Below are 57,671 nucleotides of genomic sequence, written 5' to 3' on the forward strand. Positions count from 1 at the left end.
ATCAAACACAAATAGGAAACCCCTTTTCGGAAACGGAAAGGGGTTTTTGTTTGCTTGGATTAATGTACCAAAATTTGATGCTTTAAATTAATTACCAGTTGACTATACATGTCTTTTTAATCTGTGAGCATCTTGCAAAATCAGTTCAATCTGTGTTGCTGATTAAATCAATCCCCTATCTTCCAAACATTTATACTTTTATTAAGTAAAAAAATTCTTAGCTTTACAGTAACTACTAAAATCTGTACGCTATGAAAAAAATCTACTTTTATTATTGGGCATCTTAGGCTTCTGCGGATATGCGCAGACCATAGCCCTGCAGCAGTTCACAACAACCGTTTTTACCCAGCCGGTAGACCTTGCCCATGCCGGTGACTCTCGTTTGTTTGTGGTACAACAGGGCGGCGCTATACGAATTGTAAATGGCAATGGCACGGTAAACAGTGCAAACTTCCTAAACCTTTCATCATTAATAAGCACCGGAAGCGAGCGTGGCCTTTTAGGGCTTGCCTTTCACCCAAACTATGAAACCAACGGCTACTTTTATGTAAATTATACTAATACAGCCGGTAACACTGTAGTGGCACGTTACAGCCGCAGCACTACCAATCCGGATCTAGCAGATGCTTCAAGCGCGCAAATAATACTCACTGTTACACAACCATCATCAAACCACAACGGGGGCTGCATACGTTTTGGCCCTGATGGTTATTTGTACATTGGCATGGGTGACGGGGGCGGTGCAGGCGATACATCAAATTATGCCCAGAACATAAACTCATTATTAGGTAAAATGCTGCGTATAGATGTCGATAACGGCGCACCCTACAGCAACCCTTCAGATAACGCATTCCCGGGCGCTGTGGCGGGCGCAGACGAAATTTGGGCCACAGGGCTTCGCAACCCATGGAAATTCTCTTTTGACCGCGTTACAGGCGATTTATGGATAGCTGATGTAGGCCAGAACGCAGTGGAAGAAATAAATAAGGTTGCCGTGCTTACACCTGCGGGTAAAAACTTCGGCTGGAGGTGTTATGAAGGCAGCACAGTTTACAATTCGGCAGGCTGCGGCCCTGCGGCCAATTATACTATGCCTTTTGCGGAATACACTCAGGCATCTACAGGCGGCTGTTCTGTAACAGGTGGGATGGTTTACAATGGTACCGCTTACCCAAACCTGCAGGGTAAATATATTTTTGCTGACTATTGCAATAATAGAATAGGCATCATTTCATCGACGGGGACAATTACCTGGAGCAGTACGTTTTCAGGCAATAATTTTACAACTTTTGGAGAGGACATTAATGGAGAAATGTTTGTAATGGGACGAACCAGTGGCAAACTTTACAGAATAACTGATACTTCTGCAGGCACAGATAATTTCAGCAGTAATAACTTCGCTGTTTACCCTAACCCGTCAAAAGGTATTATAAATATAAAAAGCAACGGGACTACTTCACCTGCACAAGCTACTATTTTCGACATTACAGGAAAACAGGTTAGCAATGTCAGCCTGCAGCCATCACAAATAAACACAATACAAACCGGCAACCTGCCATCAGGGTTTTATGTAATGAACATTACAGACACGACAGGAGCTGTATATGTCCAGAAGCTTGCAGTACAGTAAGAAAAAAAATTGCCACGAATTACATGAATTTCGCTAATTAGATTAGTATGGATTTATGTAATTCGTGGCAAAAATATAGTTGAAATCTCTTAGATTTCGTTTAGCATTTTTGATATTTCATCAAGCTTTGGCGTCAGGATGATTTCAATCCTCCTGTTTTTAGCCTTGCCTTCAGCAGTATCATTTGTCGCAAGCGGGGCAAATTCGCCACGGCCTGCAGCCGTTAGGTTTTTAGGATCAACCTTTTTATTCTCCCGAATAATAGAAACTATTGCTGTAGCACGCTTGGTAGAAAGATCCCAGTTATTGGCAATTTGTCCGCCGCCGGCATAGGCATCATTATCAGTATGGCCTTCAATAAGCACTGCAATGTCAGGGTTATCAGCCAGTACTTTTGCCACCTCAACAACAGCCTTTTTGCCTTCAGGGCTTACTATCCAGCTGCCTGAGCCAAACAACAGTTTGTTTTCCATAGAAACATATACTTTGCCGTCTTTCTGGGTTACAGTAAGGCCTTTACCTTCAAAGCTGTTCAATGCTTTAGACAGCGTATCTTTCAGCTTCTTCATTGCCGCTTCTTTAGCCGCAATCATACCTTCAAGCTCATCTACGCGTGACGAACGGTCCTGAAGGTCGGCCTTCAGCTGGTTAAGCCTTTGTTGTTCGGCTGCCAAAGCTTTTTCTTTAGCCTCAAGCTGGGCAAGCAGCTCACGGTTCTTTTTCATGTTGCTGTCCAATGCATCACTGCTGTTTTTTTCCAGCGCATCATAAGACGATTTCAGGTTATCGTAATTCTTTTTGGTTGCAGCATAGTCAGCTGATAGCTTATCGCGCTCACCTTTTAGCTTTTCAAGCTGCGATTGCAGGTCTTTCAATTGCAGGTCAAGCGCATTCTTTTCTTTTGTAAGCACACCGTTTTCATCAGCGAGCGTACGGTTCTCTTTCTTTAGGTCGGCATACTTGTTTTCAAGGTCTTTATACACCTTTGAAGATACGCATGAAGTGGCCAGGGCCAGTGTAAGTATCCCTGCTGAAATTTTCTTAATCATTTATTAATCCTTTATCGTTCATTATTCAAATTCTACTAAAATAGGGCAATGGTCGCTATGCCGTGCGTCAGGCAGTATAGCGGCCCGGATAAGCCGGTCGCGCATGGGTTCGCTTACCATGGCATAATCAATCCGCCAGCCTTTGTTGTTATCGCGCGCATTTGCAAAATTGCTCCACCAAGTGTAATTATGCGGCTCTTTGTTGAAATGGCGGAAACTGTCTATAAACCCGTTGTTGAGGAACTCCCCAATCCACATTCTTTCATTCGGTAAAAAGCCTGAGACACGTGCGTTGCGTTTTGGGTCGTGTATATCAATAGCCTCATGGCAAATATTGAAGTCGCCGCATATTATAAGGTTTGGCGCTTCGGTTTTAAGATTTTCCACATATTGGTGAAAATCCCGCATGTACATAAACTTATGCTCATGCCTTGCCAGGTTGGTACCTGAAGGCAGATACAGGCTCATCACCGAAAAGGTGTCAAAATCCAGCCGGATGTTGCGCCCCTCAAAATCCATGTATTCTATGCCGGTGCCATAAACTACATTATTAGGCTTATGTTTACTAAAAATGGCAACACCGCTATAGCCTTTTTTCTGGGCTGAAAACCAATAATGATAAGGGTAGCCGGCGGCTTCAATTTCATGTACAGCAACCTGGTCTATATTCGCTTTGGTTTCCTGCAAGCAAATAATATCGGGGCTGGCAGCCTTAAGCCAGTCTATAAATCCTTTATTGAATGCGGCACGTATCCCGTTTACGTTATACGATATAATTTTCATGGTTTGTAAATCTTTTCAAAGATAGCCGAAATCAATGAAAGTTAAAATTTTAACACAAATGCTATTAACTACTTTATTAACAAGAGCATAGAGACTAAAACGATATAAATGCACTAAAAGTGCCCGCATACTTTAACCTTTGCAGAGAATTGTTATCTTTGCTTTTCGCCCGAACCAGTAAATATAGATGAGTTTAGTCACCGCCAAAGAAGTAGCAAAAGCCATAAAGACCGACAAATACGGTTTTTTAGGCACGTTTTCGGGGTGGCTGCTAATGAAAGCGCTGAAGATATCAACGCTAAACAAAATTTACGACCGCCAGAAAAACCTTCAGGGTACCGAATTCCTGAATGCAATTCTTGACGAATTCCAGATTAAATTTGAAATACCCGAAGAAGACCTGAAGCGCCTGCCGAAAGACGGCGCCTACATTACGGTTTCAAATCACCCGTTGGGTGGAGTTGACGGTATTTTGCTGCTTAAGCTAATGCTTGAGCGCGAACCGAATTATAAGATAATAGCAAATTTCCTGCTTCACCGTATAGAGCCGCTTAAGCCATTTATAATGCCTGTAAATCCGTTTGAATCGCACAAAGATGCCAAATCAAGCGTTTCGGGGATAAAAGATGCGCTACGCCATTTAAGCGATGGCAAGCCCCTGGGGATTTTTCCTGCCGGTGAGGTTTCTACCTACAAAGACGGGAAACTTGTTGTTGATAAGCCTTGGGAAGAGAGTGCTATAAAACTGATTAAGAAAGCTAATGTGCCGGTTGTGCCGATATATTTCCACGCCAAGAACAGTAAGCTTTTTTATTTCCTGTCACAGCTTAGCGACACGCTGCGCACTGCAAAACTGCCAAGTGAACTGCTTACCCAGAAAGACCGCGTGATAAAAGTGCGGATTGGCAAACCAATTTCGGTTGCGGAACAGAATGAACATGAAGGGCTTGATGCCTACTCTGAGTTTTTGCGGAAAAAGACCTATATGCTGGCCAACCCGTATGAAAAAGACACTAAGCTGCTTGACACGGCTAACCTTAACCTGAAGATAAACAGAGGGCCTAAGCAAATTGCCACAGCTACAACCATTGACAAGGTTATTACCGAAGTACAACAGTTACGGAAGAGCGATTTTCGCCTGTTGCAGAGCAAAAACTATGAAGTTTTCCTAGTCTCGGCAGATAAGATCCCGAACATACTTCACGAAATAGGCCGCCTGCGAGAGATAACCTTCCGTGAAGTGGGCGAAGGCACAAATGAGTCCCTTGACCTTGACCAATACGATAAGTTTTATCACCACATGTTCCTTTGGGATGATGACGCCAAAGAAATTGCCGGCGCTTACCGTATGGGCTTCGGACAGGAGATTTATAAAAAATACGGCATCGACGGTTTTTACCTGCATGACCTTTTCCGTTTTGAGCCGGAATTGTACGATATGATGTCAAAGTCTATTGAAATGGGACGCGCATTTATCGTAAAGGAATACCAGCAAAAGCCAATGCCTTTGTTCCTGCTTTGGAAAGGTATTGTGCACTGTACGCTGCGTTACCCGGAGCATAAGTTCCTTATCGGGGGCGTGAGCATCAGTAACCAGTTCTCGCAGTTCTCAAAATCGCTGATGATTGAGTTCATGAAATCGAACTACTATGACCCTTATGTTGCACAGTATGTTCACCCGAAAAAAGAATACAAAGTAAAGCTAAAGGACGCCGATAAAGACTTTGTATTTAACGAGGCCGAAGCCGACCTGAATAAATTCGACAAAATTATTGAAGAGATAGAGCCGGGAAGCCTACGCCTGCCTGTACTCATCAAAAAATACATCAAGCAGAACGCACGTGTTATAGCCTTTAATGTTGACCCGCTGTTTAATAATGCAGTTGACGGCCTGATGTACATACGAATTGCCGACCTGCCCGAAAGCACCGTAAAGCCTGTTATGGAAGAATTTCAGGCAGAACTGGAACGGAAATTGGCGGAAAAGGGTGAACTTTCCTAACCTACTTTATATAAAGCCTTAATCTTATCAACAATTACCTGTGCCAGGCGTTCGTGGCTTTCAAATGTCCAGCCGGCTATGTGGGGTGTAAGCAGTACATTATCTGCTTCAAGTAAATACCGGAATTCCTCGGGTATTTCTCCTTCAAACAAATGTTCGAAAGAGGATTTTTCATACTCCAGCACATCAAGGGCTGCGCCCAAGACCTTTCCTGATTGTAAAGCGTCTGCCAAATCTTTTGTCACCACACTTTTTCCCCGGGCAGTATTGATAAGCCAGAAAGGTTTCGCGAATGCATTAATAAAATCAGCATTCACCATGCGGTTTGTTTCAGGTGTCCAGGGCGTATGCAGGCTTACCACATCAGCTTTCTGCTGCAATTCCTGTAAAGATACCTGCCTTGCATTTTCATCGTCTACAGACGGTTTTATGTCGTAACACAGCACCTCAACATCAAAGCCTTTCAATTTCTTTGCGAAAGATTTACCCATATTGCCATAGCCGATGATGCCAACGGTTTTCCCGTCAAGTTCGTGCCCGCGGTTAGCCTCTCGTACCCATTGCCCGCTGCGTATCTGTCTGTCGGCGCGGTTAAGGTTATTAAAAAGTGATAGGAGCATACCCAGCGCCTGTTCGCCAACAGCATTACGGTTGCCCTCGGGTGCGGCGATAAGGTGTATGCCTTTACTCTCGGCATAATCACAATCAATACTTTCCAGCCCTGCCCCAACCCTTGCTATGAACTGCAGGTTTGCAGCCCTATCCAGAAATTCCTTATCAATATCAAACCGGCTGCGGATTACGATGCCATGGTATTCGTGGATAATAGCATCTATCTCTTCTTTGGAAAGTTTGTAACCCTCAATATTTTGAAAACCGGCTTCTTCAAGCTGTTGCCAGAGTGTAGAATGGTTGGAATCTATATGGAGGATTTTTACGGGTTGTGAGTTCATTAGCTGTACATTGTTGCACAAAGTTAATGAAAGTGGATCATTCTACAGAGTTACACAGAAAGGCACAGAGGCTCACAGAGTTTAACCTAAAACCCTAATATCATTTTCGCAATAGTGAAATAAATCAATATACCGCAGATATCATTACTGGTGGTAATAAAAGGACCCGTGGCAAGGGCGGGGTCAATTCCGAATTTATTAAGTAGTATAGGTATAAATGTACCCAATAATGAAGCTATGATAATTACTGTAATTAATGAAACACTTACTGTAAGGGCAAGGTCATACCCCTGACCTAAGAGAAAGTGGCTTCCTGCAATAAGCAGTCCCGCCAGTATAGACCCGTTGAGCAAAGTAAGCATTACTTCCTTTATAAGCCGGTTCCAAAGCGACCCACTAAGTGTGTTGTTCGCCAAACCCTGTACAATAATTGCAGACGATTGTACCCCCTACATTGCCTGCCATCGCAGCAATGAGTGGCGTGAACAGGAATAACTCACCATGCTCTTTCATGGCGCCTTCAAAAATGCCCATCACTTTTACAGTGATGAAACCTCCGAACAATGCCAGCACAAGCCACGGCAGCCGTGCTTTGGTGAGTTCAAGTATGCTGTCATCCGCCTCAACGTCCTGAGAGATACCTGCTGCGAGCTGGTAGTCTTTGTCGGCCTCTTCTTTAATAACGTCTACAATGTCATCAATGGTAATACGCCCTACTAGGCGGCCCAGTTCATCTACAACAGGTATGGCTTCAAGGTCATACTTCTGCATGATGCGCGCCACCTCAACATCCGGCGTATTTACTTTTACAAAATCAACTTTAGGAATGTATATATCGCTTATAGGCATGCGGGTAGATGTGGTAAGCAGGTCTTTCAGCGACAGCCTGCCTTTTAGCTTATCTTCATCATCTACAACGTATATAGAATGTACCCGCTTTACATTTTCAGCCTGTACGCGCATCTCCTTTACACAAGTGAGCACGCTCCAGTTTTCGTTCACTTTTACAAGTTCCTTACCCATAAGCCCGCCGGCGGTGTCTTCATCATAGCGAAGCAGGTCAACAATATCTTTGGCGTGCTCGGCATCAAGAAGCTCCGATATTACCTCTTCCTTTTTATCTTCAGGTAGTTCGGCAATAATGTCGGCAGCGTCATCAGTACTCAGCTCATCAAGCTCTTCGGCAATTTCTTTGGCAGAAAGGTTTTTCAGGATTTTTTCCCGTACCTCTTCATCAAGCTCAAGGAGTATTTCAGCAGTTTTTTCACTATCAAGGATGTTGAAGAGGTAACTGGCTTCACTGCTGTCCAGCTCCTCCATAATCTCAGCGATGTCGGCATAGTGTACATCACCCAAAAGCGCCTGCAGCTGCTCTTCGCGGTTCTCTTCTATGTATTGCTCAATCTGCGCAATAAACTCCCTGCTGATCTTAAACTCCATTCGCCTCTATCTTTTTTACCAGTTCAATAAAGTCTTCTGTCGAAAGCTGTTCCGGACGGAGGTCAAAGATACTATCTTCCCGCAAATTATCGGGCAGGTTGAGTGTTTTTAAACTGTTACGAAGTGTTTTGCGGCGCTGGTTAAAGGCAGTCTTCACAACATTAAAAAACAGACGCTCGCTGCACGGCAAGTGGAAATTTTCTTTACGGCGCAGGCGCAGCACACCCGATTTTACTTTTGGCGGCGGGTTAAAGACATGTTCTGAAACCGTAAACAAATACTCTGCATCGTAAAAAGCCTGAACTAAAACGGATAGTATCCCATAGGTTTTGCTGCCTTTCTTTTCACAAATGCGCTCGGCTACTTCTTTCTGGAACATCCCGCTGAATTCGGGTATCTGCTCGCGTAGTTCCAGTGTACGGAAAACAATTTGTGATGAGATGTTATATGGGAAATTGCCGATGATTGCAAAAGGCTCGTTACCAAAAGTTTTTGATATATCGTACCGAAGAAAGTCTTCCGACAGTATTTTGCCGTGGAGCTTCGCGTAATGTGCATTTAGGTACTCAACCGATTCGGCATCTATCTCAATCACATAGGTCTCAACATCTTTTTCCAGCAGGTATTTGGTAAGCACACCCATGCCCGGGCCTATCTCGAGGACTTTGTTGTACTCTTCAAGCGTAAGTGTGTCGGCAATGTCTTTGGCAATACTTTCATCTTTAAGGAAATGCTGCCCGAGGTGTTTTTTGGCTTTTACTTTATCCATCTTTTAGGCCAAAAGCCACTATTATATTGATTTGAATTCTTTCAGCAACTCCAGCTCTGTGCGGAATGCCAGCATTTTGTCGCCGAATAATCTTGCTCCTTCTTCACGCAGGCGTGGTGCATCTTCTTTGTAATAAGCCTGAAGCTTATCATGGTTTTCTGCGAAGTATTGCACTGAATAGGTACTGCCGCCCATTTCTTCCACCACAAGTACCTTTACCATTTTAGCTTTAATGAATTTGCCGGTGTCCATTACGGCAGGTATATGTTCGTCCATCATCCATGAAAGCCATTGGTCGTGTACGCTCTCGTCTATATTTATGGTTACGTTGTAGATTATCATTTTGGTGTTGATTTGGTTATACGGTAAGTTGGTTAGTTGTCTTAGCTACAAAGATAAACTACCTTGGTTATAGGACAAGTTATAGAGGTGGTAAAATTTGAGGAGGTGATTTGGTTATGCGTTAATTCGTTAATTTGGAATCAACTCGCGGTATCTCCTCTCAGCAGCCTGAACTGCTTGCGGGCTTCCACAAAATAAATACTGTCCTGGTGAGAGAAAAGCACTTTCTCATACAGCGCCTTGGCCTTTTCAGGGTCGTTGAGTTTCTTATTATAGATCTCGGCCGAGAAGAACAGCGCCTCGTCTATGTAGATACCGTCGGCATATTTGTCGATGATTTGCTGGTAATGTTGCAGCGCCAGGTCATACTGCCCCTGATTGGCATAAATCTTCCCTATACGCAGCAATGTAACATCCTGAATGCTTGACGTTTTATCATTGGCAATGATGTCTTTAAACTGTGACAGCGCCTCTGCCCTTTTGTTCTGGTACAGCTTGAAATCAGCTTTGGCGAATTTCTTAAGAGCGGTCTGAGTGCTGTCTTCTACAGTATTATCGGTTATCAGCAGGAAAATCTCAAGCGCATCATTGGCAATAAGCTGTGATACGGATGATTTAAGAACTCCCAGCTGCTTCTGCGCCCATTCAAAGTCACCTTTGTAATAGCTAGCTTTGGCAACTTTCAGGCTGGCTTCATGGCCTACGGCATCGTTCTTCAGGTCTTCCTCAATTTGGGCATAGTATATTATCGCCTGGTTAAATTTTTCATCAAGCAGCAAAATATCGCTAAGCTTCATCTTTACTTCGGCAACCTCATATTTATTCAGCGGAAGCTTTAGCGCCTGGTTTAAAACTTCAGTAGCCGTTTTGGTATCTTTCAGGTAAAAGGCTGCAAAATCAGCTTTGTTAAGTTGCAATTGCAATGAAGTCGGGGTAGTGCCATATTGGCTAAGCAGCACATCAATACGCTGCTTTATGGCAGGGTAATCTTTCTCCTGCGCAGCTTCAATGTCAAGGTCAAGCAGATAGTTATGCGCCGTTATCTGTAATTCGGCATCTTGGGTATTGTTCAGGATGAAAGTCAGAATTTCTTTTGCTGTTTCATTTTCTTTCTCCATTACTGAAAGCCTTGCCAGGTTTACAATATTGGAGAAATATTCGGGATTGCGCTTAAAAATAGCTTTCTCTTGTATGAAAGCTTTGCCGTAATCTTTTTGCTGTACGAAAAACCAGCTCATAAACTGGTTCCAGAAAATATCCTGGTTCTTTTGGGTATTCAGCAAAAGCGCTTTGCGTAACGATGCCACAAAACCCTCACTCTGCTCTTCATTCATAAACCGTGTAAGCTGGTTCTGTACAAGCGGGAGGTTTTGCTGATTGGTGTACGAGTATGACAACAGCTTTTCAATCATCAGGTCGGTATTGCCAATCTGCCCCTGTAACAGCGCTATCTGATAATCAAAATTCATGCTTTTGTTTGATGCCTGTGCTGCCTCATAGGTCTGGAGTGCCTGCTGTATTAACACCTTTTGTTCAAATGTGTTAGCTACCATATACACATGCCCCGGATTTTCCTTTACGGCATCTATAGCTTCTTTGTATAGCTTATCAGCCTTGGCCTGATTTTTCTGCAACTGGTAATTGTAGCCCAATTCTACCAGCAGCTGTGGCTGATGGCGCATACGCTGCAGTTTTTCAAGCAGGTATTTTTCGGCATCAGCATAGCGCTGAAGTTGCTGATATGATGCTGCAATTTTCTGGATAAAGAAAGTGTTGCCCGGCTGTTTCTTTTCCATGTCCTGATAGATGGACAATGCCTTTTCAAACTCACCTTTTTCAAAATAGTTATGGGCCAGCTGCTCATTTTGGCAGAAGGCGGTTATTGTGAGTAGGAAAAATAAAAGGGCGAAGGTCTTCTTCATTTCAGGAATTTTATGGAACGCGGATGACGCGGATCAAAACTGATTTAGCGGATTTATTTAAACTTACAAACGCATTAAATGCAGAAATATTGGCATATCAGCGTTGATCTGCTAAATCCGCGTCATCCGCGTTCCATTCGGCTCCTCCCAAATTTACTAATTTATTATATCAAACCCTGTATACGGCCTTAAAACTTCGGGTACTACAATACCTTCCGGTGTCTGGTAGTTTTCAAGGATGCCCGCAAGTACGCGCGGCAACGCCAGTGAGCTTCCGTTAAGGGTATGTGCCAGGTGGTTCTTCCCGTCTTTGTCCCTGAAACGCAGCTTAAGCCTGTTACTCTGGAATGTCTCAAAGTTTGATACAGAGCTTATCTCAAGCCAGCGGGTCCTGCGCAGTTGAGAACACCTCAAAATCATACGTAAGGGCTGATGCAAAGCCCATATCGCCACCGCAAAGGCGCAGTATCCTGTACGGTAGCTTCAGTTCCTGAAGCAGGGTTTTCACATGCTCAACCATACCGTCAAGCGCTTCATAAGATTTATCAGGATGTTCTATACGAACTATCTCTACTTTGTCAAACTGGTGCAGGCGGTTAAGGCCACGCACGTGTGCACCGTATGACCCTGCCTCCCTGCGGAAGCATGGCGTATAGCCGGTACACAACACCGGCAGCTCATTTTCCTGCAATATCACATCGCGGAAAAGGTTGGTCACCGGCACCTCGGCAGTTGGTATAAGGTAAAGGTCGTCTATACCTACATGGTACATCTGGCCTTCTTTATCTGGTAATTGCCCTGTCCCGTAACCTGAGGCTTCATTCACCAGATGCGGCACCTGGTATTCTTCATAGCCTGCGGCGGTATTTTTATCTAAGAAATAAGTTATTAGCGCGCGTTGCAGCCTTGCTCCCTTTCCTTTATAAACCGGGAAGCCTGCACCGGTTATCTTCACGCCCAGCTCAAAATCTATCAGTTCATATTTTTTGGCGAGTTCCCAATGCGGCAATGCGCCTTCAAATAGTTGCGGAATGTCGCCTTCGCGATGTACTTCCTCATTATCATCGGCAGATTTACCGTTTGGCACGATATCCGCCGGAAGATTAGGCAGTTTATACAATGCCTGTGTAAGCTCTTCAGTCACGGCAGCCAGCGTATCACCCAGTTCTTTACTTTTCTCTTTGTACTGGCCTGTTTTTTCTTTAATGATGGCAGCCTTGGCTTTCTCGCCGGCCTTCATAAGTTCGCCAATGTCGCGTGACAGTTTGTTGCTCTCGGAAAGTACGGTATCAAGTTCAACCTGTGTGTGGCGCCTCTTTTCGTCAAGCGCTATCACCTCATCAACCATTGCTGCGGCGTCAAGATTTCTCTTGGCCAGCGCCTGCACTACTTTGTCCCTGTTTTCCCTGATAAATGCTGTCTGTAACATCGGTTAAAATTTTATAAGAAGCGCAAATTTAATCATTTGTTGCAATTAACTGCCTGCCGTTTTTAAGTTTCACCTATTTGCTTTAACAATTTACTGCAACAGGTGAATGTTTTTCTGATTACATTTGAAAAATTTTTGCTGAGACCTATGAAAAAGATTGTTGCCCTGATAGTTACATTACTATCTGTTTTACCATCGCCGGCACAAAACCATGATGTTGCTTCTATAGCCGAAGCCGAGCGTAAGTCGGCATCAAAACTCCAGAATTTCCAGGCTAACATCAACACATCAAATTACAATGTGGTGAAGCAGCGCCTTGAAGTGACTGTGAACCCTACTGTATATTCCGTAAGCGGAAAAGTTACCACCCACTTCATTGCCAAGCAGCCCATGAATACCATTACGTTTGATATGGCTACGCAGCTTACGGCATCATCTGTTACCCGCAACGGCCAGCCGCTAAGCTTCAGCCAGAACAGCAATAAAGAGCTGGTGATAACTCTCCCGGGGGTACAGGCGCAAAATGTGCTTGACTCGGTTACGGTTACATATTCGGGCATACCGCCTACTACCGATGGCGCTTTCAATATAGGCACACACAATGGCAGCCCTATGCTGTGGACACTTAGCGAGCCCTATGGCGCTAAAGACTGGTGGCCCTGCAAGCAGGACCTTAATGACAAAATTGAAACTCTTGATGTGTATATTACCGCACCTTCACAGTACGTAAGCGTAAGCAATGGCCTGCAAAAGAGCGTGGTTACCAGCGGCAGCAACAAGATTACGCATTTTAAGCACAATTACCCTATACCGGCATACCTTGTGGCAATAGCCGTAAGCAATTACAGCATATTTACACAAACAGCCGGGACTGCGCCAAACACTTTCCCTATTGTTAACTACATATATCCGGAAACTGCCACTACGGCCCAGGCACAGCTGGCTTCAACATTGCCTATTATGAACCTGTTTGAAGAACTGTTTGAGGCTTACCCTTTCCGGAATGAAAAATACGGCCATGCGCAGTGCGGTATTGCAGGAGGCATGGAGCATACCACAGTATCGTTCATGGGATATTTTGACCGTGAACTTATCGCACATGAACTTGCCCACCAATGGTTTGGCGATAAGGTTACCTGCGGCACATGGAAAGACATCTGGCTAAACGAAGGCTTTGCCACCTACCTAAGCGGCCTTGTTGTGGAAGACTTTGACGGCATGATACCTTTCAGGACGTGGAAAAACTCACTGATTAACAACATAACATCCAGCCCTACCGGCACGGTGTACCTCACTGATGCCGATACTACCAATATAAACCGCATTTTCAGCTCACGCCTTAGCTACAACAAAGGCGCTATGGTGGTGCATATGCTGCGCTACAAACTGGGAGATGCCTTATTTTACCAGGGGATAAAGAACTACCTGGCCGACCCTGAACTGGCCTATGGCTATGCTAAAACGGCTGACCTGCAGGCGCATCTTGAGCTGGTGAGCGGGCAGAGCCTTAGCGAGTTTTTTAATGACTGGGTTTACAAGCAAGGCTACCCTACATACAACATTGCTGCACAATACCTTAATGGCACAAACTACCGCATTACCATAAACCAGACGCAGAGCCACCCTTCGGTTACTTATTTTGAGATGCCTGTAACGGTACGATTAACCGGCAGCAGCAACCAGTCTCTTGATGTGAGGCTTGACAATACCTTTAACGGGCAGCAGTTTGTTGTTTCTGTGCCGTTTACGGTAACAGGCATAACGTTTGACCCGATGAAAGACATCATCAGCAAAAGCAGTACAGCCACACTTGGCGCTACTGAAGTTGCCCTACTCAAAGACATCCGCCTGTACCCCAACCCAACCAAAGGCGAACTTAACGTAAGCCTGCCAACCGGCGTTACTGCGCAAAACGCGACCTTCTACAATGCCCTGGGGCAAAAAGTGATGGAAGCCAAAGGCACACAATGGAACGTGTCGGGATTATCTGCCGGGATGCATTTTATAACGCTTGTGACGGATAAAGGGACAACACAGCTGGAGTTTGTGAAGGAGTAGGTATGAAATATATTATATTCTTCCTGTTTTTCGGTTTGAATGCATCCACGCAAGAGAAGGAAATTATTTCAATCTATGACCTTGACTTATCTTTTTGGCAAACACTACCTAACCCAGTTAACTGGACAAGTGATTTTGAAAAATTATTCACACCGGAAGAAGAAGCTGTATTGAATACTTTGGTAGCTGATTTTGAGAAAAAAACATCCGTAGAGATAGCCGTTATAACCATACGAACCAGTGCAACACCTCACGAAAAATTTGACGAACTGGCTTTACATATTGCAAATAAATGGGCTGTTGGCAAACCAAACAAGAATAATGGTATTCTAATTTTAATCTCAAAGGGACACAGGAGAATACGTATAGAAACGGGACTGGCGATTGAACAATTGATATCCGACCTGGAAGTCTCGAAAATAATCGAAGAAAACTTTATTCCGAATTACAAAAATGGCAATTATTTTGAAGGAACGAAATCTGGCTTGTCAGAGTTAATCAAGTTATATCTTCAGAAAACAAAGATTGATTAGGCTCTTTAAGTTCAATGTGATTAGCTTAAAATTTCATTTCCAGTATTTCAAAGAACGAAGCAAAACTTGACTTTGAAATATTGGGAATTTTATTTTGCAAAGATACGGCGGGTTTATCAGAGCGTTGTGACAAAACCCGTTCAAAAATGTACAGTTCATCGATTTTATGATAGCCCTTCGCGTTCTTCAATTTCGAGCGAAGCTTGCAGAGTCGAGAAATCTCAAATCACATTCGGGATTTCTCCTATCGTCCGAAACCTAACGAAGTGGTTCAGCGAAGCTAAATGGAAACATCCTTTGCTTCTTAGCGCCTTTGCGGGATTTCATTTGTACTGGCCCTTCGGCAAGCTCAGGGTGACAGCTTCACTCAGGCGAGATTTCTCCACTTCGCTATGCTCCGGTCGAAATGGAAGAACTAACTCCGTATCAACTCCAGATCACCCAGCGTCTCTGTAATAAATTTTACTTCTTCTGCTGATAAGTTTACATTCACGGCCTTTGCATTCTGTACCGATTGCTGTGCGTTGCGGGCGCCGACGAGGGCTACATCTATGGCGGGCTGCTCTATCGTCCACTTTAGCACGAGTTGGGAAAGCGTTACGCCTTTATCATCTGCCATTGGCTTTATCTTGCTGAGGAACCCGTTTACATTCTTCAGGTTCTCTTCGCTGAAAAAGAAATGCCCCTTGCGGTGATCGCCTTCCTCAAACTGGTAGCCGGGTGTCACTTTACCCGTAAGCAATCCACGCTGCAGCGGACTGTATGCTATGATACTCTTTCCATGCTCCAACGCATACGGCACGGCATCTTTCTCTATTTCTCGCTTTACCATGCTGTACGGCACCTGGTTTGAGATTACGTTGGTGTATTTGTCAGCTTCTTCCCACTGGGCAGCGCTGTAGTTAGAAACTCCGGCATACCGTACTTTACCTGCTTTGATGAGGCTTTCCACGGCTTCCATGCTTTCCTGTATGGGCGTGGTGTTGTCGGGCGTATGAATCTGGTACAGGTCGATGTAGTCCGTTTTCAACCGGCGCAGGCTGTCTTCACATTCTTTGATGATACTGTCACGACCCGAATATTTATACGCATCTATATCATTACCCTGATTGTCTTTCGTCTTCATGAAAAACTCGCCTTTGGTAGTGTCCCACCTGATGCCGAACTTTGTCAGGATTTGGTATTTATCGCGTGAAATTCCCTGCATCGCTTCCGCAAGAATTTCCTCGCTTTCTCCCTGTCCGTAAATAGGCGCGGTGTCTATTGATGTCACGCCTTCATCATACGAAGCACGGATAGCCTCAATTGAATCTTTGCGTTCATTGCCGCCCCACATCCATCCGCCCACGGCCCAGGCACCAAAAGTTATTGCTGAAAGTTCTAAGTCTGAGTTTGCTATTTTACGGTAAATCATATTTTTATTTTGTTTCAGGTTTAAAGTTTCAAGTTTATACATGTTGCGAAGTTCCCCCTTCGGGGGTTAGGGGCTTTTATTCTATTTTAATTCTCGTCGTCAGATATGCTATCCCAAACCCAAAGATAGCGATTATCGCGAACGATATCCGCAGGCTCGAAGCATGGGCTATATAGCCTATCACGGGCGGCCCCAGCATAAACCCAAGGAAGCTTACGCTGCTCACTGTTTGCAATGCAATACTCGGCGGCACATTGGGATTTCGGCCTGCCAGACCGAAAATATTCGGCACGATGGTAGATACGCCTAGGCCTACAATCATGAATGAGATTGTAGCAGGAATAATATACGGAAACGCCACCGCGCTGAAAAGCCCGACAGATACGAGGCAGCCCGCAGCCTGTAATACTTTCTTCCGGCCGAACCGACGGATTACGATATCTCCGGAAAAACGCCCCAGCGCCATCATAACCATGAATGCCGTAAAGCCGAGGGTTGTGAGCGATGCCGGAACCTGCACCACATCTTTAAAATACACCCCGCTCCAGTCGAACATTATGCCCTCACTCACCATGCAGCAAAACGCCATGACCCCAAGCCAAAGCAGCATCGGGTCGGGCTTTGAGAAAATTTTACGCCTCGGGGGCAGCGGCACCTGTTTTACTTTGACAAGATATTTGTAATTGAGGGCAACGATTGCAAAGACGGTTGCTGCTACAATAATAAAATGCAGATAGGTTGGCAATTTCAGCGCAAGCATGCTCAGCCCTATGAGTCCGCCTGTAAATCCCGCTGTGCTCCAGGCGCCATGAAAAGACGACATGATAGCCCTGCGGAAAAGCCCTTCGGTGTAAATTCCCTGCGTGTTGACCGAGATATTGGTAAGGTTGCTGCAAATGCCGAAGCAGAATAACCCGAGCATCAAATGCCAGCGTTCCTGCGCAAAGCCGAGGCCGATGAGCGCGGTTGCATATAAACACAGGCCAAGCACCACGGTTTTATGGCTGCCGTATTTGTTGACTATCCTTCCTGAAAACGGCATGAGGAACATTTGCCCGAACGGAATTGAGAACAGCAGCGTACCCAGGTCGGCCTCACTCATACCCATGGATTCACGGATTGTTGGAATGCGGCTCACCCATGTTGAGAAACATAGCCCCATGCAAAAGTAAAACAGCCCCACCGCCCAACGGATGCGTTTGAGGTACGACTGCTTTACATCTTTAAACGCCTTGCGGTAGTTGAGTGATGTTACTTCTGTATTTTTTTCTTCTGCCATTACTTCAGAAAAATCGTTTCCAAAATTTCATAAAAGTTTAAATCGTTAAAGAAATCTTAAAACCTGTACCCCACCTTCCACATCGTTCAGGAAAAAATTTACCACGCGCTTTCCTGGGTTAAAAGTTCAATCTCGTGAGCAGTGATTTCAAGTTCCGGTGCCGCAATTATGCTCTCAAGCTGCTTAAGGCTTGTGGCAGAGACGATTGGAGCTGTTACGGATGGGCGGTGTATGAGCCATGCTAGTGCTACAGTCGTCGGAGTTGTGTTTAGCTGTTTTGAAACCTCATCCAGTGCCGCGAGGATTTTAAAGCCCCGGTCATCGAGATATTTGGCTACACCGCCACCTCGCTGACTTTTGTCGAGATCATCTTTGCTGCGGTACTTGCCTGTAAGAAAGCCACTTGCCAGCGAATAATAGTTGAGTACACCGAGGTTGTTGCCGAGGCAAATCGGCTCAAGGCCATCTTCAAATTTGGCTCTTTCGTACAAATTATAATGCGGCTGAAACGTCTCATACGCCGGGAGGCCGTTTTCAAAAGCCTTTTGCAACGATTCTTTCAACCTTTCAGCCGTAAGGTTTGATGCCCCGATATGACGCACTTTACCTTCTTTAATCAGCTGAGCATAAGCCTCTAACGTTTCTTCTATCGATGTGTCTTCGTCATCAAAATGCGTCTGGTACAAGTCGATGTAATCGGTTTGCAGGCGTTTGAGGGAGTCTTCCGCAGCCTGTAAAATGTATTTTTTAGAAAGTCCTTTTTTACCTCCGCCCATATCACTGCCTACTTTTGTAGCGATGATGACTTTATCCCGGTTGTTGTTCTTTTTCAGCCAGCTTCCGATTATGGTTTCCGACTCGCCGCCTTTGTTTCCATCAGCCCAGCGTGAATATACATCTGCAGTATCAATAAAGTTGAAACCTGCGCCGGTAAAAGCATCAAGGATTTGGTGTGATGTTTTTTCATCTATTGTCCAGCCGAATACATTGCCCCCGAAAGTTATTGGGTACACTTCAAGGCTGGTGTTGCCAAGTTTTCTCTTTTCCATGTTATCTTACATCTATAATTTTACGTTCGCTGCTGCTGTATTGCACCGCATCAATTATCTTCATTGTCATAATACCTTCATTTGCAGGCACGGGAACTGGTTTATCATTTACAAGAGCATCATGCAGCGCATTAAACAACGTCATATAATTCCCTCGTTCTGTCATTATCTTTTTGCGAATCGCTTCACCATCGATTCCCGTATGTAATAGCCCCTGCTTATCTTCCGGCTCAATGCCGTAGGCCGTGTCTTCCGGCTTAACCCCCACCTTAAGCTGGTCTTCCTGCACATCACCGCGTTCTTTAAGGAAGGAGCCGTTCTTGCCATGAATAGCATAAGACGGTACGGCTTCGCGCACGAAAAAACCCGCATGCAATTTTATCCGCTTGTCAGGATAATACAGCACGATGCTGAAATCATCATCAATCAGTGAGTTATTACGGGTTTTACGCAGGTCACCATATACTGCTTCAGGAAAACCGAAGAGCTGCAACGCCTGGTCTATTACATGTGAGCCCAAATCCCACAGTATGCCCGCACCGGGTTCTGCCACTTCTTTGTGCGCTTTGGGGCTTAGTACAGGGTTATATCGGTCAAAACGTATTTCGGCTTCAACAATATCACCCAACACGCCTTCATCCAAAACTTTTTTAACGGTAAGAAAGTCACTGTCCCACCTTCGGTTTTGGTACACACAAAGTTTTAGTCCTCTACTTTTGGCGAGGTTATCAAGTTCCTGTGCTTCAGCAGCATTTGTTGTAAAAGATTTTTCTACAAGTACGTGTTTGCCGGCGTTCAAAGCTGCTTTGGTATATTCAAAGTGTGTGGCAACAGGCGTGTTTACTACTATGAGTTCGGTATCGCTTTGCAAAAGTGCTTCAAACGAATTAAAACTTTCTGTAGAATGATAGTTTTGCTGTATGTTCTTTGTGCTGCGTTCCCAGGCGCCAATGAGCTCAAAACCTGGATGCGCATTAAGGAATGGGGCATGGAATACTTTGCCCGACATGCCGTAGGATAATAATGCTGTTTTTATTTTTTTCATTTTAATGTAACCTCATAGGTAGATAGTTTGTCGCTCCGACCCGATAGCCATCGGGACTGCGTGACAGCTCCGAGTTCGCCAGTGTTGAAAATTGTGACTGCGACTGATTACTTTTTCGCCCTTTCATACTGCTTCGGCCACATCACATCACAATCGAGTTCGCGGGCAAAGGTCAGGGCGATATTAGGGTCGCGCAATGCTTCGCGGGCAAAGAATACGAGGTCGGCTTTACCATGCGCAATGATTTCTTCCGCCTGTTGGGCGTTTGTTATCAATCCTACTGCCGCGCTCATTATGCCCGCCTCTTTGCGCACCCTTTCAGCTACCGGCACCTGGTAGTTAGGGCCTTCGGTAATCTTTTGGTGGCGCACCAGCCCGCCCGATGAGCAATCAACCACATCAACACCTTTTTCTTTTAGTATCGCTGCAAGCTTTACACTATCATCAATAGTCCATCCGCCCTCGGCCCAGTCAAGCCCCGAAATGCGCACAAACAGCGGCAGGTCGTTTGGCCATACCTGCTGTACAGCTTTAACTACTTCAAGCAATAACCTGATGCGGTTTTCAAAACTTCCGCCATAGTCGTCTGTCCTTTTATTGGTAAGCGGCGAAAGAAACTGGTGCAGGAGGTAACCGTGCGCCGCATGTATCTCAACAACTTTGTAGCAGGCCTCATGGGCGCGTTTTGCTGCCGACCTGAAATCGTCAACTACTTTTTTCAGCCCATTAGCATCCAGTGCAATCGGGGGTAGCGCTTCTTCTTCGCCGTAACGCAGTCCGCTTGGGTCAAACGTGCGCCAACCGCCTTCATCTTCAGTTAATTTCCTATGCCCCTCCCACGGCGTACACATACTGGCTTTACGGCCTGCATGTGCCAACTGAATGCCCGGGAAAGCATTCTGGCTCAGTATAAAAGTAGTTATCTGCTTGTATTTTTCGATATGTTTATCACTCCAGATGCCAAGGTCTGCGGGAGTGATGCGCCCTTCCGGCGATACAGCTGTGGCCTCCTGCATTACAAGGGCTGCACCGCCTATAGCCCGGGCACCAAGATGCACCAGGTGCCAGTCATTAGCGAAACCGTCTATTGCTGAATACTGGCACATTGGCGAAATCACTATCCGGTTTTTAAGTATAAGGCTTTTTATCTGGAGGATGGAGAACAAGTGTGGTTCCATATTGTGATGTTTGAATCCTGTTAATTGAAAGATTACAAGAAGAATAATCTTACAGGTAAAATTAGCAACCCTAAATTTACCGCACAATGATGAGACATAAAACCTGCGCATTAATTATTAACAAACATTTAAAAATCGTGTAAGAAAATTTAAAGCGGGAGAAGTTATCAGAAAACGTTACTTTTGTGCGTTTACTACGTACTAAAGTTTAAAAATGGAAATAGCTATTAAACTCGCACAGTTCTTACTGAGCCTGTCTTTACTAATAATATTACACGAGCTGGGTCACTTTATCCCTGCAAAAATATTCAAGACGAAAGTCGAAAAATTCTACCTTTTCTTTGATGTAAAATTCTCGCTTTTCAAGAAGAAAATCGGCGAGACTGTTTACGGCATAGGTTGGCTTCCGCTGGGAGGCTACGTAAAAATTGCCGGTATGATTGACGAAAGCATGGATACCGATGCCATGAAACTGCCACCACAACCTTGGGAATTCCGCAGCAAGCCGGCATGGCAAAGGCTTATAATCATGCTTGGCGGTGTTACTGTCAACTTTATTCTGGCCGTTCTTATTTACATAGGTATGGCTTACGTGTATGGCGAAACTTTTATTGCGAATAAAGACGTAAAAGACGGTATATGGGTGAGCAATCCGGTAGGTGAGCAATTAGGCTTTAAGAACGGTGATAAGATATTGAAAGTTGACGGTAAGGAAGTTGCGAATTTCGATGATGTTTCATACAATACACTTTTCGCCAAAGATGTAACCATTGAACGAGGTGGTGAAGTTAAAGATGTGAAGTTACCCGTTGACCTTATAGACAAAATGCTTGATGGTAAGAAAGTACCATTGTTTTTATACAGAATACCATTTGCGGTAGGCGGTTTTAGTGATGACTCTACGAACAATGGTATTTTAGAGAAGGGCGACATCATTACCTCAATTAACGGCCAACCGGTTAAATACTATGATGAAGCAGCGCCAATAGGTGAAAACCTTAAAAATCAAAAAGTTCCTGCAACTATAATTCGTGATGAAAAAGAGAAAACAGTGACACTTACATATAATAAAGAGGGTAAAATTGGGGTAGCCCCCGCTATCACTCCGCTATCAAACCTTGAAAGACTTGGCTATTATGATGTAACAAGAACGCAATACGGCTTCTTTGAAGCATTCCCTGCCGGGATAAAAAGAAGTGGTGAGGAGCTTACGAAATATTTTACCCAGCTGAAAGCCATCTTTACACCAAGCACAGGCGCATACAAAGGCGTAGGCGGGTTTTATGCCATTTTTGACATCTTCCCTAACTCATGGAGCTGGGAAGCCTTCTGGAACATTACAGCGCTATTATCAATAATGCTTGGTGTGATGAACCTATTACCTATACCGGCTCTTGATGGTGGGCATGTTATGTTCTTGCTATACGAAATGATTACAGGCCGAAAACCTGGCGATAAGTTTATGGAGTATGCCCAAATGGCTGGTTTCTTTATACTTATAGCGCTGGTGCTGTTTGCCAACGGCAATGACATTTTTAAAGCCTTCAGCAAATAACCAATTTTTTAAAGATTTTTGCACAATTTGTTTGCGGAATTTAAAAATGGTTTTATATTTGCACCGCAATAAAGGCGACGGCCCGCTGCAAAAGTTCTTTAAAAAGCAATGTAATTTTCACCTGACGCCGATTAGACAAAAATTACAATAACAATATACAGTTTCCTCCTTAGCTCAGCTGGTTAGAGCATCTGACTGTTAATCAGAGGGGTCCTTGGTTCGAGCCCAAGAGGGGGAGCAGTGAAAGAGAAGCCTTTACAGAAATGTAAGGGCTTTTTCTATTTTTAGTATTGCCGAATTTTCACTTAATTACAGTTGTAGTGAAACTGTAAGTAAAAAGTGGAAACAGTTCACCTGAAAATATATAAATTCAAATTAATAGTAGTCAGGGCATCCATCACATTTCTTCTGCCAATCAAATTGATATAACATAGAAAACTCGTGGATACCGCCTGTACGGCCTATGCCAGATGTGTTAGCATCATAAGAGTAGCCTATCTTCAAACTTTCATATTTCAGTCCAAAGTAAGGATTGACCGAAGTAAGCAAATGACCGTTTGGTGCGTTGCGAGCTGGGTTTGTCGCCGCAGTAACCCCTACAAATACCCGTTCGAAGATAATTCCGGCACTAAGGTCAAACCTGTTAAAGTTCCCCTGCTGCATATAATTGCCTGTAATTAATAACTTAGAGTCAAACGGCAGAAAGGTATTCATAAAGTTAGAAAACTTAAACTCATAGCCAGCATTAACCGAAAAAAACATGTCCAGAGGTACATTACCGGCTTGGGTAAAAGATATATCCGGCCTGTTTAGGTGCCTTAGTGATCCGCCCACCCAACATTCCTCATTATTAAACAGAAAACCAGCGCCTATATCAAAATAACCTGCCTTATTGTTTAAGGCAAGGGGATCCATACTTACTGTGCTTACTGTACCTGTACCTATATTCAATTGATCTTCAAGCACAAGGTTCTGGAAACCATATGATTTTCGGCCATAGCCAACCTCAATGGCGGGGTGAAAGTACCAGTCATCAGAAATCTCTACACGATAGGCATATGAACCCGTAACCAGTGAAAGGTTATAATCAGTAAATGATTCACGCTGGCTTAGGAAACTGATTCCAAAGCCGCTGGTCATTTCTTCACTCCATGTATTTAAAAATGCATAGTTACTTGTAATTTTCAGGTCAGATGTTGGCCATTGGCTGCGATGCATCACTCCAACAGATGTAGTTTCCATAAACCCTGTAAAGCCGGGATTTATAGTTTGCGGCACCATGAAGTATTGGGTAAAGATCGGGTCTTGTGCATGTAATGAGACTGCAATAAGCAGAAGTATTGTGGTGTGTATATATTTTTTCATGGCTTATTTAATTAAAACTAATGGGCCTTCATAATTGGCAATATTTCCGTAGAAAGTTTCAACTTTCATTCTATAATAAAAGTTGCCATTCTCGGCAGGGACACCTTTTACATTACCATCCCATCCGCGCAGGGTTTCGCCTTTTTCAGAATATATCATTGAACCCCATGTATCATAAACTTCAAGCTGAATTGATTTCAAACCGGTGTGCTGTGCATTAAACGTGTCATTAATGCCGTCAGCATTCGGCGTAAATCCGTTAGGTATCATCACATTATACCCTTTTTCAACGGTAAGAGTAATTGTTTTGCGACTTATACATCCGTAAGGATACACCACCGTTTGGGTAACCACATAAGTACCTTCCCGCTGGTACGAGTGTGTAGGACTTTCTTCATCAGATACTGATCCATCACCAAAATTCCATGACACGCTAGTAAAATCACCTGTTGACGTATTTGTAAATTCTATAGGGTCGATAATTGAGTAAAGCCCATAGGTTTCAAAACCGTAAGATGTAATGGTATGTGATATGTCACCCAGCTGTTGTGTGTCAACCCCAAATGTATGGATAGCAGTACATCCTTTAAGGTCTGTAACTGTAACAGTCACACTGCCATTTTGATTTGTTGTCATACTACGACCACCTTGTCCGCTCACAGTTCCCGATGACCAGGAGTACAGATACGGTGGTATGCCACCTGATGCTGTGGCTGTATTAGTTTGCATTACGTATTTAGTCGTACAGTTAAAGTCTACATTGCTGGTTACTGTCACCTCAAGCGGAAGTGGCCTAGTCACCTGGAATTGCCTTGAAACCGAACATCCGCGGCTATCGGTAACAGTAACTGCATAATTGCCTGATGTAATGCCGGTAAGATCTTCGGTTGTTGCGCCATTTGACCACGAGAATGTAAACGGTGGAGATCCACCTGCTGGAAGCAGGTTGATGGCCCCACTCATGGTATTAGTACAATTGTCGGCATTAGTAACTACGCCGCCTAAAGTAAGTGGCTGCGGCTCTACTATAATAAAACTGCGTGTTATAACGCAAGGTTTGCTATCGGTAATCGTTACGGTATATGTACCGGCAGGAAGGTTAAACCTTGCGTTACCTGCGGTAGGGTCATCATTCCACACAAGCGAAACAGGTGCCTGCCCTCCCACCAGATTCAGCACTATACTACCATCGTTGGCGCCGTGGCATGATATATTGGTATGCGCAGGATTTATTGTAAATATTGGCGCTTCGGGAATTATAACGCTTATGACCTTACTGCAATTGTTGCTGTCCTTTACTGTAATGACATAAGTACCTGCCGCAAGATTATCCTGGAATGTGCCTGAAGCAAAATTATCCCACGTTACCTGATACGTTCCCACTCCTCCTGATATTGCAAGTGAAAGTGAGGCATCATTAGCCCCATAACAACTTATTGGGGTTTGGGTAGGAATGATTGTGATTTCCGATGGCTGTGTAAGTGTAACTGAGATAGTAGCGCTACATCCGGAAGCATCTGTAACGGTAAGTATATACGTGCCGGCCATCACATTAGCGAGGTTTTGCGTTGCTGCGCTAAAGCTATTCGGGCCTGACCACGAATAAATATAACCTGATGCACCCGGAACACCACCCGACACATTTACTGATACAGTCCCTGTTGAAGCACCGTGACACAATAGGTTGGTATGGGTCTCAGTAATAGTCATTGAAAGTGGCTCGGTTAAAGTATATACCTCTTGGGTAGCTACACATCCGTTTGAATCAGAAAGATTTAGGGTGTACGTTCCTGCAAACAATCCGGTGAGGTTTTGTGATGATGCGCTAAAGCCATTCGGGCCTGTCCATTGGTAAATATATGCGCCGGCGCCGCCCGCAGGAGTTATGTTTATGGTACCATTACTTCCCCCACTGCAACTTACGCCGAAGCCGTTGTAGTCAGATTTTATACCTGTGAAGGTTACCGGTTGCGGTTCTGTTATAGTGTAGTTCTGTGTTATGGTACAAACGTTTGTAGCATCACCAATCGCCACTGTGTAAGTGCCGGGTGAAAGGTTTGAAATAGTTGGTGTAGCTGCAGTGAATCCGTTAGGGCCTGTCCAGGCATAAGTATATACAGGATAACCGCCGGTTATTGTCAGGTCAATGCTTCCGTCATTTGCGCCGTTGCATGTTATGCTGAAACCATTATGATTTGATACCGTTGCATTGCTTATTGCCAGCCCTGATGCCGGTTGTGTAACTACTATTCCCGTAAGTGTTTTTACAGTACCGTTGGCATCCGTTACTTTAATGTCATATGTTCCGGCTGCTAAATTGTCAAACACATAGTTTAGGGCTGTAAGATTATTTACTGCCTCTACTACACCACCGCCTTGTAGAATAATTTGGTAGTCAAACGGAGCAATAGATGGCTGTGTAATTTCTACCTCAATAACTCCGGTTAATTGCCCGAAGCAATTCACGTTTACATGGCTTGCAATAACTTCCTGTATCACAAGCGGCATAGGTTCGCGTACATTGAACGGAACCACTACAGCGTTACAAAGCCCGTCCGTTACTGTCACGGTATAAACACCAACCGATAGTCCTGTTAAATCCTGGGTTGTTGCCGCAAAACCATTAGGGCCAACCCATGAATAACTATAGCTTCCGGAACCACCCGTAACTGTCAAATCAATAGCGCCATCACTGCCACCCGCCGTGCTTATCTCAAAGCCGTTAAAATCTGAAAGCACGCTGGTAACTGAAATCTGCGGCTTAACCGTCACGACGATATCAAATGGCTGCCCATTACAATTACCCGGCTGTGAGAGCGGAGTAACCGTATATGTTGCAGTTTGTGTAGTGGTTGTAGGGTTAGTTAATGTCCCCGTAACAATCGTTTCACCTGTGCCAGCTGCACCGCCTGTAAGTCCGCCTGTAACAACCGGTGCACTCCACGAGTATGTTGTAGCCGAGGGAATACTTGCCCCGGCAATGGTAATAGGGTCAATGGTAAATGTGCCCCCACTGCAAATTGTTGCTGTGGTATTTGCTATCGTTGCTTTCGGGTTGACCGTCACAGTTACCGTAAATGGGTTACCTGTACAGCCATTATAAGCAGGCGTTACAGTATAAGTTACCGTTACAGGAAGTATTGTACTATTTGTTAGTACTTGGCTGATGCTACTTTGCGGAGCAGACTGTGCGCTTCCCCCCGCTATGGCAGGGACGGGCGCAGCCCATGTATAAGTAGTGCCTGCAGGTACGTTATTACCGCCGCCGTGTACTGGAGATACAGTAAACTGTTGCCCGCTGCAAATGGTTGCCGTCTCCGTTGATGTTACTTCAGTAAGCGGGTTGATGGTGATAGCTGCTATTGCAGATGTTATTACCTGGCATCCACCCGAAGAGAATGTCACTGTTGCAAAATAGTATGTAGTACCAACAGTTGTACCCTGCGGTTGATAAGCGGGACTGTTAGCTCCGGGAATCGCGGTTGCGCCTGCTATTGAATTTGTTGAATTTTCAAACCATTGATATGTTGGCGTACCTGTACCGTTTACATATGCTACTGTAAGGGCTGAAGGTGTTTGCAGGTGGCACACATTAGCAGTAAGCGGCTGGGAAGTAAAAGCCGGCGCGGGAATAACTTTCACTTCAGCAACCGAACTGAATACAGAACATCCTGAAACAGCTGTTTTTACTTCACAGTAATAATACTTTGTTTGGGCAGTAGTTACCTGTGCAGGCACAGGCGGGGTAAATGTTGATGTATTTTCACCTGCTATAAGCGTACCGGCAGAAGTACTGTTTGTGTTGCTCACGTACCACTGGTATATATAGTTCGGAGAATCAGATCCGCCACTTGCCGTAACGCTTAATGATTGTGCTGATGCGCCTGCACATAATGTCTGCGGCGTGAATGCCGGGTTTGTAATTGTTGGGTCGGGCACAACAGTAATCATAGCAAAGTCACTAGTCGCTGTGCCACAGCCATTGCCGCTTAATGTTATTATCGCGTAGTAATATAGCGTTCCTACTGTGTTTGTAGGTGGTGTATATGATGAAGAAGTAGCTCCTGTAATTATGCTTGCCCCTGTTGTTGAGACTGTAGTATTGCTGTACCATTGGTAAGCAGGTGTGCCGTGGCCGCCGGTATAGCCAACAGTAAGTGCATTGAGAGTGCCTCCAACACAAACTTCCTGCTGTGGTACAGGTTGTGTTGAAATTGTTGGCAAAGGATGAACAGTGATTTTGTATTCTGCATTGGGGCCGGGACATGCGGTGCCAGTAGAAGTTGCCGCTTTTGCAGTGTAAGTAACAACCACAGGCGCCGTGGTAGTGTTTTGCAGTATTTGTGCCGGGATTGTGTTTGTCCCCGAGCTTACTATTCCCGTAATTCCTGTAGGCGCGTCAGCTGTCCAGGTAAAGGTTGCACCGCTTGTTGTGCTCGTAAGCGTTACAGGCAATGTTGTGCCTCCTGAGCAAACTGCCTGGTCGGCTATTGAAAACGCCGTTGTTGGCGCAGGGTTTACCCTTATTGTAAACGTTTTAGAAGGGCCGCTACAGTTACCAATTTTGGGTGTTACTGTAATTGTCACCGTAATGGGATTATTAGTCGTGTTAACCGCATTAAATGCTGGTACATTACCTGTACCTGATGATGATACCATACCTATGTTGCCACCCGTAGCCACCCAATCGTAGGTTACTCCGGTAACATTTCCTGAAAAAATATCGGGTGTAGCTAGTTGGCCATTGCAAACGGTTACATTGGCTATTGCATTCACATCAGGCACAGGGTTTACACGAATCTCTACAGTAAAAGGATTGCCTAAACAGCCATCTGAAACAGGCGTAATTGTGTAGGCGACTGTGGCCTGGGAATTTGTGGTGTTGTTTAGTAGCTGTGATATTGATGTTTGCTGAACAGCTTGTGCTGATGCACCGTTAACTGAACCCGCCGGTGTTATCACCGGGTCTGCCCATGTATATGTTGTTCCGGCCGGAACTATATTACCGCTGCCGTTTACAGGAGTAATAGAAAATGTCGCGCCGCTACATATGGTTGTTGGAAGTCCGCTTATGTTCGCTGCTTTAGGCTTTACCGTAATCGTATAGTTAAATTCTGCCCCTGGGCATGGGGTAGTACCGGTTAGTGCAGCTTTTGCCTTGTAAGTTACTGTAAGAGGGGCATTGGTGTTGTTTACAAGATTTTGTGCCGGTATTGTATTTGTACCGCTTGTTACAACACCTGTAACTCCCGGAGGCGCTACGGCAGTCCAACTAAAGTCGACACCCGATGTGGTACTTTGCAGTGTAACAGGCTGGCTTTGTGTTTCGGTACAGATTGTCTGGTTTGCCATTGAAAATGTAACCACCGGCGATGGGTTTACCGTTATAGTAAAAGTTTGTGCTGCCGCTGAACAACCATTGGCCGTGCCAGTTACTGTAATGGTTGCTGTGATTGGGGCAGCACCGGTGTTTGTTGCGTTGAATGAAATGTTACCCGAGCCCGAAGCCGCAAGCCCAATGGCAGGGTTGCTGTTTGTCCAGGTATATGTTGTCCCCGAAACGGCATTGCTAAACGTTATTTCCCCTGACGGCTGGCTGTGACAAAGTATTTTGTCGGTTAGCGTAAGAGCCTGTGGTGTCGGGTTTACGGTAATGGTAAACGTTTTTGGCGTACCGGCACAGCCGTTTATTGTAGGTGTGACGGTGATGGTCGCTGTTACCGGAGTTGTTCCTGTATTTGTTGCGGTGAATGATGGTATAGCTGTTGGCCCGGTAGCCAACAGTCCTATTGATGCATTGGAGTTCGTCCAGGTATATGTAGCTCCTGCAGTTCCTGTGAAGCTAGTGCCGGGATGTGTAGCACCATTACATAGCGTGATGTTTGGCGTTGCGCTGGTAATGGTTGCCAATGGCTGAACTGTAATGGTGAAGGTTTGTGTAGGCCCGGTACAGCCGCCTTTTGACGCTTTTACAGTAATTGTTGAAACAATTGGAACGTTGGTGTTATTTACAGCGGTAAATGATGGAAGATTTCCATTGCCCGATGCAGCAAGGCCTATTGCAGTATTAGAATTGGTCCATTGGTAGGTCACTCCACTTTCAGGACTTGAAAAACTTGTTGCCGGAACTGATATGCCTTGACATCTTTCAATATTTGTTACCGGATTGACTGTTGGCGCGGTTGCCACATTTACAGTTTGTGAAGCTGTTGTTGTGCCACATTCGTTGGTTACTTCCAGAGTAATTGAATGTGAACCTCCACTGGAAAAGCTCACCGGGCCCGGGTTGAGGCTGGTTGAAGTAGCAGGAGTACCGCCATTAAATGTCCACAAGTAAGATACTGATTGTGAAGTACAATTCGAAACGTTTGCGGATGGAGACAAATTGGCCCCAGAGCAAACAGATGATGTTGAAGTTATATTAACAGTAGGTTTTTGCTTTACCGTAACTGTCTTCGTGATGGTCTGTGTAGCGGCATTACAAGATGTAAGAACTTTTAAAGTAATTGTGTATGTCCCCGCGTTCGGAAAATTAAACTTCGGATTGGCAGATGTTGAATTGGTTCCACCTATAAAATAATTGTAACTACTGCCTGGATTTGTACCGCAGTTAGCTGCAGAATATGAAACAGTCCACTGATAAGTAGGACTGCACAGGTCTGTAAGATTGGTAGTGTTTGTAGTCTGAACTTCAAAAGGAGCACAGCCTTCGTTGCCACTTAACGTAAATGCCGCTGTGGTAGCCGGTTCAATACAGATTGTTTTAGTTTTTATGCTTGTACCACAGCTGTTTTGGGTTGTAAGTGTTACCGTATAATTACCTGGCGTTGAGAATGTATGTGTGATATTAGGTGTTGAAGTAGTGTAATCTACAATTACATTTGGCGTTCCATCTCCAAAATTCCAAGTGAATTTTGTGTCGCGTGTACATCCCGCCTCATATCCTAAAACAGTAATATTTGTAAATGTTACACTTGTATTTACACATGCATATTCAGGACTGGAAAAATTTGGAACTGGCTTAGCAATTGTACTGATATTAGCAATCGTCCCTGTAGTGAATGCACATGCATTTGTAACGGTTAGTTTGACTGTAAATTCATTGTTTGGGCAGCTTGTATTACTATAAGAATAGGGGACTGGATAATTAGCAGATGCAGCTGGATTTGAGGCATTATAATGAGGAGATGCAACTAATTGTTCCTGAGTTAAGTTTAGGGGAGTAGAGCCATCTCCATAATCAATATTGTACGTTGTACCAGGAGCATTTGTAGCCCAATTTGAAATTGTAAATTGAATGAGCGAAGTAGGTACACAAAGATTTTGAGTATTTCCGGGGCTATTAATACCTCCCGAAGGATTATATACGTTTTTAATGATATAGGTTTTCTTTGTCACACAACCATTTAATCCTGTCGCTGTTATCACCATTGAGTAAGCACCAAGGCTATTATATGTGTGAGTTATTGGAAAGTTTGTAACAGGAAAACTTGTTGGTGAGTCACCCCAATTTACTGTGTAAGTTGTTCCTGAACATGCATTAATTGAAATATTATCAACTGTTATGTTATATACAGGATTGTTTGCAGCATTCGCACAATTATTAAAATATGTGGATGGGCCTCCACTTGCATTTCCATCTTTAAAATTGACGTCAGGCCTCTGCTTAATCATGATTATATGTTCCTTAACAAGACTCTCGCAATTGTTACCATCTTTCACTTTAAGCTTTACAGTGAAATTTTGGGTGGCGCAGCCAAAAGATTCAAATGTATGTGTAGGGTTTGCAGCTGTCGAGGTATCTCCGTCGCCAAAATCCCACGAATAAGTATAAGGGCCATTTCCGTTAGAAACAGTCGATGTGAATTGTACACTTGTGCCCGCACAAGCATTATTTGCAAACGTGAAGTCAACTGAGGGCAGCGGGTTTACAGTTACTGTTTTACCTTCGCTCATTTCAGGAGGAGCAGTACCTTCTGTTAATTCAGCGTAAAATGTTTCTGTTGCTGTTAAAGCAGGTGTTATAAAAGATGTACCTGTGAAAAGTAATGCACCTCCAGTAGGTGCGTCATACCACCTTATAATTCCGGGCCCACTATAATTTACTGTTAGAGTTACTGTGCCACCACTGCAAACACTATCAGGTCCATTTATAATTGGCGATGCAGTAAGACGATTTAAATAGCGAATTTTTATATCAAGGACTTTTGCATCAACATTCTGAGAAAATATTAGCAACAGAACACACAAAACATAGTAAAAGTGCTTCATGAAAATAGTAAGGTTTTATCGGTATTATTTGGGATGGCAAACGTAGTAAATTTCGTTAACATTTTGTTAACTAAATTATTATAAATAAAAAAATACCTCTATGAGAGGTATTAGCATAAAGTAGCCTAATCTTCCCAGCCACATAATGTTCGGCCATCTTTTTCAGCCACTGTCAATTTTATTTTGACAATATCATGCTTACAGTTGCTAAGGCCGCGACACTTATCGTTGTAATGATATTTTGTTGCAGTCTTGCTGTCGCAAATGTAAACTTCTTTATCAGCAGGTTGAGATATAAGGGTTAATAGAATTAGTATTGAGTATAATTTCTGCATGTTATTAGATTGTGGTCAAATATATGTAATATTCTGTTTACTAAATAAATACAACTTAATTTACATAATTACTATTAATAAACAACATAAGTTTTATATTACCCTAGCCAGTTCTTTTAAGTTTCAAATCCAAATCAGCAATATTGAACTCTCGCCGTAGTCCGAACAATCCTTTGATTTGATAAGATTGTAAAATCCGTACCTTGACCTCCGGATTGTATTCCCTCCAAAACTCTGAATCATCTATCAATTGTTTTGGAGAATGGGAAATTTTCAAAATCTTGTGTACTCTTTCCTTTGGCCTTTTTACTTCATTACTGGTTGACATTACGTCAGGGTCTACAAATACCATTGGGCTGTTGTAGCAGTAAGTGTAAGGACCAAATCTTCTTGAAACTTTAGCAAGCGGGTCAACAGCAAACCACCTGCCAAGGCTTGGGTCATAGTGGCGTGCACCATAGCCATAAAAGCCGTTTGCTACCTGCTCTTTGCCGTTATACCTGTAGCTGTAGGGTATGGTTAGATAGCTGTATTCATTGTACCCAAAATGCTTATACCAAACGGGTAATAGTGGTTTTCTTCTAAAATCATTATCCTGTTTTCTGCCGCATCAAAGGCATAGCTTACCCTGTTGTTGCCCAGGTGGTCTTTGTATTTGTAGATATAATCGGGTTTTATATAGCCACAAAAACAGAAATTAAGTTTATTTGTTTATTGTTTTCCAATACTCATCAGCCTTCGGAGGGGTACTGGTATTAAACCTTTTTTTCACACTATAAATTGCACTGGGGTAACCGCTTTCATATGCCTTTAACAGATAATAATCGGCAATGGCATTTCTCCTCTTATTACTATCATTTCTAATATCAGTCTTAAGGATAAAATAATTTTCATAATATGCTTCAGGATATTCAAATTGCTCCGCCATGATATACGTATAATAGAAAAATTCATCTTCATGACCTGAAAACACATAAATACTTTGTAAATGTTTAAATGCAACTGTATCCCCATGAATGGTAACTTTATCTGAAAGTTCCCTAATCAGATTTTGATCTTCAAGCTCTTCTTGAAATTGGGATGATGATGATCCCATATTAACAATAGTATCTTTTTTAGGTTGTCTGTCCATTAAATTTTCTCGGTTTTGACATGAAAATAAAAAGTATAGGCCAAGAATAATTAGCATTTGTCTCATAGTTTATTATTTATATAATCAATATAACCTTGTTGCTGGATTGGTGTAAGAGGTACATTTACGCCATTCTTAAACATTACAACACCACGATCCTTTAAATTAACATCAACACTGCTACTAATGCCCATTAACATGGGCTTTCCCTTAACATACCCCCCAATGAGCATAACCGTTGAAGGAAATAACTGTTGCATTTTCATGTACTTGGGCGTATGTTTCAGCGATTGAAAATCCTTGAGAATCTGCAGCGCCACCATTACAAGACAGCAGGAACAAGGTAAATGGCGTAGAATCTTTTAAATTTGCATATTCTGGACTTTTAGATCTTAATAAATCATCAAGTTGATCAACATCTCTTATAAGCCAAAAATTGTTCTGACCTTTTTGATCACCTACAACACCAGCTTGTCCATGTGCTAGCAAGGTAAACACATTATCCCCCTTTTTCTGCCTTTTCTTTAATAAATTAAAAAAGGCCATTAGTACTTTATTCTTTTTTATGTTTGCTTTTAAGAGGTGAATTGGCGGCTCAGTTTTACTATTATTACTATCTTTTTTATCTTCCCCACCCTTAGCACCACTTACACTACTAAAATTCTGTCTAAAAATAGCCTGTTGGTTATCAGCTGTTGGGCCATTGTAGGCTATCGCATCAGCCCAGTTCCCCTCATCACTTGTATTATCCCCAGTAAACCAATCCGTAACGTTATAGCTGCGCTCAATGCCTGTGTCAATTTCATCCCTGTTGGCCATCCCGTCAGGGTCGGTAAACCTTATAGGGTTGTTGTAGGCATAGGTGTAAGGGCTGTACTTTCGGCTTATTTCTGCCAGTGGGTCAACAGCAAACCACCTTCCGAGGCTTGGGTCATAATGCCTTGCACCATAGTCATACATACCCAGCCCTATATCTTCTTTGCCATTGTACCTGTAGCTGTAGGGTATGGTTACATAGCTGTCTTCATTGTACCCAAAATGCTTGTAGCCAAACGGGTAATAGTGGTTTTCTTCTAAAATCTTTACCCTGTTTTCTGCCGCATCAAAGGCGTAGCTTACCCTGTTGTTGCCCAGGTGGTCTTTGTAGTGGTAAATATACCTATAACTGCTTACACCCCCACTTACTGTATGCTGCACATACCCCTCAGCCGTCGGGAAATGCTGCAGTACATTATTATAGTACTGGAAACCGCCAAGGTAGTCGGTTGTATTGGTAGTAGGACCAAATTTGCCGGGTGCTGATTGCTGGTTACGTACCTTAACCCCACTGGCTGTGTATGTGTATTGACTGTAATTGCCCAATTGTGCACCTATTGATATAGTAACAGGAAGGTTAAGGTGGTTATAGCTTATCGCCCGTATGTTTTTATTTCTATCGCTTACCATATTGCCAAAAGCATCATACGCATAGTCATCTACGTTATTGTCGGCACTGTCACTAAACCCTGATGAGTTGGCCTCAATATCAACTACCTTAGCCAGCCTGTTCTTCTCTACAGGGTGATACGTATACTCCAAATCATCAATCTGCATGGTATAATTCGGTTCTTCATAATTGCCGTTTCGCCTAAGTGTAAGTATATTGCTGTTTTTATCATACGTTACACGCTCATCATATGAACTGTGCTCTATTGCAACATCAACAGTCCTTTGATAGTAGGCATCCAAAAGCCGGTTGGCCTGGTCATACACATAGCCGTATTTGCGCACATTATTATCAGTTTGTGTGCGCCAGTAGGTTTCTGTTACATTGCCGTTAAAGAGCGGCAACACCGCAGTATTTACATTAGTTGGCGTATTGTAGCTCAGCTTAAAGGCAAACAGGTCTTCTTCTGTACTAGTGGGGTTAAGGTTATCAATATTATTGATACCCTTTAGCCAGCCGCGTATGTTGTATTCAAAGTCAACTTTTTGCAATCCTACACTACCGGTGGTGTCGGCACCGCCTACCTTTTTGCTCTTCAGCTGCCCAAGGTTATCATAGGTATTGTGTACCATTAGTTCAGGGGCATTGTTGTTTATTTTATGGGTGTGGGTAAGCAGCCTGTCTTCGGGAGTATAGGTAAAATCTTCACGTGTGGTAAGCACAGTATCACTACCCGTGCGTTTGTGGGTAGTAATAGTATACTGAGGTGTGCCGTCAAAATCAAGTTTAATATCAGCCTGGGTAAAGCCGCCAAGGTAGTTATTAGTACGTGTACGTATAGGTCTGTATTTTTTGTCATAAAGCGTACTGCTTATTTGCGCAAAGCCTTCGGTTGGGGCAGTAAGCACCCTGTCCCAGGTGCCGGTAGGCTGCCCTTTTATATTATAGTTTACATCTTGCAGCTCCACCTTATCTATACCACCCTGTGTAAAGGGCGAGCCCTGCCATGTGTAATTATCATAGTAGTTTACTGTGAGCAGCTTAAGGTTACCAGCTAAGGGTGTGGCTGCATAGCTTATGGCTATATTATCAATTGTGCCGCTACCCCTTACCAATGTTACAGGTGTGTCGCTGTTACTTTGTAATGCCTTACGGGTATCGGTTGTAACATCGCTTGCGGGAGTCCACCCGGTTACGCACACCCGGTTAAAAGTATCATAGTAGGTACGCAGCCAGCCAATGGTACCATCAGCAAACGGTGAGTAAGCCGGCCCGGTGGCCACAATACGGTCAAGCCTATCATATACCATATACTCCCAGCCCTTAGCGGGTATCTTTTTTCAACCAGGCGGTTGCGCTTGTCATACTTGTAATAATAGCATAGCCCGGGGTCTAGCGTTCCTTCAGCAAGCGGTGGCAGCACAAAGCTCAGGTTTCCGTACTGGTCATATATGTAGTAAGTAACAAGGTCTTCACTGCCTTTGGCATTTATCTTGCAAACCAGCTGCCCTTCCTTATTTTTATACTCACGGGTAACAACACCATTTTCGTCAGTTATCTGGGTTCTGTACAGTGCACCGGGAGCATAATAGCCATCTGCAACAAATGCTGCATCATACAGTTCAGTGGTGCTGTTCCATGTAGCATTGGCAGCAAATTTCAAGACTTCATTTTCACCATTTGAGGCGTAGGCAAAGGTTATATTCTGGCCAACATCTATTTTCCATGGGTTACCCGGCGCAGCCGTTTTAAGCACTCGGCTAAGCGGAGAAGACTCCAGCTTTTTCTCACTATATGGGTTCTGCGTACTTTCATATGCCTGTGTATTGTAAAAATTTAGGGTAGCGGTTTTGGCATCGGTCACAAATTCAAGCCCTGTGTTACCTGACTTATACGGCAGGTATTCTTTAATCTGCCTCCCGTAAGCATCATATTCAATATGTGTGATAATATCTGTCCCAACACCCGATGCCTTACCGGCAACCTGCTGTATAGGCCTGCCAAGCCCGTCATAGTATGTTACAGCGGCATTTGCTTTTGAAGGATCGCTTGAGGATGTTTCTTCTTTGTACACCCGCGTACGTACGTAATTTTCTGTTGGTGTCTGCCCCAGTGCCAACACCGGTAGCAATAATAGTAAGTTTATTATTTTTTTCATTGCGTAAGGTGTTATTGTCTGTGATTATATTGAGTTTCGCTGAGCAGGTTGTTATCTTGATCGCGTACCTCTTTCAACCTGTTGAACTGGTCATATATATAGTTTGTAACCAATCCGTTAGGGTCGGTAATTTTTGTAACACCAACCAACGGCTTATACTCATAAGTGGTTACAAGTGCATTTGGCAGTACTGTCCTGATATTTGCAGGAGCTATTGTAAGACTTTTCAATGCTGCTTCTGTAGTACTCAATGCAGTTAAGACTTGCTGGAATGTCGCATTTTCAATTTTGGCAATAGGATATGTTCCTTTATATCCCCATATGTAGGACACGTAGTTACCATCAACCTGCCTTACTTCAAGGATGTTGCCGTTTGCAGTATCAATTTTTGTATACTGTATCTTGTCTTCAGGCGGGTTTGTTCCTTTTGCGGCTTTAATATATTCAGGCAAAAGCAAGTTTGTAGCAGTATTCCAGTTTGCAAACTTCGTTTTTGTTTCTGACAACTTCGTCCCATCTCTGTATGACTGTGTTATAAGAGGAATTTCACGCATATTTTTGTCCCGTAAAGCTGATATAACAGGCTCGCTGGCCATTTCAGAATCGCCTGCATAAAAATATTTAGTGATCAGCCTTTCATCTGCTGTGCTGGTAGATTGCCGCTGCTCGGCAAGGTTATAATGGCTGATATAATCATAAAAATATTCTGTGGTGACCTGGGCCGTACTCCCATTATCAAAATAATCGGTTGTAATTCTTTTGCCCAAGTCCATAGTGCCACCGGTCATGTAATAGGTTTTGTAGCCACCAGGACCATTAGGCTCTGTAGGATTAATTGCTATTGGTGTAATTGAAAATGGAATTGTATAATAACGCTCATTTTTTTCATAGCCTCCATTATATGGAGCATTAGCAGGTAAATTTTGCGTAATGGGAATCCTTACTGAAGGTTTTACAAAAGGATGATTACATATGGTTTCGCCATATTCAAGAGAATCTGCTAATCGATAACGATTATCGATTAATTTTACCAACTCATAATTACTACCATTCTTTTTATAATGTTTTACTTTTACCTCTTTGCCCCTCAGCCATTCATTATCTGTAGGTGGATGGTAAGGAAAATCATAATATCGTCCGGTATCATAAACTATTGAATATTCGTAATCTGTCCTCCCGATAGTGTTATTTCCTTCTCCATAATATTCTGTCACGTATTGATAACCTATATTATTACCCTGAAATGTTGTGAATGGACTTCCACCACCTGTTCCCCAAGGTTGCACAAATGTAGCGGGCTGCCCATTTAAGGAAAGTTTTGTAATAGATACAAAATTTGTTATTCCTAAAATCCTTCCACTCGGCTTTCCATCAGGTCCTGTATATGTATATGTTTTTGTAATAGCGGGAGCAGCATTTTCAGAATCCAGATATTCGATTTTCCTTATTCTGTTGCCTGCTGCATATATAACAGTAGTCCCTGAAAGATTTTCATTTGCACATATAAATTCATTGCCCATTATCTCGGCGTCCTGCTCATACCAGATTATTGTAGCTCTAAAATTTTTTGCAGGATTGTCTAAGACATAACCTTGTTGATTAGGATTTGTTATATAAGGCTCGGTAGCTTGTTTTTGGTATGCTACTTTTAGTTTGTATTTACCAGGCGCAAGTGAAATTGTTCTAGTCCCATAATATAATCTCTCGGGATTTTCATACTGTTGTGTAAAAACATTAAATTTTTCAATAGTAACATAAAATTCGCAGTCTAAGTTGGGCGGACTATTTGTACATCCTAGTGCTCCACCACAAGGACAGTCGGCGAGGCCCGGATCTGTTAATGTATATGTTATAAATCCTGTTTTGAGTGGTGAAATTGTAAAGACATCAGAATAGTTTCCCTGACCGTTATATTTTGGCAGGCCTGTATCAGTATCTATACTTGGAATCATACCTGCATCTATCTGAGACAATGAAACAACTCTAGTAAATAAAGGATTGGGGTTATCAAACTGTACAGATTCTGGAAAAACATTTAAACCTTTATTAGGTTCATAGTAAAAGTTTACACGACCACCTTCCGGTTTTATCATGGTTTTCAAAAGGCCTGCACCAACTACTGCTGAATTTACTGTTCGGTCAGAAAATCCCGTTTCTAAAAAAGCTCCGTTAGGTTTAGCATTATAATAACCCCATGTATCTACTGAGTTGGAGTGTCGGCTAGGTAGCACCGTTTCATCATAGATAAAAGTGTAGGGAGGTAATGTATTGTTATTCTGATCAACAAACTGGACCGTCTTTAAGAATAGCCTATTATACGATATGGTATCACTTTGTAGTACAAAGTTTATATTTGATTGATCATTACTTTTAGTATATTCATAAGTGAATATAACCTGTTTGATAAATTGCCCTGCCTTATCATATAAAGTTATTTTTTGTGGGCTGTGACTGTTCCATACATCTTGTCTCGGAGTGTTTTGATATTCAAACACCAATTTACCTTTATCAAAACTGATGCTGTCGATACGCTGTTGGTTAGATGTAGCCAGGCTTACATGGCTTTCGTTATTGGGGGCTATATTTTTGTCGTAAGATCTTTTCCATGACCATGACGTTTCTCTTCGATAGAAAAATTTAATTTCTGGTCCTGTTGCTGTTTTTATCCGGGTAAGGTGCCAAGTATTGGGGTGCGATGAATTATTTACACTATTGCCAATATTAGCGACTTGCCCCGTACCGTATACTATCTTCTGGTCTGTTGAAATATCAATATCTACAGCAGGATATCTAACCTCCGGGGTTATGATCTGCTCTTCTCCAAAATAGTATTCATTCCCTTGTCCATCAGTTATATTATTCGGTAATGAAAGTTTCAAATCGCTGTAGCTTTGCTGAAGCCAGATATTACCGCCCCGTTGATCTAACATTGCTTTACCACTTATTCCAATTACAGAATAGCTAAACACATCTGGTATCTGGTCACATGGACCGTAACCGGGAAATTGGTAATTTCCCCAATATTGTCTTGTGCTTATACTACTGTAAAAATTTTGATAATCATAACATGAAGACATAGGAAAGGCCAAGTCATTTTCGCCCCTTATTTGCTGAGACACCATACCGCCGGCATTCAATGTCCAGCCTGTTCCAACCCGTGAGGCAATTTCGGCTACCTGTACCCCTCGTGCATGGTAGCTAAGGCTGATTGGAACGGTAACACCGCCTGACTCAATCTCAAATAGAGGAATCGTTATATTAGGCATACCAGAATATAATGACACCGGCATCTCTGTAAATTTAAACGCTGCTGCAGCTTCCGGGGATGGCGGTACCACCTTAGGCATATCTTGAGCCAATACAGCAGTGACAAACAATGATAACAAAGCCGATAATCTTGATTTCATGATTGGTAATTTATTGGTAAGGATTAGTTCTTTCTTTTCAATACTTTTACTGAATGCGTGCCGCTGTTGGTTGCAACTTCTATAATGTACATGCCTTCAGGGTAAGGGCTCAGGTCAATGGGTATTGTCCTGCCTGTTACCTGTGTCTGCTGTAGCTGCCGACCGCCAAGGTCATATACTGTGGCAGTGCCGGTTGTAAATTCATAGCCTACAATCACGTTGGTGTATTGCTGCGCAGGGTTGGGTATGGCCTCAAGCATTTGCTTTTCCTGTGCAGCGTCGGTTTTATGGGTATCGCGTAGCTTTACCACCCAAAAGTCATTGCTGCCGCGGTTGCCCTCCCTGTCGCGTGATGCCTTGCCTTTGGCTGTACCGGCCATGATATAGCCCCTGTCACGGGTTTCTACCACCTTTTGCAATACGTCCTCTCCATTGCTGCCTGCTGTTGCTTTCCATATCTCTTCGCCCTTTTCGTTGATACGGAAAGCCAGGTAGTCGTTGATTTCTTTTTTGTCGGTCTTTGTGGTGCCGGTTGTCTCTGTCTTCGAGTAGCCTCCTACAAGATAGCTGCCATCATTGTTCTCAATCAGTGATACCAACAGGTCGGTTGCCCCGTTGTCATAGGTTTCTTGCCAGGTTATCTCACCTGCTTCATCCAGCTTTAGTATCCAGAAGTCTGTCCCGTTTTTCGATGGTTTCTTCTTATTGCCTGTGGCAGATGACGCTGAGCTTCCGCCAATGATATATCCTTTATCTTTTGTCTGTGTTATTACCGATAGCCGGTCATCGCCTTCACCTCCGAAGATATTCTGCCACTGCATGTTACCTTCTGCATCCAGCTTTATGACCCAAAAATCGGATGCGCCATAGCTGTCACTGGTCTTATCCTGTGATGCAGGTGAGTTGGATGTGCCGCCTATGATATAGCCATTGTCCTGCGTCTGCTCGAGGCTCTGCAGCACATCGGCATATCTCCCTCCGAAGGTTTTCTGCCACTTTATCTTGCCCTGGGCATCGAGCTTTACAATCCAAAAGTCCAAAGCCCCGCGGTTCTTTTCGCTTTTGCCATATGGATCAACACCACCATTTAAAATCTTTTCGCTTACGCCTGAAGAGGACGACCCTCCGATGATATAGCCGCCATCCCTGGTCTGGATGATTGTCTTAAGTACATCAGAGCCTGCGCCGCCGATGGTCTTCTGCCACTCTTCACCCCCTTTGGCGTTGAGCTTTATAATCCAGAAGTCTTCCAAGCCCAAACACGGGTCTTTTTTGTCAAAGCCCTCGGGTGAGTTTGATGAACCGCCAAGGATAAACCCACCGTCACGGGTGTTTTTTACGCTGTAAAGCATGTCAATGCCTGAGCCCCCGTAGTTTTTCTGCCAGTCAAGGTCACCGCCTTCATTCATTTTCCATAGCCAGTAATCCAGGTTGCCGTTGTTTGGCTCTGTTTTATTGCCTGTTTTGTTGGAAAGGGAACTGCCGGCAAGTAGAAAACCATAATCGGCTGTGGGCTGTACGTCAAAGAGAAAATCGGCGTGTTTGCCGCCGTATGATTTTTCCCAAAGGATGTCTTGTGAAAATGCTGTAACTGTACAGAAAATACTTCCGAGGACGAAAGCTAATTTTGAGTAAGGTGACATAGTTAGTTGATTTGTTGGCGGCTAATATATAAAAAATCCTGACTTTGTTAAAACTTTCTTAATTAAGTTATTATCACGTTTTTTACTGTAAACACCTTCAAATAATTTTTCAATTAAAAAAATTTACTATTTTTGCAGCCGCATTGTAATCCTGTTTCATAATGTTCAAGTCTATATAAGGAATAAACATTATGTATTATTAGGGATACAAACAATTTTAAAAAGGTTTTATCTTTTAGCCATAACTTAAAACCCTCTGTAATTCATAGATTTTTTGTAAATCAGTATAAAACTGGCTCGAAAAGTTTATAGAAAGGGGAGCTTTAAGAAGACTATCAGAAATGATGGCCTTTTTTATTCGGCCTCGTAGTTCAACGGATAGAATGGGAGTTTCCTAAACTTTTGATCCAAGTTCGATTCTTGGCGAGGCTACAAGACTAAGCGTAAATAATTAATTAAAATTATTTACGCTTTTTATTTTGTTACTGACAGTTCCTCATAACGCATGTGTATATTAAGGCAATTGCCTTATTGCTAAAACCATAGGCTGTAAGTAGTTTTGGATATCAATCCAATAATTACTGTATGAAAACAAAACTACTCCACTTACTATTGTTGCTGCTATGCGCAGGCAGCTTCGCGCAGACACTTGGCGAGTTTAAGCCGAAAGACCAATCTAACGGACTTAGTAAGCTAAAAAATGCTAAGCGCATCTACATCTCGGGGTTTGAAGTAAACTTCCAGGTGTACAACGAAAAAGAAAAATTTAAACAAGGGGGCTCTATGCTTGGCGGCGGCATGAAGGGCGATGCGCAAACTTCGCTATCTGTGGGGCTTGAAGGCCTTGATGAAAAAACAGTCCAGGAAATTACAGATAAGCTGTATGCCGACTACATTGCCAAGCTAAAAGCAAAAGGCCTTACTATCATAACTGCTGACGAGGCTGCCAGAACAGAAACCTATGCTGATTATATGCGGCAGCAGGGCGGCAAAATTACACTAGCAGAAATACCGGGTGTAATGACCAGCTCTCCCACAGGTTTTGAATACTTTATAAAAGGACTTGACAAAAAAGGCAAAGCAAAAAAGGGTGGTTTTCTTGGTAATGAAACAATGCTTTTCCCACGCCTGTCTCGTGACCTTGATGATGCTATTATAGGAAATGTTGATATCACAGTGCTGTTTGTAAGCGATAAAGGAGCCTTTCAGGGTAATGGCGCAAAATTGAAGGTCTCTACTAATCTCAGATTGGTTGACAGTGAGGGCATTATTACAACCAATGATGCCAAAATTAAATTTAAAGGTTCTAATGATGTAACGTATGTAACAAGCACTGTAGGCTTTTATCACGGCAAGATGGGGGCTGGGAGCACATCAGCCTATATAGGTACATTGGGCAAGCCCCTGGCCATAAACGGAGTAATTGACGAAGCTACAGTAACCAGCTATGCAGCCGGCAGCCGGGATGCGCTTGGCACGTCCACAATATACGGGACATTTTACAGCGTACGCGATGGAAATACTGCAAAGGCTAAGGTAATACCTGTTGACCCTGCCAAATACAGCACCGGGGTATATGCCGCTGCAAAGAAATTTCTGGATTATCATACCGACGAGTTCCTGAAATCTTTTTAATAATAGTCACCACAAAAATAATAAAGGGCAACATCTTCATGTTGCTCTTTTATTTAAGAGATGGTCAATATACTCTTTACTGCAGTAACAACATCTTCAACCGAATTATCACATACATTTACATAGTCGCTACCATTTCCGTATGGTGTATACATTTCTGCATTAGCTGCCTTAAAGAGCCCTACAGTAGTGGTTTGAGCTGCCGAAGCTAAATGCATAACCCCGCTGTCAGCGCCAATAAATAATCTGCAGTTTGAAATAAAAGCCCCCAGCTCACGGATGTCTCTTGTATAGTATGATGGAGCTTTAAAATCTATCTGTGATGTGTTTTCTATCGGCAGCGCTTCAACAATATTATACCCTGGGAAATTTTCCTGAAGTTTGGTGTAAAATGTTTCCCACCATCCTACCGATAGTTTTTTGCCTCCGGTTGCATTTGTAAAAAGGCATATGGTTTCCTTTTCAGGTTGTGGCGCTATTGCGTCAAGTGCTTTTTTGCCTTCAGCTTTTTCTTCTTCAGAAAGTTTTATGTCAAGCAGCGGCACATTCATATTTACAATATTACAGCCTTCAATCGAAAGAAATTTCCTGAGGTTATAAACCGGATATTTTGCCATATGTTCAGTTGCTGACTCATCAAAATCGTCACCAAAAAATTTAATTTTTGATGTTGCCACTAATGTTGACAGCCTTCCTGAAGATGAATTTTTTATAACGTTGATAACAAGGTCATATTTTTTTGACTTGAGCTGAAACCACTTAAAAATATATGCAGGCAGCTGCCTGAATGGCTTTTTTGGAAGTCGGATTATGCGGTCAATGTTTGTATAGTTTTTAAAAATAATAGGCGCCAGGTTTCCCCGCACAAAAAGATCGATTTTACAATTGGGGCAAATGGCAGTAACTTCCTGTACCAGCGGTGTTATAAGCAACAGGTTACCAAGGCGGTCATTTGGTCGGCTTATAAGTATGCGCTTAATTTCCAGATTTTGATTTTTTGAATATTTAGCCGCAGACGACTTGCCAATATTACGCGTAAGGCCACGCATAATCTTGCTGCGAATCTTATTAACCTTAACTTTAAAGCTCATGATTACCCTTACTGCTACAAATATTAAACTTGTAAATGTAAAGGGAGGTACCCTTATAAAAATGTTAAATCAGAAATATAACAATTTATTGTTATTTGCGGCATCAGCGGGCTTTGCGCATGGAAACCTGGCGTTTTGTAACAAGCACAACATCTTCTTTAGTAATGGCATAAATTATATCATGCTCCTGTGGCTCCAACACATATGTTCCTGTGAATTCGCCAAATGCGGGGAGTATCATTTGTGCCGGTGAGCGAAAGAAACACGGCAGTTGTACAAACTGCCTGCCCATGCCCGACAGCAGCACCGCAGGGTGTATGTGGCCTGACAATGTAAACAGGCCTTCGCGCTCTTCAGGATGGTGTGTAAGCAAGAAACCGTCAAGCACCCACTCGCTCACAACCTGTACTTCAAGGTCGTGGTATTTTTTAGGATTGATGATATCATGATTGCCGGCAACAAGTATAATAGGCAGGCGCGTGGCATTTACCCAGTCTGTAAACAACTGCCATTCATTGTTAAGCGTGCTATGGAAGAGATCGCCTAAAAAGCATATGACCTCAGGGTTGAAGTATTCAACAGCGTTATCAAGCTTCAGGAAGTTTTTGTAAATAGCGCCGTCAGGCAGGGCTGAACCGTGTTTGCGGAAGTGCGAAATTTTGCCCAGGTGTACATCGCTTATCAGCAACATACGCTTTTCTACCCAATACAGCGCGCCCGAACAATGCAGTACAAACGCGCGGCCATTTATGTCAATCTCTAATGTCATTTAATCCCCTCGTCATTTGGAGGCACAAAGATACATAAACGTTATTCTTGAAATAGTTAAAACAGCGTATCAGGAAAATTACTATGTTTGGAAAAAAGAACAAATGAGATACGTGATTGCGTTTTTCTTGCCGTGGTTGTCGCTTATTCTGCAAGGTAAAATTGTAAGCGGTATTGTTTGCCTTATTTTACAGGTAACAATTATTGGATGGATACCGGCCGCAATATGGGCGTTTACATCACTTAACCGCATGTATGCCGATAGGCGAACCACCAGGATTATCCGGGCAATGGGCGGAAGATAATTACCAGAGCGTACTAACTATCCCCTTTCATATAGCTTGCTGTCATACGTTTTATTCTGTCTGCCAGAGTTTCGCTGGTAAGTTTTTCACGAAGCCTGTCAGTAATAATAGGGAAACTGAATGGAGTCGGCTTTTCGCATTGCTTCCAGACAATGGTCTGGTTTTGTATCCGCTCAAGGGCTATCAGCAATCGTCCTTCTTCCAATTGGTGCTCAAATGTTTCACGATAGGCCTGTGTGAACAGTAAATTATTAGGTTCATAATCCCTGAACACATCAAATATCAGTTGCGAACTGCTTTGCAGGTGCTTGGTCTTGACTACCTTTCCGGGATAACCTGTAAATACCAACCCTGCAATCACGGCAATATCACGAAATTTACGCCGGGCCATTTCAGTAGAATTAAGGCTGGCCTGCAAATCGGCATGGAGGTGATGCGGCGTGAACAGGTCATTATCTAAAACAGCCTGCATATCGATTTCTTTATCAGATAGCAGCTCAAAACCATAGTCATTATAGGCAAGGGAGAATGTTATGGGCGACAACAGACTAATCCTGTAGGCCATAACGCTTGCCAGGGCTTCATGAACATATCGCCCTTCAAACGGATAAAAAATGGCATGGTAGCCTTCGCGGGTTTTAAACGTTTCAATCAGGAATTCCTCATCCGTAGGTACAATGCTTTCTTTGCGCTGGCGTTTGAACATGGGGGCAAGCGCACGCAATTCGCGCGACATGGTATCGGTATTGGCTGCATACATTTCTTCACGTATCAGTTCGCTCATTTGTGAGGATAAGGTGAGCCTGCCTCCCATCCAGCTGGCATGTACCGCCTTAGCGCCGGGGTTAGCCATCCTCACCAGCACCTCCATATTTTTTACGCGATGAAGCTCCAGTTTTCGTCCCGCAAAAATGAAAACGTCTCCGGGATTTAATTTTGATATAAACCATTCTTCAACGCTGCCTATATATCCCCCGCCAAAGAACTTAACGTTCATAACCGAGTCACCTACTATTGTACCTATCTGCATCCTGTGCCGCAGAGCAACTGCCTTACTATGCACCTTGAACTTACCGTCGGCTTCTATTTCTACCTTTTTAAACTCGTCATATGCACGAAGGCTCTGGCTGCCTTTTGTAATGAAGTTGAGACAGAATTGCCACTCCTCTTCCGTCATTCCCTGAAAGCAAAATGTAGTCTTCACCTCCTTATAGATTTCATCAGGATAAAAACCATCACTTACGGCCAATGACACGAGATACTGAACAAGCACATCCCAACTGTTTAGATAAGGCACACGGTCTTCCACTACCGTTTCTTTCACTGCACGTTTCAGGGCTGATGCTTCTATCAGCTCAATGGCATGCGTGGCGAGGAAGTAGATGTTGCTTTCCTGCCCCGGCCTATGCCCGCTTCGTCCTGCCCGTTGCAAAAAACGCGCAACACCTTTTGGCCCGCCTATCTGTACCACGGTTTCAACGGGTGCAAAGTCGACACCCAAATCCAGGCTTGAGGTGCAGATAACAGCTTTTAGCCGTTCATCGCGTATAGCCTGCTCTACCCACTGCCGCGTTTCTTTAGCAATGCTTCCGTGATGCATAGCCATTTCGCCTGCAAATTCCGGATACTTTTCAAGCAGCGCCTGGTACCATACTTCGCACTGCGAACGTACGTTTGTGAACACCAGCGTAGTCTGGCTTTTCTTTATGATTTTCGCTACCTCATCAACCAGGTGAAGGCCCATGTGCCCCCGCCACGGGTAGGCGTCCATCTTTTCAGGAACTACTGAGATAACATTTATCTTCTTGTTGATGTGCGCGCGTATCATCTGTGCGTTCTCAAGCGCTTCGGGGTCAGTTCCCAAAAGCACCTGCATGGCCTGTTCCAGATTGCCTATGGTGGCCGATATCCCCCAGATACGCATTTTTGGCGCTACAGCTTTGAGGCGACTTAATGCCAGCTCCACCTGCACACCTCTTTTGGTGCCGAGCAGCTCATGCCATTCGTCAATGATAATTGCTCCGCAAGTTTTAAAGACAGAAGTATAGTCTTTGGATGCGAGCATCAGCTGCATGCTTTCGGGTGTGGTTATGAGCAGGTCGGGCATTGTTTTTTTCTGCTTTGACCTTTCAGATGATGATGTATCACCAGTACGTACGCCGACCGTTAATCCCGTCCCTAATTCATCTGCCATACGGCTGGCGGCCTGCATAATTTCTACAGAAAGCGCCCGTAGCGGCGTTATCCAAATGGCTTTTAATCCCGGCTTGTGTTTTGTCTTATAATTGGGGTTGTTCTTTATATAATCCATTATCACCGGCGCCCAAAGTGCATAAGTCTTCCCGCTGCCGGTGGGGGCGTTGAGCAGGCCGTGCTTACCCTGCAAAAAAGCTGTCCACGTTTGTGTCTGGAACGGAAACGGCTTCCAGCCCCGGCTGTCAAACCAGGAGTTGATTATGTCGAAAAGCTGTTCCCTGTTCACAGAATTAGTTTAATGTTTAATGTTTCAGGTTGCTAACCTGCAAGGTCTTTGAGACCTTGTAGGTTTAGTTATTTTATTATACCTACAAGGTTTTGAAAACCTTGCAGGAAGTGCGTAAGGATGAAGCTCCGGTTGTCATTTGCTATTTGTTATTTGGAATTTCTACTTCGGTATCATCGCTTTTAAATCATCCAACGTATTAGCGTCTTCTATCTTTTTGTCCGTTCGCCAACGGAGAATACGCGGGAAACGGGTTGCAACGCCGCTTTTATGTCGCCCCGAAAGCGCTATCCCTTCAAAGCCTATTTCAAAGACAAGCTTGGGCGTTACGCTGCGGACGGGGCCAAAACGTTCCAGTGTATTCTTTTTAATAAAATCATCTACCATACGGAACTCCGCATCTGTTAGTCCGCTATATGCTTTGGCAAAGGTCACGAGCTCTTTTGTGCCGTCTTCTTTTGTATCCCACAGTGCAAAAGTATAATCGGTAAAGAGCGTGGCACGTCGGCCGCTGCCGCGCATGGCGTAGGTAAGCACGGCATCTATAGAGAACGGGTCGAGTTTCCATTTCCACCAGTCGCCTTTTTTACGGCCAACTAAGTAAGGCGAATCCTTCCGCTTGAACATGAGGCCTTCGCTGCGAATTTCGCGTGCCTTTGCCCTTTCCATCATTACATCATCCCAACAGCCAAACTCTACCCGCTCTGAAAGATGCAATGGAATCTGGTAGTCCTTTACGTTTTCATATAGCTCTTCCAACAGCTTTCGCCTTTCAATAAATGGCTTCTGGCGAATGTCTTCCCCTCCCCATTCCAATAGGTCATACGCTTTTATGATTACCGGCGTTTTAGCAAGCAATGATGCCGATACCGTTTTGCGCCCTATACGTGTCTGCAGGTCGTTGAACGAACCCACACCACCATCTATCCACGGAAGTATCTCTCCGTCAATCACAGTTCCATCCGGAATCACATCCAAAAATTTCCCAAACTCCGGGTATTTGTCTGTCACCAGTTCTTCGCCCCGGCTCCACACAAACATTTTCCCGTTGCGGATGATGGTCTGGCTGCGTATACCATCCCACTTGTGCTCGGCACTCCAGTCGGCACAATCGCCCAAGCTTTCGGGTTCGCCCTCGATTGCATAGGCGAGATAGAATGGGTAAGGTTTCGACTCAAAGTCCTGCGCCCGCTCTTCCATCACCAGGTTTTGAAAAGATATCTTTTCCGGATTCCAGTCGCCCATGAGCTTGTAAGCCAGTACATCTTCATCCACACCCGTAGCTTTTGAGAGCGCCCTTGTCATCAGCTTTTGGCTCACCCCGATACGGAAGCTGCCCGTTATCAGCTTGGTGAAAACAAAACGTTCGTAATAGTTCAGCGCCAGCCAGTTTTGATGCAGGTACTCGCGTTTCTCCTCATCGGTCTTGCGTTTGAGCGTAATCATTTCCTCCACATACTCGGTCAGGGTCTTTTCTGAATGATTATTGCTTGTCGGGATTACCAGGGCAATAGTCTCGGCAAGGTCGCCCACAATGTGGTAGCTTTCTTCAAAAAGCCAAAGCGGAATGTTAGCCAGTTCACTCGCCCATATCCGCAACAACGTAGTGTTTACGGGGCGCGGTGGACGGCGGTGCGACAGTATGGCAATCGTCCAGACGCGGTCCTTATCGCTGGCCACGCGGAAATACTCCGTCAAGGCATCTACCTTAACCGAGGTCTTGTTGCTGCTGTCGAGCGCCTTTATAAGTTCCGCGAAGTTTTTCATTCACTCAGTTCAAAAGTTGTAAAGTTGAAAGTTGTAAAGTTTCCAGTCAGGCTGAGCTTGTTGAAGCCTACTATATTTCTCGTACTGCACTTCGACAAGTTCAGTGTGACTTTACCGTTCCTACATTTCCTCCACATTATCAGCCTCCATATCTTTTGCATCGGTTACTTCGCCTTCATCGCCTTCGTACTGCGTTTTTTCGGTGCGGGCGTCATACCCCTGTTCGCGCAGGTAGGTGCTGAAGATATCACTGTAGCCGTGTGTGCATATTATTTTCTCTGCGCCAGTGGCCTTGATGCTCTCCAGCAGTCCCTGCCAGTCGCAATGGTCGCTCAGCACAAAGCCTTTGTCTATAGCCCGCCTTCTCCTCGCCCCGCGGAACGCCATCCACCCACTTGCCGAGCCTGTGACATACGGCGTCATCTTGCGTATCCAGATGCTGCCGTGCGCGCTTGGCGGCGCCAGCACAATGCTACCGGGGAAATCTTCTTTCTTTACCTCTGCTGTTACACGTATTGTTTCGGGGAAACTAACCATAGGCCGAAGCACGTTTGTCATATTCTCGACCGCGCCGTGGGTGTATATCCTGCCGATGTTGGGGTCGAGGTATTTTAATAACCGCTGTGCCTTGCCCAGTGTGTACCCGAACAATATCGACGTGCGGCCTTCGGCTTTGTTGTTGGCCCACCAGTTGTTTATGTCGTCCATCACTTCCTGCTGCGGAAGCCATTTGAAAGCCGGCAGCCCAAAGGTGTTTTCGGTAATGAACGTGTGGCATTTTACGACCTCGTAGGGTGTGGAAATGCCGTCATCTTCGGTTTTGTAGTCGCCTGTGAATACCCAAACTTCGCCCTTGTGCTCTACCCGCACCTGCGCACTGCCGATGATGTGCCCGGCGGGGTGGAATGAGAACGTAACGCCATTGATGGTAAAGGTTTCGCCCCAGTCTTTCCCGGTTACGGAGATGTCGCCAAGGCGGTGCTTTATGATGGGCACGTTCATGTGGTGGGTTATGTACTGCCTGTGGCCCCAGCGGCTATGGTCGGCATGGCCGTGGGTGATGATGGCCTTATCTACCGGGCGCCACGGGTCGAGGTACACATCGGCCTGCGCGCAGTAAATGCCTTTATCGTTAAATGCCAGCAGGGGCTGTTTCATAGTGTTGCTTTGTACACTAAGTTACGGCAATTGTAGGATTTTTAAGCGGGGTTAAGGGAAGTTTAACGGTTGTTGATAAGAGTACTTCTGTGAGGAATAATTTATTTTATATTTGTAAACAAACCCGAGACAATGATTGATTTTCAAAATATTTTTTACCCTGCGAGGGTAGTTGAACTGCCAAACGATGGCGAAGTCCTGATTTCTGTTACTTCTTTAAATGATGTTTTATTGAAAGATGATGACCATGTATTTGATGAAGCGAGGTATGTAGACGATCAAATATTTTATTTTGTCGAGGATAGCCAAATAAATTTAGACGATGAAGAACTTATTACCTTACTAACTAAAGAAGTTACATGATTCGATATCAATTCTTTCCCAGGTCACAAGGCATTACACAAAGCATAAAATTAGTTATTGATTGTTTTGAAAAGGAATTGTCTAACATATCTTCAGTCAATTTCAATTATTCGTCAAATGAAGTTTTGGAAAGACTACGACCTCATTTAGAGGAACTGCGTTTTACCGTTGAAAGTGGAAAATCGAATCTTCAAAAAATTAGTGTTCCGGTTCTATTCGGTTATAATAATAATATTGATAAGTCTTTTAATGCCGATGCGGTTAGCCATGACGGAAAGATTGTAATTGAGGTGGAAGCCGGAAGGGCGGTAGCTAATAATCAATTTTTAAAAGACATTTTTCAAGCTTGTATGATGTTCGAGGTTGAATATTTGATAGTTGCTGTACGAAATGATTACAGAGGTGGCGATGACTTCCAAAAGATATTTAACTTCCTTGAAACATTATACATTTCGAATAGACTAAAACTTCCTCTTAAAGGAATCTTACTTGTTGGATATTAGCCTAAAACTTTTTAAGACGTGATGTAGGATCCACAATTGCAGAATTGATTTCTACAATTTTATCCCATTTAATTGCGCCTGCTTCATCACAATATTCATTAATAAATTCTTTAACGAACTTATTTATCATTTGTGAATAAGACTTTAGGAAATCTTCGTTACGTTCTTTTGCCTGGTGTCCAAGTGGCTCAATTAATTCTGTATATAAATGTGAATCACCAGAAATAAATTCCCAAAATTTTTGCCCGCAGTATTTAAAGTAATCTCCTTTATCTGAGTTATTGTCCCTTCCATAACAACATCCATTCACAGCAATGACATGTAATTTTGAATTACTTGTTCTTAAAGTCTTTTTAGCGGTAATAAAGTCTAATGCAAGTTTCTTTATTTGTGAACTATTTCCCCAATTAGGTCCGGATTTAATTGTTACAATATACCGGATGCCATCATTATCAAACTCTAAATCTATATTTGGAATTCCTGACTTTCTCCCACCATATACTTTCTCATTTATAAAGATTGCTAAACCTTCAAGCCAATCGCCAAAAATTGTTTCCTCATTCGAAGAAATGTGAGCGTCTACAAGACTGCGTACAATTTCATCTGCAGTCATAAGATATTTAGCTTTAAATAAGTATGGATTTTTACGTTTAAGAACTTTAATTAGCTTTAATTCATCTAAACATTGAATGCGCTTTAAATGAAATGTACCAATATTTTGTTCAACGTATTGAGTAACGTCTTGAAGGTTTATTGGAGTCATAGTTTTCTGAAGGTTCTAATAAATATAATTCACATGGATTAATTTGAGATTCTACCATCTCAAAATATTCGGGCATAATTTCAACACCAATAGAATTTCTTTTCATTCTATTGGAAACAAAAATTGTGGTGCCTGAACCCATAAAGGGGTCTAGTACCAAATCACCTTCTTGAGTAAATAATTTTATAAACCATTCCGGTAATTCTTCAGGAAATGCAGCGCTATGGTTTTTATTACTACATTCTGTAGCTAGATGTAGAACATTTGTCGGATAGACCGTTTCCTTACCAACCCAATTCGAAATCTTTTTCCCAAAACCACTACCGTTTTTAGCATTATCTCTTACTTTGTCTGTATCACTGAGATTTTTTAATCTCCCTTTCGCCCAATTTCCGATAGGAATTTTGACCTCATCTTGATACATATTGAATTTCTTCTGCTTATTAAATTGTAAAAGTCGCTCCCAACTATCTCTAAAACGATTTGACCATTTCCCTGGAAAGCTGTTTTTTTGTGCCAAATAAATTCTTCTGTCCAAAACCAACCTTGCTGCCTCATTGCAAGTATAAGTTCCATTACATACGTACTACGTTCCCCATCAACAACTTTTTCTTTAATATTTAAAATAAAAGTACCTGTAGGTTTTAGAACTCTCAAAAGTTCTTTAGAAATTGGAAGGAACCATTCGACATATTTATTAGGATGCACCCCCCCGTAGGTATCTTTACGCTGATCAGCATAGGGCGGTGAAGTAATTATCAAGTCAACTGAATTGTCTGGAAGTTTTTTCAACTCTTCCTTACAATCACCTAAATATAGATCTGTCTTTATTTCCATGATAATGTACAAATTTAAACAATTTAATTAATAATCTTAGATTTAGATGTTTGATAACTCCATTGATTTTGCAATTTGTTTTCTCCAGCATCGCCCAAATTCAGCAGGCCATCCAAGACCGCAAGGCACAAGACCCTCAATAATCAACTCCTAAAAAATTCATAAACTTCACTCCTTCTTCATCAACCTGACGTAATTTAGGCATAGTTGTTGGAAATGCCCTACAATAAAACTAGTAGTAACCTAAATTTGAACGTTATGAATGCAACAAAGAAAATACTTTTCGGCATGCTGCTTTTCACCGGTATGCTGATGCAGGCACAGGTTTCGGTAAACGTAAATATAGGTTCGCCGCCTGCGTGGGGGCCTGTGGGCTATACTGATGTAAGGTATTACTACCTTCCGGATATCGCTACTTACTATGACATAAACGCGGGGCAGTACATTTATGTAAGCAACGGTAACTGGATAAGGGCATCGGTGCTTCCGCCGGCCTACAGGAGCTATAATTTATACAACGGCTACAAGGTTGTGCTTACCGACTACCGCGGCGCTACGCCTTATGTGTATTACAAAACACATAAGGTGAAGTACCCTAAAGGATACCATCCGGCGCACCAGAAAACTATTGGTTTGCCACCGGGACAGGCGAAAAAAACTGGCTGCAGGCGGACCGGGTAACGGACCGAAACACAAACATAAAGGTGGTCCGGGCCATGCTAAAGGTAAAGGCCACGGAAAGCATTAAAAATTTAGCCGGCTATGTGCCGGTTTTTTTATGGGCTGAAGTCTTAAGTGGTTAACTGCATGTCGATGCGCAGCTTGGTGTTCATGAAAGCTTCAATGGTTTCCACGTAGTCCACCTCATCCCAATCGGTATCTTCGTGGATGTCTTCAAACTCTTTTCCCCACTTTATGAATTCGGCGACGTCTGAACGCGAATCGCCCGAGCAGAAACCGCGCTGGCCGGCCATAAAGGCGATATCGGCAATAGACTCAAACAGTTTATTATCCTCAATTGTGTATTGTAAGTCGTTCATGTGATTGATGATTTTGGTTGACGGCAAGGTTGCAAAAATTTGGTTACACACCACAAAATCAGGCATTAAGTTATCAACCATGTTATGCACGCATAGCTGTAAGGCGATACTTTCAAAACCGCCCGGACATTACCTGCTCTTTACAAATTTCTCAAAAACAAATGATCTAATTTACTGATTTAGCAAATCTTTAGTTCACATATACCGTCCGAGCAATGTCTGTAAAATAAATTTATACATTTAACCCTATAAAAAGCAGGGTAAAATGGAAAAAAGTGTTGAAAAAAGATGGATAGCCGCCTTTATTATTACGGCAGCAATAGCAATCACCGGATTATTTTGGGAGCATGCCCATATTTTTGACCGCTCGAACGAGTTTAATTCTACAGACACCATTATACCTGCCGATGTTGCTTGGCTGCTCACGGCTTCATGCCTGGTATTGCTTATGACACCCGGCCTCTCCTTCTTCTATGGCGGTATGGTAGGTAAGAAGAACGTGATTTCTACCATGCTAAAAAGCTTTATCTGCCTGGGCGTTATAAGCCTACTGTGGGTGACCGTGGGTTTCAGCTTGTCTTTTGGTGATTCTGTCGGGCTCACTATTAACGGTGTTAAATACGGACTCGTGGGCAACCCGGCAGATTTTGCGTTTTTTGATTATGTAGATGAGCACCCTCACTCAAAAATGGCGAGCACCATACCATTCATACTTTTTGCGCTGTTCCAGATGAAGTTTGCCGTGATAACCCCTGCCATCATTACCGGTGCACTGGCCGAACGTATCCGCTTCATTTCATTCCTGCTATTTATCTGCCTGTTTTCGATATTCATCTATGCCCCGCTATGCCACATGGTATGGCATCCGAATGGATTGCTGGGCGCTTACTTTGGCGTAAAAGATTTCGCTGGCGGAACGGTAGTGCATATGAGCGCCGGTTTTGCCGCCATTGCGGGAGTACTTTGTCTCGGCAAAAGGAAAAATTTAGAGTATATACCTACCAATATTCCTTTCGTTTTACTGGGCACCGGCATGCTATGGTTCGGGTGGTTTGGGTTCAATGCCGGTTCAGCGCTGGCAGCTAATCATACCGCGGCTATGGCTTTTGCCACTACTACTATAGCCTCGGCATCGGCTATGCTAACCTGGGTGTTTTTTGACAGGCTCAACGGACGGAAAGTGTCAGCTTTGGGCGCATGTATTGGCGCGGTTGTGGGCCTTGTGGCTATAACTCCCGCCGCCGGGTTTGTATCAATACCCAAAAGCATGTTCTTCGGATTTATTGCCGCAATTGTCTCAAACGCCATGCTTAACTGGAAATCTCTAAAGAAGATAGACGACACCCTCGATGTTTTTGCCTGCCACGGTGTAGGCGGTATTATGGGCATGATACTTACAGCCATTTTTGCCGAAGTTGAGGGCGGGAGCCTGCTGCACGGCGGCTGGAACATATTTGCCCACCATATGATGGCATTGGTGCTGGTAGCGGCGTTTTCGTTCTTCGGGGCCATGCTGCTTTACAAAGTCACTAACCTGATTATACCACTGCGTGTATCGGAAGAAGCTGAAAAGATGGGGCTTGACCTAAGCCAGCACAACGAGATGCTGGGGTAAAACAAAGAAGGCTTCCGCAATTAGGGAAGCCTTTCTTTTTATTTGAAATACAAGTTAATCCTTCACCAGCTTCTGCGATTCGGTTTTACCGTCGGCAGTTGTGATGTTTACAATATAGATACCTTTTCGGTATTGGCTCACATCAACATCTTGCGATGTCTCTTTACCGGAAAGCTTAGTACTGTACATAAGCATACCTTCTATTGAAGAAATGGTTACTGTTGTAATGCCTGCTTCGGCAGAGACAGTCAAGCGGTCATGCGCCGGGTTGGGATACATAGAGAAGAGGCTTGACCTAATATCTTTAACAGGTACTGTTGATGACATTTGAGATGACTGCCGCTCTGTTATTCCTCCGCCTTCACAGTCCTGAATGCTTGCCCAATAGTTAGAGCCGGAAGCAATATGGACATTAGGCTGTAATACAATAAAATCACGGGCGTGCATTTGAATATCTGTACTTGTAACAATGTTGTAATTAATATGAGCCGTAATAGAACTTCTGTTATTGTAATTAAAGACTGGATATGACTCTGATGTAAGGGTAAGGGGTGTACAAGGTTGTTGTTCATGCCAATGCACCCATTGAGGGAGGCCAGACCCTGACTTACCCGATATAAAAGCGCCAGCGGATATAAACCCTGGGCTGGCAAAGTTATTGGGGTTAGTAATAACCGGTAACGAGGTTAATAATCTAGCTGCGCAATATATCCTGCCGTCAATACCTAGTTGTAATGAGCCTGATTGAGTATATGGAATTGATAATCTTAGGGAAGTTGTGTTTGCTGTACGTACTAATTGTGTTCCCGTAATATAGTAAACTAATTGACTGTCTGGTGAAAATTCTAAACCGTACATTATACCTCCCTGTATGGTAACCGGATCAAAAATTACAAGGCCTGTTGTGTTATTAAATGACCCCAATGCGATTTCGCCGGGACTGGTATTAAGGCCCGCACCGCCAGCGCGATAAGCAATTCCTATGCGTTGGCCATTAGGACTTATTTTCATTTGGCCTAAAGCCGCCCCACTGTTGGTAGCGCCATGATTAATGGTAACGGGAGCTGCAGTGAAGCTGCTTAGTGTAACACTTGTTGCAGTTACATGGTAGCTGTATACCCATCCGCGTATTTGCGCAACAATCCAGTAATCAATGCCATTGCTATGCTTGGCAGAT

The 57,671-nt window shown here is 43.5% G+C and carries 37 protein-coding genes, 2 tRNA genes and 4 pseudogenes (1 of these 43 cut by a window edge); 13 read left to right on the forward strand and 30 right to left on the reverse strand.

Features of this window, described 5'->3' with window-relative positions:
- Positions 1-274 precede the first annotated feature (274 nt).
- Positions 275-1,630, forward strand: coding sequence for a sorbosone dehydrogenase family protein (locus LRS05_RS02040; RefSeq protein ID WP_257866790.1), 1,356 nt, complete (start codon positions 275-277; stop codon positions 1,628-1,630).
- An 89-nt stretch (positions 1,631-1,719) separates the two neighbouring features.
- On the opposite strand, the gene LRS05_RS02045 is transcribed toward LRS05_RS02040, so the two are convergent.
- On the reverse strand, positions 1,720-2,679 hold the full coding sequence (locus LRS05_RS02045; protein WP_257866791.1) for an OmpA family protein: 960 nt from the start codon (positions 2,677-2,679) through the stop codon (positions 1,720-1,722).
- 21 nt (positions 2,680-2,700) lie between these two features.
- The gene (locus LRS05_RS02050) at positions 2,701-3,462 is read right to left on the reverse strand and encodes an exodeoxyribonuclease III (protein WP_257866792.1); all 762 of its coding nucleotides are present in this window, start codon (positions 3,460-3,462) and stop codon (positions 2,701-2,703) included.
- Positions 3,463-3,649: 187 nt separating this feature from the next.
- Here LRS05_RS02050 and LRS05_RS02055 point away from each other — a divergent pair, with 187 nt between their 5' ends.
- Positions 3,650-5,464 (forward strand): lysophospholipid acyltransferase family protein, encoded by a 1,815-nt coding sequence (locus LRS05_RS02055; RefSeq protein ID WP_257866793.1) that lies wholly within the window; start codon positions 3,650-3,652, stop codon positions 5,462-5,464.
- Here the strand turns inward: LRS05_RS02055 and LRS05_RS02060 are convergent.
- The 6 genes and pseudogenes from LRS05_RS02060 to serS all read right to left on the reverse strand — a co-directional run bounded on the left by LRS05_RS02060 (position 5,461) and on the right by serS (position 12,319).
- Entirely contained in the window at positions 5,461-6,417 is a 957-nt protein-coding gene (locus LRS05_RS02060; protein WP_257866794.1) for a 2-hydroxyacid dehydrogenase, read from the reverse strand. The two genes, LRS05_RS02055 and LRS05_RS02060, sit on opposite strands and share 4 nt — an antisense overlap.
- 86 nt (positions 6,418-6,503) lie before the next feature.
- Positions 6,504-7,857: pseudogene (gene mgtE / locus LRS05_RS02065) on the reverse strand (magnesium transporter).
- The gene (gene rsmA, locus LRS05_RS02070; RefSeq protein ID WP_257866795.1) at positions 7,847-8,626 is read right to left on the reverse strand and encodes a 16S rRNA (adenine(1518)-N(6)/adenine(1519)-N(6))-dimethyltransferase RsmA; all 780 of its coding nucleotides are present in this window, start codon (positions 8,624-8,626) and stop codon (positions 7,847-7,849) included. Before rsmA ends, mgtE begins: the two are co-directional and overlap by 11 nt.
- A 21-nt stretch (positions 8,627-8,647) precedes the next feature.
- A complete protein-coding gene (locus LRS05_RS02075; RefSeq protein WP_257866796.1) occupies positions 8,648-8,968 on the reverse strand; it encodes a DUF4286 family protein in 321 nt (106 codons plus the stop codon).
- 140 nt (positions 8,969-9,108) lie between these two features.
- Positions 9,109-10,890, reverse strand: a complete 1,782-nt coding sequence (locus tag LRS05_RS02080) for a tetratricopeptide repeat protein (protein WP_257866797.1) — start codon at positions 10,888-10,890, stop codon at positions 9,109-9,111.
- A gap of 156 nt (positions 10,891-11,046) precedes the next feature.
- Positions 11,047-12,319, reverse strand: a pseudogene (gene serS, locus LRS05_RS02085) (serine--tRNA ligase).
- A 147-nt stretch (positions 12,320-12,466) separates the two neighbouring features.
- Here serS and LRS05_RS02090 point away from each other — a divergent pair.
- Positions 12,467-14,377, forward strand: coding sequence for a M1 family aminopeptidase (locus tag LRS05_RS02090; protein ID WP_257866798.1), 1,911 nt, complete (start codon positions 12,467-12,469; stop codon positions 14,375-14,377).
- 2 nt (positions 14,378-14,379) lie between these two features.
- Entirely contained in the window at positions 14,380-14,910 is a 531-nt protein-coding gene (locus LRS05_RS02095) for a YgcG family protein (RefSeq protein WP_257866799.1), read from the forward strand.
- A 415-nt stretch (positions 14,911-15,325) separates the two neighbouring features.
- Here LRS05_RS02095 and LRS05_RS02100 read toward each other — a convergent pair whose 3' ends face one another.
- The 5 genes from LRS05_RS02100 to LRS05_RS02120 all read right to left on the reverse strand — a co-directional run bounded on the left by LRS05_RS02100 (position 15,326) and on the right by LRS05_RS02120 (position 20,875).
- Positions 15,326-16,324 carry an aldo/keto reductase gene (locus tag LRS05_RS02100; RefSeq protein ID WP_257866800.1) on the reverse strand — a complete coding sequence of 333 codons (999 nt, stop codon included), beginning with the start codon at positions 16,322-16,324 and terminating at the stop codon, positions 15,326-15,328.
- A 76-nt stretch (positions 16,325-16,400) separates the two neighbouring features.
- Positions 16,401-17,603 carry an MFS transporter gene (locus LRS05_RS02105; RefSeq protein WP_257866801.1) on the reverse strand — a complete coding sequence of 401 codons (1,203 nt, stop codon included), beginning with the start codon at positions 17,601-17,603 and terminating at the stop codon, positions 16,401-16,403.
- A gap of 98 nt (positions 17,604-17,701) precedes the next feature.
- On the reverse strand, positions 17,702-18,652 hold the full coding sequence (locus LRS05_RS02110) for an aldo/keto reductase (RefSeq protein ID WP_257866802.1): 951 nt from the start codon (positions 18,650-18,652) through the stop codon (positions 17,702-17,704).
- Position 18,653: 1 nt separating this feature from the next.
- Positions 18,654-19,697: a Gfo/Idh/MocA family oxidoreductase gene (locus tag LRS05_RS02115; RefSeq protein ID WP_257866803.1), complete on the reverse strand. Its 1,044-nt coding sequence runs from the start codon at positions 19,695-19,697 to the stop codon at positions 18,654-18,656.
- Between the two features lie 107 nt (positions 19,698-19,804).
- Complete coding sequence (locus tag LRS05_RS02120) at positions 19,805-20,875, reverse strand: NADH:flavin oxidoreductase/NADH oxidase (RefSeq protein ID WP_257866804.1); 1,071 nt, start codon at positions 20,873-20,875, stop codon at positions 19,805-19,807.
- A 214-nt stretch (positions 20,876-21,089) separates the two neighbouring features.
- Here LRS05_RS02120 and rseP point away from each other — a divergent pair, with 214 nt between their 5' ends.
- Both rseP and LRS05_RS02130 read left to right on the forward strand, forming a co-directional pair.
- Positions 21,090-22,430 (forward strand): RIP metalloprotease RseP, encoded by a 1,341-nt coding sequence (gene rseP / locus LRS05_RS02125; protein ID WP_257866805.1) that lies wholly within the window; start codon positions 21,090-21,092, stop codon positions 22,428-22,430.
- Positions 22,431-22,593: 163 nt separating this feature from the next.
- Positions 22,594-22,668, forward strand: a tRNA-Asn gene (locus LRS05_RS02130).
- A gap of 137 nt (positions 22,669-22,805) precedes the next feature.
- Here LRS05_RS02130 and LRS05_RS02135 read toward each other — a convergent pair.
- The 8 genes and pseudogenes from LRS05_RS02135 to LRS05_RS02165 form a co-directional block, all read right to left on the reverse strand.
- Positions 22,806-23,795 (reverse strand): PorP/SprF family type IX secretion system membrane protein, encoded by a 990-nt coding sequence (locus LRS05_RS02135; RefSeq protein WP_257866806.1) that lies wholly within the window; start codon positions 23,793-23,795, stop codon positions 22,806-22,808.
- A gap of 3 nt (positions 23,796-23,798) precedes the next feature.
- A complete protein-coding gene (locus tag LRS05_RS02140) occupies positions 23,799-32,066 on the reverse strand; it encodes a PKD-like domain-containing protein (RefSeq protein WP_257866807.1) in 8,268 nt (2,755 codons plus the stop codon).
- A gap of 438 nt (positions 32,067-32,504) precedes the next feature.
- A pseudogene (locus LRS05_RS17580) lies at positions 32,505-32,945 on the reverse strand (RHS repeat-associated core domain-containing protein); the annotation flags it as partial.
- Between the two features lie 159 nt (positions 32,946-33,104).
- Positions 33,105-33,599, reverse strand: coding sequence for a hypothetical protein (locus LRS05_RS02145; protein WP_257866808.1), 495 nt, complete (start codon positions 33,597-33,599; stop codon positions 33,105-33,107).
- Between the two features lie 144 nt (positions 33,600-33,743).
- Positions 33,744-36,269, reverse strand: a complete 2,526-nt coding sequence (locus LRS05_RS02150; protein WP_257866809.1) for an RHS repeat-associated core domain-containing protein — start codon at positions 36,267-36,269, stop codon at positions 33,744-33,746.
- The gene (locus LRS05_RS02155; RefSeq protein WP_257866810.1) at positions 36,152-37,117 is read right to left on the reverse strand and encodes a DUF6443 domain-containing protein; all 966 of its coding nucleotides are present in this window, start codon (positions 37,115-37,117) and stop codon (positions 36,152-36,154) included. The genes LRS05_RS02150 and LRS05_RS02155 overlap by 118 nt, the downstream gene beginning before the upstream one ends.
- 11 nt (positions 37,118-37,128) lie before the next feature.
- Positions 37,129-40,524: an RHS repeat domain-containing protein gene (locus tag LRS05_RS02160; RefSeq protein WP_257866811.1), complete on the reverse strand. Its 3,396-nt coding sequence runs from the start codon at positions 40,522-40,524 to the stop codon at positions 37,129-37,131.
- A gap of 23 nt (positions 40,525-40,547) precedes the next feature.
- On the reverse strand, positions 40,548-42,167 hold the full coding sequence (locus LRS05_RS02165; RefSeq protein WP_257866812.1) for a T9SS type A sorting domain-containing protein: 1,620 nt from the start codon (positions 42,165-42,167) through the stop codon (positions 40,548-40,550).
- Between the two features lie 360 nt (positions 42,168-42,527).
- Here LRS05_RS02165 and LRS05_RS02170 point away from each other — a divergent pair.
- Positions 42,528-42,599, forward strand: a tRNA-Arg gene (locus LRS05_RS02170).
- A 153-nt stretch (positions 42,600-42,752) separates the two neighbouring features.
- Positions 42,753-43,802 (forward strand): hypothetical protein, encoded by a 1,050-nt coding sequence (locus LRS05_RS02175; RefSeq protein ID WP_257866813.1) that lies wholly within the window; start codon positions 42,753-42,755, stop codon positions 43,800-43,802.
- A 53-nt stretch (positions 43,803-43,855) separates the two neighbouring features.
- On the opposite strand, the gene LRS05_RS02180 is transcribed toward LRS05_RS02175, so the two are convergent.
- The gene (locus LRS05_RS02180; protein ID WP_257866814.1) at positions 43,856-44,893 is read right to left on the reverse strand and encodes a glycosyltransferase family 9 protein; all 1,038 of its coding nucleotides are present in this window, start codon (positions 44,891-44,893) and stop codon (positions 43,856-43,858) included.
- A gap of 103 nt (positions 44,894-44,996) precedes the next feature.
- Positions 44,997-45,662 carry a ligase-associated DNA damage response endonuclease PdeM gene (pdeM, locus tag LRS05_RS02185; RefSeq protein WP_257866815.1) on the reverse strand — a complete coding sequence of 222 codons (666 nt, stop codon included), beginning with the start codon at positions 45,660-45,662 and terminating at the stop codon, positions 44,997-44,999.
- Positions 45,663-45,765: 103 nt separating this feature from the next.
- On the opposite strand from pdeM, the gene LRS05_RS02190 reads away from it, so the two are divergent.
- Positions 45,766-45,966, forward strand: a complete 201-nt coding sequence (locus LRS05_RS02190) for a YqaE/Pmp3 family membrane protein (protein ID WP_257866816.1) — start codon at positions 45,766-45,768, stop codon at positions 45,964-45,966.
- Positions 45,967-45,979: 13 nt separating this feature from the next.
- On the opposite strand, the gene LRS05_RS02195 is transcribed toward LRS05_RS02190, so the two are convergent.
- The 3 genes from LRS05_RS02195 to LRS05_RS02205 form a co-directional block, all read right to left on the reverse strand.
- The gene (locus LRS05_RS02195) at positions 45,980-48,448 is read right to left on the reverse strand and encodes a ligase-associated DNA damage response DEXH box helicase (RefSeq protein ID WP_257866817.1); all 2,469 of its coding nucleotides are present in this window, start codon (positions 48,446-48,448) and stop codon (positions 45,980-45,982) included.
- A 162-nt stretch (positions 48,449-48,610) separates the two neighbouring features.
- On the reverse strand, positions 48,611-50,215 hold the full coding sequence (locus LRS05_RS02200) for an ATP-dependent DNA ligase (RefSeq protein ID WP_257866818.1): 1,605 nt from the start codon (positions 50,213-50,215) through the stop codon (positions 48,611-48,613).
- 120 nt (positions 50,216-50,335) lie between these two features.
- A complete protein-coding gene (locus tag LRS05_RS02205; RefSeq protein WP_257866819.1) occupies positions 50,336-51,373 on the reverse strand; it encodes a ligase-associated DNA damage response exonuclease in 1,038 nt (345 codons plus the stop codon).
- Between the two features lie 132 nt (positions 51,374-51,505).
- On the opposite strand from LRS05_RS02205, the gene LRS05_RS02210 reads away from it, so the two are divergent.
- Both LRS05_RS02210 and LRS05_RS02215 read left to right on the forward strand, forming a co-directional pair.
- The gene (locus LRS05_RS02210; RefSeq protein WP_257866820.1) at positions 51,506-51,736 is read left to right on the forward strand and encodes a hypothetical protein; all 231 of its coding nucleotides are present in this window, start codon (positions 51,506-51,508) and stop codon (positions 51,734-51,736) included.
- A 125-nt stretch (positions 51,737-51,861) separates the two neighbouring features.
- Positions 51,862-52,239 (forward strand): hypothetical protein, encoded by a 378-nt coding sequence (locus tag LRS05_RS02215; RefSeq protein WP_257866821.1) that lies wholly within the window; start codon positions 51,862-51,864, stop codon positions 52,237-52,239.
- Between the two features lies 1 nt (position 52,240).
- On the opposite strand, the gene LRS05_RS02220 is transcribed toward LRS05_RS02215, so the two are convergent.
- Complete coding sequence (locus LRS05_RS02220; RefSeq protein ID WP_257866822.1) at positions 52,241-53,002, reverse strand: PmeII family type II restriction endonuclease; 762 nt, start codon at positions 53,000-53,002, stop codon at positions 52,241-52,243.
- Positions 52,962-53,839: pseudogene (locus LRS05_RS02225) on the reverse strand (site-specific DNA-methyltransferase). Before LRS05_RS02225 ends, LRS05_RS02220 begins: the two are co-directional and overlap by 41 nt.
- A gap of 258 nt (positions 53,840-54,097) precedes the next feature.
- On the opposite strand from LRS05_RS02225, the gene LRS05_RS02235 reads away from it, so the two are divergent.
- Complete coding sequence (locus LRS05_RS02235) at positions 54,098-54,520, forward strand: hypothetical protein (RefSeq protein WP_257866824.1); 423 nt, start codon at positions 54,098-54,100, stop codon at positions 54,518-54,520.
- 110 nt (positions 54,521-54,630) lie between these two features.
- Here LRS05_RS02235 and LRS05_RS02240 read toward each other — a convergent pair whose 3' ends face one another.
- Positions 54,631-54,960, reverse strand: coding sequence for a hypothetical protein (locus LRS05_RS02240; RefSeq protein ID WP_257866825.1), 330 nt, complete (start codon positions 54,958-54,960; stop codon positions 54,631-54,633).
- A gap of 184 nt (positions 54,961-55,144) precedes the next feature.
- Here LRS05_RS02240 and LRS05_RS02245 point away from each other — a divergent pair, with 184 nt between their 5' ends.
- The gene (locus LRS05_RS02245) at positions 55,145-56,494 is read left to right on the forward strand and encodes an ammonium transporter (RefSeq protein ID WP_257866826.1); all 1,350 of its coding nucleotides are present in this window, start codon (positions 55,145-55,147) and stop codon (positions 56,492-56,494) included.
- Between the two features lie 54 nt (positions 56,495-56,548).
- On the opposite strand, the gene LRS05_RS02250 is transcribed toward LRS05_RS02245, so the two are convergent.
- Positions 56,549-57,671, reverse strand: partial view of a T9SS type A sorting domain-containing protein gene (locus LRS05_RS02250; RefSeq protein WP_257866827.1) — the 3' portion only. 536 nt of this gene lie beyond the right edge of the window; only the last 1,123 of its 1,659 coding nucleotides appear in the window; its start codon lies off the right edge, out of view — the gene reads right to left on this strand; the stop codon is at positions 56,549-56,551.

Origin of the sequence: Flavobacterium sp. J372 (assembly GCF_024699965.1) — a bacterium.
Classification (GTDB): domain Bacteria; phylum Bacteroidota; class Bacteroidia; order Flavobacteriales; family Flavobacteriaceae; genus Flavobacterium.

Excerpts from the sequence above, each read along its gene's own strand:
- LRS05_RS02060 (WP_257866794.1), bottom strand. The coding sequence starts at position 6,417 with ATGAACTCACAACCCGTAAAAATCCTCCATATAGATTCCAACCATTCT.
- LRS05_RS02175 (WP_257866813.1), top strand. The coding sequence starts at position 42,753 with ATGAAAACAAAACTACTCCACTTACTATTGTTGCTGCTATGCGCAGGC.
- LRS05_RS02115 (WP_257866803.1), bottom strand. The coding sequence starts at position 19,697 with ATGAAAAAAATAAAAACAGCATTATTATCCTACGGCATGTCGGGCAAA.
- LRS05_RS02245 (WP_257866826.1), top strand. The coding sequence starts at position 55,145 with ATGGAAAAAAGTGTTGAAAAAAGATGGATAGCCGCCTTTATTATTACG.
- LRS05_RS02140 (WP_257866807.1), bottom strand. The coding sequence starts at position 32,066 with ATGAAGCACTTTTACTATGTTTTGTGTGTTCTGTTGCTAATATTTTCT.
- LRS05_RS02205 (WP_257866819.1), bottom strand. The coding sequence starts at position 51,373 with ATGAAACAGCCCCTGCTGGCATTTAACGATAAAGGCATTTACTGCGCG.
- LRS05_RS02160 (WP_257866811.1), bottom strand. The coding sequence starts at position 40,524 with ATGAAATCAAGATTATCGGCTTTGTTATCATTGTTTGTCACTGCTGTA.
- LRS05_RS02200 (WP_257866818.1), bottom strand. The coding sequence starts at position 50,215 with ATGAAAAACTTCGCGGAACTTATAAAGGCGCTCGACAGCAGCAACAAG.
- LRS05_RS02145 (WP_257866808.1), bottom strand. The coding sequence starts at position 33,599 with ATGAGACAAATGCTAATTATTCTTGGCCTATACTTTTTATTTTCATGT.
- LRS05_RS02050 (WP_257866792.1), bottom strand. The coding sequence starts at position 3,462 with ATGAAAATTATATCGTATAACGTAAACGGGATACGTGCCGCATTCAAT.
- LRS05_RS02110 (WP_257866802.1), bottom strand. The coding sequence starts at position 18,652 with ATGGAAAAGAGAAAACTTGGCAACACCAGCCTTGAAGTGTACCCAATA.
- rseP (WP_257866805.1), top strand. The coding sequence starts at position 21,090 with ATGGAAATAGCTATTAAACTCGCACAGTTCTTACTGAGCCTGTCTTTA.
- LRS05_RS02095 (WP_257866799.1), top strand. The coding sequence starts at position 14,380 with ATGAAATATATTATATTCTTCCTGTTTTTCGGTTTGAATGCATCCACG.
- LRS05_RS02190 (WP_257866816.1), top strand. The coding sequence starts at position 45,766 with ATGAGATACGTGATTGCGTTTTTCTTGCCGTGGTTGTCGCTTATTCTG.
- LRS05_RS02100 (WP_257866800.1), bottom strand. The coding sequence starts at position 16,324 with ATGATTTACCGTAAAATAGCAAACTCAGACTTAGAACTTTCAGCAATA.
- LRS05_RS02155 (WP_257866810.1), bottom strand. The coding sequence starts at position 37,117 with ATGAAAAAAATAATAAACTTACTATTATTGCTACCGGTGTTGGCACTG.
- pdeM (WP_257866815.1), bottom strand. The coding sequence starts at position 45,662 with ATGACATTAGAGATTGACATAAATGGCCGCGCGTTTGTACTGCATTGT.
- LRS05_RS02150 (WP_257866809.1), bottom strand. The coding sequence starts at position 36,269 with ATGGTATATGATAGGCTTGACCGTATTGTGGCCACCGGGCCGGCTTAC.
- LRS05_RS02220 (WP_257866822.1), bottom strand. The coding sequence starts at position 53,002 with ATGACTCCAATAAACCTTCAAGACGTTACTCAATACGTTGAACAAAAT.
- LRS05_RS02180 (WP_257866814.1), bottom strand. The coding sequence starts at position 44,893 with ATGAGCTTTAAAGTTAAGGTTAATAAGATTCGCAGCAAGATTATGCGT.
- LRS05_RS02135 (WP_257866806.1), bottom strand. The coding sequence starts at position 23,795 with ATGAAAAAATATATACACACCACAATACTTCTGCTTATTGCAGTCTCA.
- LRS05_RS02235 (WP_257866824.1), top strand. The coding sequence starts at position 54,098 with ATGAATGCAACAAAGAAAATACTTTTCGGCATGCTGCTTTTCACCGGT.
- LRS05_RS02120 (WP_257866804.1), bottom strand. The coding sequence starts at position 20,875 with ATGGAACCACACTTGTTCTCCATCCTCCAGATAAAAAGCCTTATACTT.
- LRS05_RS02090 (WP_257866798.1), top strand. The coding sequence starts at position 12,467 with ATGAAAAAGATTGTTGCCCTGATAGTTACATTACTATCTGTTTTACCA.
- LRS05_RS02055 (WP_257866793.1), top strand. The coding sequence starts at position 3,650 with ATGAGTTTAGTCACCGCCAAAGAAGTAGCAAAAGCCATAAAGACCGAC.
- LRS05_RS02075 (WP_257866796.1), bottom strand. The coding sequence starts at position 8,968 with ATGATAATCTACAACGTAACCATAAATATAGACGAGAGCGTACACGAC.
- LRS05_RS02105 (WP_257866801.1), bottom strand. The coding sequence starts at position 17,603 with ATGGCAGAAGAAAAAAATACAGAAGTAACATCACTCAACTACCGCAAG.
- rsmA (WP_257866795.1), bottom strand. The coding sequence starts at position 8,626 with ATGGATAAAGTAAAAGCCAAAAAACACCTCGGGCAGCATTTCCTTAAA.
- LRS05_RS02165 (WP_257866812.1), bottom strand. The coding sequence starts at position 42,167 with ATGTCACCTTACTCAAAATTAGCTTTCGTCCTCGGAAGTATTTTCTGT.
- LRS05_RS02045 (WP_257866791.1), bottom strand. The coding sequence starts at position 2,679 with ATGATTAAGAAAATTTCAGCAGGGATACTTACACTGGCCCTGGCCACT.
- LRS05_RS02240 (WP_257866825.1), bottom strand. The coding sequence starts at position 54,960 with ATGGTTGATAACTTAATGCCTGATTTTGTGGTGTGTAACCAAATTTTT.
- LRS05_RS02080 (WP_257866797.1), bottom strand. The coding sequence starts at position 10,890 with ATGAAGAAGACCTTCGCCCTTTTATTTTTCCTACTCACAATAACCGCC.
- LRS05_RS02210 (WP_257866820.1), top strand. The coding sequence starts at position 51,506 with ATGATTGATTTTCAAAATATTTTTTACCCTGCGAGGGTAGTTGAACTG.